We start from the raw sequence: 57,671 nt of genomic DNA, 5'->3' as shown, positions 1-57,671 counted from the left end.
GCTGACAAACGGATGATGATATGTAGTTTCTATCAACTCGGTATCATCACCCGTTTTATTGTGCTGATATATTTAATCTGTTCAGTCAAATTTCGATTGCTTTATCATATTTTTTATCCCATATTTTTTGAATTAACGGTTTATTTATGTTGAAATGCATTTTTATACATCAAAAAGGAGTATAGATATGAAACAAATAAAGAATCGTTTAAAAAAACATATGTTTTGGATTGGACTTATTTCGTTGGTATTGATGCTCGTTGATAATGTCCTATTTTGTTATTTTAATATTGAATGTAGTCGTACCTTAAACCAAATCGAGCAGACGATTTGTATCATCCTTAGTATTCTTGTATTTTTAGGAGTGCTAAATAATAAAACGGATGTGAAGGTAGAAGACATCGTAAAAAACGGTATGTCATCTAAAAATCAACAATAATGTTTGTTTAGAAACTACTGATGAGGTATCTAGTTTCAGTATCTCTAGCTAAGACGGATTTTTTAAAATATAGTCAGTATTTCCTAAAAAACTATTTTGTATATAAATCACTTTACTTGTGAATACGATTATTTAACATCATATATGTCCACCAGTCGAAAGGCTCCCGTTTCTATTTATGACATGTATGTTATCGTGGATGCCACTATTTTAAAGGAAAAGAATCGAGAGAAATTCAATGAACACTAAAAATATCAATAGTAGTTAAAATCATAAGCCATCATTAGACGGAGTTTTATGATTGTGCTACAATAGACATAATTATAAGAGAACGGGGTGATGATAATGAAACGTACTATTCTGTTATGCTTGCCGACAATACTGTTACTAGCAGCATGTCATCAAAATACAAATCAGGCCAATACTACCAAGAATTCGTCAACAGTTGTTTCGACTACTTCAAGTCAGTCTGCTTCAACAACTTCGGAGCAGTCAACAAGCAGCTCTACATCGGCGGAAACGAATCAAGAAGTAACAAGTACAGAGACTCAGGTAAATTTTAACGGTTCCTATTATAGTGTACAAGGAAAATATGGCGAAGTGATTATCGCAAATAAAAAGCATCCGCTTGCAGCTGATTATGCACCGGGCGAAAATCCTGAAGCCTTAGCAGCTTTTCAACGATTAATAGCAGATATGCAGGCGCTAGGATTTGGTGTCTCCAATAACTATAGTGGGTTTCGTTCCTATGAAACTCAGGCAAGTCTCTACCAGTCTTATGTAAATCAGGAAGGACAAGCAGCGGCAGATAGGTATTCTGCAAGAGCTGGATATAGTGAACATCAGACAGGATTAGCCTTTGATTTATTGGATACAAGTGGTAATTTATTAGAAGAACCCAATGCTTCTCAGTGGTTGGCTACGAATGCACATCTATATGGCTTTATTGTCCGCTATCTTCCAGGAAAAGAGTCTAGCACAGGCTATATGGCAGAATCCTGGCATGTGCGATATATTGGTCAAGAAGCGACAGATATTTACAATTCAGGCTTGACCTTGGAAGAATATTTTGGTGTACCAGGTGGAGATTACTAATTTTACATTTAGTCAGAAATAAGTCAAAAAATTTGTCCGTATAACTAACTCGTGATATAATAAATCATCATAATTTTGGAGGTCCATCATGCTTAAAGCAATGGAAGTATACTTGGTTACTAATGGTAATGGTTTGGAAGCCATCGAGTTTTATAAAAATGCTCTTGGGGCAACAGTTGAGCAAGTAAATCTATTTAAAGATTTCTTACCAGACTGCCCTGCTGAACTAGAAAATTACGTGATGAATGCACAGTTTCGTTTGAATGGTCAACGTTTTATGTTGTCAGACAACAACCCAGAAATGCCTTATACAGTAGGTGACAATATTACAGTTGCGCTTATCACAGACGATGCTGAGACAGCGCAGGAACTATACAGCAAGTTATCTGTAGATGCAACTGCTATCAATATGGAACTTCAAGCAGTTCCTTGGTCTCCTGCCTATGGTAATGTAACAGACAAGTTTGGTATCTCTTGGCAAATCAATGCTGAAGTAGAAGGCTACGGTCAGGAATATTACGCAGAAAACTAAAATAGATTGGACAAGGCCTTGTCCAATCTATTTTAGTTTTTGCCAATAAGCTTTGTAGATATAAAGTTGAAGAGTAGCAGATAGAACAAATAGTAAGGTCATCAAGGCTGAGCTTACATAAGCTGCACCAATAGTGCCAGCTAATATGATGCTGACAACTAGAATAATGGCTCCGAGAAACATTGTTCCTATGATCGATCCAGCAATCAACCATTGACCCGCTCCGCGACCAAATAACTGGTTACTATTTTGCCAGTTGAGCATGAGGAGTCGTTGGTCACGCCAGTAATAAATCTGACCAGTTAGCAGGGCTGAAATGATGATGCCGACTGTAAAGAAGACTGCTAGAATGAGTTTGACTTTCATGAAACCTAGAGCCAAAGCAAAGTAAAGTAGAGTTGGTAGTGCAAATTGCACGGCAGCCAATACCCAGAATTTTTGGATGATAAATTTTTTGAAACTTATAGGAAGTGTTCGAATGAAATGATAATTTTCCTTTTCCAATGACATGGCTACTCCGATGAAGGTTGTAGAACCAGCAAATAGACTGCCAAGCAAGAATCCAGCTAATAGAGCAATACCAAAGAAATCCCATTCAACTGAACTTAGACCACCATTCTCCGTGAAACGGCTAAAACTTGGAAAAAGTGCCACCCCCATGATGATTGGTTGTATCATGGTTTGGACCATGAGGTTGCTATCTTTAAGAGTAGATAGGTGGTGTTTCACTAAAGCCTGATTGAGATTGCTAGGAATCTTGCCAGACTTAGCATTATTGGTCCGTTTTGTCGAAGCATTTTCAATCGCCAAAACTTGATTAAAGTAGTTGGGAATGACAGTTTTAAACGCAAACGTAATAAGTCCAAACATCAAAATGAAAGGAAGTCCAAAATGAAGGAGTGTCTCTAGTGATATAGTGTGGCTGACCAAGTAATGGAATCCAGCAAATATAGGTATGATAGGAAAATCAACAAAGCCACCGGATTCGAGTGAAACGGTCTGCTGGGATTGCAGGAACATGAGCGCAGCAAAAGCCAGCAAGGAAGAACCTGTCATCAGGATTGTAGAAATCAATGTTTTACGAGGGCTTTTTGTCAGAACTTCCCCAACAAAGTGCATGATAATCAGATTGACTAAATTAACTAAAATCCAGAGAATCAAAAAGGAAGGAATGGAAGCTAAGGCGAGGAGCGGACCGCCAATTTGCCAGTAAGTGATTAGAAGTAAAGACAGACACGGCATGAGGAAGGGTAGGACCATTCCTTGTGCAGAGAGGATTTTAGCGAGGAAGACTTCTTGTGGCTTCAGGGGAAGTGCTAAATACAACTTTGTATCCTTACTATCGTAGAAAACGGAGAAGAAACCTGTAAAACCGTAGACAATGGCAATAATGGTAAAGAGCGCTAGTTGCAGAGAAAAGAAACCGATAGACTGACTATAATCTACTCCCATGAAAAAGACAGAATAGAGAAGTCCGAAACTCAAAACCATAAATACTTGTTGCAAGAGGACACTTTTATAGGCTGAAAAGGAGGCGTCTTTGCGCTTACTTTGTTTTTTCTTGACGGAAGCTAGAAGTTGAGGATTGGAATAAAGAATATTAATCTTTACTAGTTCCCAAATGATGGATTTACTCATACTTCCTCACCTGCCTTCACTTGTTGGCGTCCAGCTAATTCCAAATAGATGGTCTCCAAATCTTTATCTGGATACTGTGATTTGAGTTCATCTAGACTTCCTACGAAAATGAGTTTCCCTTTTCGGAGAATAGCAATGCGGTCACAGAGTTGTTCGGCTACTGAAAGGACGTGTGTAGAAAATAGAACGGTGTGACCAGATTGAGCATGTTCTTTCATCATTTGTTTTAGGTCGAAAGAAGCCTGAGGATCCAGTCCAGTTAGGGGTTCATCCAAAATCCAAATATCAGGGTTAGGGATCAATGCACCAATAATAATGGTTTTCTGACGCATACCGTGTGAAAAACTATCAATAGGCTCATGCTGGCGCGCTGTCATATCAAATAGACTAGATAGTTTAGCGATACGGTCATCAACTGTATCCTTTTGTACACCATAGACCTTACCCATAAAGTGCCAGTATTCAAATGCTGTTAAGTGTAGGAAGATGTCTGGCGAATCTGGAACATAGGCTATCCGTTTCTTGACTTCATCGCGGTTCTCCTCTAGGTTTAAACCATCAACAGAGATAGTTCCATAACTGGCTTCGATTATCGAAGTCAATAGACTGATTGTCGTTGTTTTTCCTGCCCCATTGTGACCAATTAAACCGAAAATCTCGCCACTTTCAATTGTCAAATTTAGGTCATCAAGTGCGATTGTTTCGCCGTATGTTTTTGTGATATGGTCAAATTGTATCATAGTAACCTCCTTGTTATTCGTGAACTAAAAGTAGGGGCTTTCTAGGTAGTCCAAGCCGTATTCCAAATGTCCTTCGAATAATATATACAATTAATTACATTTATTATACTGCTACCTTAGTACAAAAGCAATAGTTTTTTAGAAAAAATGTTTAGAATTTCACAAGTTAATGATTGAAGAAAAATCTGCTATAATAGACCTATGAACGATTTAATCAAGCACAAGTTGGAGCTGCTTCCGGACAGTCCGGGTTGCTACCTCCATAAAAACAAGTACGGAAAGATTATCTATGTGGGTAAGGCCAAAAACCTGCGTAATCGGGTGCGGTCTTATTTTCGTGGCGCCCATGATACCAAGACAGAGGCCCTAGTGTCGGAGATTGCGGACTTTGAATTTATCGTAACGGATTCTAATATCGAGGCGCTCTTGTTGGAAATCAATCTGATTCAGGAAAACAAGCCTCGTTATAACATCATGCTCAAGGACGATAAGTCCTATCCCTTCATCAAGATTACCAAGGAACGTCATCCACGGTTGATGATTACACGGCAGATTAAGAAGGATGGTGGTCAGTATTTTGGTCCCTATCCAGATGTGGGTGCGGCCAACCAGACCCTCAAATTGCTGGAACGCCTCTATCCTTTCCGCAAGTGTAAATTGCCTGAGAACAAGTATTGTCTTTATTATCATTTGGGGCAATGTCTGGCCCATGGAGAAAACATGCCCAGCCTGTCTGACTATGACAAGATGGCTAAGGAAGTTGCCCAGTTCCTGACAGGTCATGATGATAAGATTGTCAAGGAAGTGCAGGAAAAGATGAAAGTGGCTGCTGGCAATTTGGAATTTGAAAAGGCTGCGGAATATCGTGATGTCCTGCAATCCATTTCAACCCTGCGGACCAAGCAACGGGTCATGGCTCATGACTTGCAAAATCGAGATGTCTTTGGCTACTATGTGGACAAGGGCTGGATGTGTGTGCAGGTTTTCTTTGTTCGCCAGGGGAAACTGATTGAGCGGAATGTCAATCTATTTCCATACTATAATGATGCGGTCGAAGACTTTTTGACCTACATCGGTCAGTTTTACAGGGACCAGCAACATTTGATTCCCTCAGAGGTCTTGATACCGCAGGATATTGACCAAGAAGCCGTAGAAGCTCTGGTAGATACCAAGGTCATCAAGCCCCAGCGTGGCGAGAAGAAGCAGCTCATCAATCTAGCAACCAAGAATGCGCGTGTTAGTCTGGAGCAGAAGTTTAATCTTTTGGAGAAAAATCTGGAGAAGACCTACGGTGCGGTGGAGAATACCGGTCAGCTTTTGGGGATTCCGACGCCTGTGCGGATTGAGGCTTTCGATAACTCCAACATCATGGGGACCAGTCCTGTGTCGGCCATGGTGGTCTTTGAAAATGGGGTGCCTAATAAAAAAGAATACCGCAAGTATAAGATTAAGACGGTGGAGGGACCGGATGACTATGCTTCCATGCGAGAAGTTTTGCAGCGGCGGTACAGTCGGGTACTGCGGGACGGTTTGATACCGCCTGATTTGATTATCATTGACGGTGGTCAGGGACAGGTCAATGTCGCCAAACAGGTGATTGAGCAGGAGTTGGGCATGTCCATTCCCATTGCAGGTTTGCAGAAGAATGACAAGCACCAGACCCACGAATTGCTCTTTGGTAATCCGCTGGAAGTAGTTGAGTTGCCTCGCAATTCACAGGAATTTTTCCTCCTGCATCGGATTCAAGATGAGGTTCACCGCTTTGCTATTGAGTTTCATCGTCAGGTTCGGTCAAAAAATTCCTTCTCATCAAAATTGGACGGCATAGAAGGCTTGGGACCAAAACGCAAACAGGCTTTGATGAAGCATTTCAAGTCCATTGGCAATATCCGGTCAGCAAGTTTGCAGGAAATCGCAGAAGCTGGTGTGCCGTATAAGGTGGCGGAGAAGGTTAAGGAGAAGTTGAAGTAAAACCAAACGGTGTAATAATATCCAAAAATCTTATAAAAATACATCGAGATACTTTATAATCTCGGTGATATATATTATAATATACACATAAAGTGCTTGATAAGCTACAATTTATTACTAATACAATGATGCTAATAAATAGAGAGTTAGGTAAAGGTTATGCAAAGATATATCACTCATGCAGTGGGACTATTGTTCATATTGTGTATGCTACTGCCGTTTGCATATACTACGGACAGTGAAAGTTATTCTGTTTTCCTTGTGTCAGGTTGGCGGTATTTCAGCCAAAACTTGTTTTCCTTGTCCTCTATTCTAATCTTTTTAGCTTTCTTTTTCATTAATTATCAAGCTAATAAAAATATTCAGCTGATTATTTTTATCATGACTTTTATGGTTACATTGTATTTTTATTGCTTACCCATTCTGGCTCTAGGAGAAGAATTCTGGAGTCGTATAATCGAATTGCCTGTTGCTTATTACATTTGTGGTTTGCTTATGCTTGTTGGAGTTGGATTAAAAGTAAAACGTTTGGTATCTGGTTAATTGTCTAATATTTCTGAAAAGAACGAGGACTGTCTTTCTAGTCAAAAGCTGGAAAGCAGTCCTTTTAAGATAATCTGGTAAATCTTGGCTTCTGGTAGGTAGAGATGAGATTTGAAAGCTCTACTAATTTATGGTAAAATGAATTATCAATGACTGATTAAGGAGAAAGCAATGGCGTTCGGCGAAGAAAAACACAAGAAAACAACATTTGAAAAAGTAACTTTAGTAATTGTTGTCGTGATGGTTGTCGCGACATTAGCTGGCTTGATTTTACCAGCCATTAATGCATTGATGAATTAAGAATCTGTATTCACTGTTCAGCACTTCTATACTAAGGCTAGTTTTTAAGCACTCATCGTTAGTTTTTTTCAAAATACAGTCAGTATTTTGAAAAAACTACCTTGATTGGCTAAAAACGATTTCTTATATATAGCACTTCGCTTGTGAATACAGGTCTAAAACGCTTTTAAGCGTTTTTTTCTAGGAAAGAATAGGGTAAATTATGAGTATGTTTTTAGATACTGCCAAGATTAAGGTCAAGGCAGGTAAGGGAGGCGATGGGATGGTCGCCTTCCGCCGTGAAAAGTATGTACCTAATGGCGGTCCTTGGGGCGGTGATGGTGGCCGTGGCGGAGACGTTGTTTTTGTTGTAGATGAAGGCTTGCGTACTCTCATGGACTTTCGTTACAACCGTCGTTTTAAAGCTGACGATGGCGAAAAAGGGATGACCAAGGGCATGCATGGTCGTGGTGCGGAAGACCTGATTGTTCGAGTACCACAGGGGACAACTGTTCGTGATGCGGATACTGGCAAGGTCATCACCGACTTGGTTGAAAATGGTCAAGAATTTGTCATTGCCCACGGTGGTCGTGGTGGTCGTGGAAATATTCGCTTTGCGACACCTAAGAATCCAGCTCCTGAGATTTCTGAAAATGGAGAACCAGGTGAGGAGCGCAATCTTGAATTAGAATTGAAAGTGTTGGCCGATGTAGGTCTTGTAGGTTTCCCATCAGTTGGAAAATCAACGCTTCTCAGTGTTATTACAGCAGCTAAACCTAAAATTGGTGCCTACCATTTTACAACCATTGTGCCAAATTTGGGAATGGTTCGGACCAAATCTGGCGAGTCATTTGCTGTGGCAGATCTACCAGGTTTGATTGAGGGTGCTAGTCAAGGTGTTGGATTGGGAACGCAATTCCTTCGTCACATCGAGCGGACACGTGTTATCTTGCATGTTTTGGACATGTCAGCAAGTGAAGGTCGTGATCCTTATGAAGATTACGTAGCCATCAACAATGAATTGGAAACCTACAATCTTCGCCTCATGGAGCGTCCTCAGATTATCGTTGCCAACAAAATGGATATGCCAGAAGCGGCAGAAAATCTGGAAGAGTTCAAGAAGAAATTAGCAGCCAACTACGACGAGTTTGACGAACTGCCACAGATTTTCCCAATCTCAGGGATTGCTCACCAAGGTTTGGAAAATCTTTTGGCAGCCACAGCTGAGTTGCTAGAGAAAACGCCTGAATTCTTGCTCTACGAGGAATCAGATTTCCAAGAAGAGGAGGCTTACTATGGCTTTAACCCAGATGATCCAGAATTTGACATCAGCCGTGCAGATGACGCAAGCTGGGTTCTATCTGGTGACAAACTAGAAAAACTCTTCACCATGACTAACTTTGATCGTGACGAATCTGTTATGAAATTTGCTCGCCAGTTGCGTGGCATGGGTGTCGATGAAGCCCTCCGTGCCCGCGGAGCCAAAGACGGCGATACAGTTCGCATCGGCAAGTTCGAATTCGAGTTTGTGGATTAACGTAGCAGTTTGACTGCAAGTTAACTTGCTAGTCAAACTACGCCAAGTCCTAGGGGACCTTGGCTAGCTACCTTACTAACTTCACCCAAATGGTAGTATCGACCATTTGGGCTCCGTGTCGTAACTTTGGAATCGCATCTAAGTCCTAAAGGACTTGATGTGATACGGTAGCCGTTATGGCGGACTACCTACCAACCTTACTAATTCCGCACAGGCAGTGGTATCGACTGCCTGTACTCCATGTCGTAACTTGTCTGATAAGTTAGTTAGAAACTCGAGAGTATGGTAGTCTGGGGCTAGACTGTATCAGCTGGTCGCCTTGAACTTGTGCGAGTAAAAAAATAAGTAATAATGGAAATTTGGAGGTTTATATGGGCGATAAACCAATATCCTTCAAGGATAAGGATGGAAATTTTGTCTCAGCAGCCGATGTATGGAATGCTGAGAAATTAGAAGAACTTTTTAATACACTTAATCCAAATCGAAAATTACGTTTGGAGAGAGAGCGTTTGGCAAGAAAATCGGAAAATGAATAATTAGAGATCTGTTAGTTTCAAAAGACTAGCAGGTTTTTATTAAGAATTTTAAAAATATGATTGTTTGTGCTGTAGTAATCTTATACTCAATGACCAAGTGGCACAATTGTGATCCACGCCTATAGAGAGTAAGATAGGACTCGCGTCAGGACCATTGACCTGTAGGTAACCAATCCACAATATCAGAATGGGCATGCAACTAGAAAAAAGTTACATGCGTCTTTTCGCGTATGTTGCGGAAAATGGAAGATTTTACTTGAAAATCTGGGGGGGGGGGTAGGGTATAATGCTTATAGAAGCTAAAAATGGTTAGCTAATAGTAAAATGAGGGAGATGTAATCTGAAAGCATTTTTAGTTACCTATCTTATTTTTAGCTATGCATAGAATACAGGAGGATAATAATGCATCATTCTAGAAGAAAATCTTTTGACTGGTACGGATTGAAACAGCACTTCTCAATTCGTAAATACCACTTTGGTGCTGCTAGTGTCTTACTTGGGATGTCGATTGCACTTGGTACTGGGACACAGGTTGTTCAAGCTGCAGAGACAGTTACAACTCCAGAGTCTACGTCCGTAGCTTCATCCACAAGTGCTACAGAATCAACGACATCAGAAACTTCAACAGAAACAGCGACTTCATCAAGTTCTGAACGTACAGTTGAAATCGGTTATATTGTTAAGTACGCTACTGAAGATGGTACACTTGTGAACGCTTCAGTAGAAACAGTTTCAGTTACTACCACAGAAACAATTGCAAAAGCAACGGTATCTGTCACAGCAGTAGTACCAGAAGGATATGAATTAGCATCAGGTCAGTCAGCTACAGTTTCTCAGGAAGTGACCGAAAACGGTGTAAATATTGTTACTGTTAAAGTTGTGAAGAAAGCTGAAGAAAAAGCGGCAACTTCTGAAACTACTACAACAGCTTCAACAGAAACAGCAACTGCTAAATCAACAGAAGCTAGCACAACAACGACAACAACAGAATCGCTCACTTCTGCACCGACAACACCAGAAGCTAGCAAAGCCCAAACAGCTGCGTCAACGCGCACAACACCAGCGCAAACGGCTACAGCGACACAAGAGCCTAGCCAAAGCACAGCTACGACTAACACAGATACCGTAGCGCCAACAGCAACAGTTAGCATCGACACAACAGCAGAAGCTGACCTGGCTGCGCTAAACGCTATCGCTGAGCAAAAAGCAGTGACAGATAAGACGGCGCAAGACTTCAGCGCAGCGCTAGGAACCCTAAGCTCACGCTCTGATAGAAGCGCGACACTCCCTGATACACCAACTATCACAAACATGGATAACGGTAACGGTATCCAAGGTTACTGGTCAGAGTATGCAACTGTTCTAAACAAAGAAGAAGCCGCAGAAGCCGCTCGTCTGACACCAGCACCACAGATCTTCCCAGATGGCTATATCGGAGATCCGACAACAGGTCGTATGACCTTTTTGATTTTGGAACTGTCTAACTCGATGGATGCTACGCAACCTGCTAATGATTACAATGCTGGTTCTTTCAATCGACGCACAGGACTAAACTACTATATCGCTTTTTCTGTTAACCGTAACTCATCAGACGGTACAGATACCTACGCTTACCTGATCGATAAAACAACCAACCAGATTATCGACAGCAAGGTGCTAACGACAAATGGTGTTGGTCAAGAATTTGATGCTATTCTAAACGCTACCTATATAGATCCAAAATCTACAGGAAAATTCAAATTCACCATGCTTGTCACCGAGCTTGAAATGAAAAACCATAAGACAGGTGAAACGGCAATCACACGCTCGCTAAATGTAGCTGCTGGTGTTGGTGATGGCGGGGATATGTCAATCGTCTTTAACGCCATGGGATCAGATAGAGGGGAGTATACCACATTCACAGGACCCGCACCAACCTTTGCCCCACGCCAAAACACGCTGTATAAGGTAGCAGGGACAGCGATTCGTGTTGAAGAAGAACTGGCTCGCTATGTCCAGACCTCTGACCTTGCAGGTGATAACTTTACCACATCTGGTGAAGCGGTCTTTGCTGACTATGAGTTGATAGAAAAACCAACGATTGTCTCAGGGACCTTGGCGAGTTCCTATGTTATCGGTGGTGCAGAGATACGTTATAACCCTAGCACTAAGGCACAAAAAGGGATCATCACCACAAAAACAGACGGGACATCTCGTCTCATAACTTATGCGATTAACCCTGACCACCCAGACTTCCTAGCTAACTATGAAAAGTATAAGGCGATGACACGAGCAGAGTTTGTAGAAAATGCTGCTACCATCCTACGTTTGTCAGAACGTATTGATATCATCGATGCCTTTGCAGAGCAGGAAAAAGCGATTAACGATGATAAGTCGACTACAGATGATGAAAAAGAAGCAGCGCTCAGCGTTTTACGTAAGTCGACAATGGCTCAACTCAACACCGTTAACGATGATTTCTTGATTACCTTCGTTACGAAACCGATTGAACCAGGCGGTTTAAACACTGAAAACCACGCCATTACAGGTGAAGCAGGCTATAGCTACACATCAACCAAATACAAGTTCCAAAGACGGGTCCGTAACTCTGAAGGAAAACAAGTTGTTGAGATAACGGATACCATTGGTTATACTTTAGGACCGTTTAGTGGTGAGCCAAAAGCCAGCCTTGATCCAAATTCAGAAACAAGTTACATGTTGGCTGATAGTGATGGCAACAACATCAACGATGCAGATGGACAACCGATCAACTTCTCAGGGGCTAGGATCTCACTTCCCAACTCTAACCTAGTTAACCGAAACGACCAAGTTTACTACTACGCTGAAAAAGGTGGGGTTAAGGTATTCTACGTTGATGAGGATGGTAACGAGATCAAGGATGAAAACCTTGTGACTAACCATGCCGATACAGGGACAGACTATAACCTAGATACGACAGAGATCAAACCAGAAAAGATTACCTATAAGGGTGAGGTTTACTACTACAAAGAGATCGACCTTACAACCAGCAACCTGGTCCCACCATCAGCAAACACTGATAGTGAAAAACGTGCGATCGTGAAGATCGATGAGGTCACAGGTACCATCGAACAAGATACCCTTAAAGAGTTGACCTATGTCTATGAAAAAGCTGGTAACGTAAACGTTAACTATGTAGATACTAAAGGTAATGCCATCAGTAGCAAAGTCATCGATGTTGAAAACGGTAAGCCAGGAGATACCTACAGCACAACTGACCAAAAACGTGATAAGATTGAAACCGCTACTGGTGAGGTGTACTACCTCGTTCCTAAGGGGACTTATGATGTTGGTACAGTCGGTGATGACGGTAACTTGACAGCTATCGGTAACAACACTGCAACAGGTATCGATGCTGTCTCAGGCGACATCGAAAGCAACGTGACCAAAGAAATCACCTACGTTTACCAACAAGCAGGTAACGTTATCGTTCACTACGTTACTGAAGACGGCACAGAACTTTCAGGAACCACTGATACAGGTGCCACTACAGCAGCTACTGTAAATGATACGACAAACGGTAAACCAGGTGAGACTTATGACACCAAAGACCTCAAGCCAAAAACCATCACCACAGCAGATGGTAAGACCTATGCGCTAGTCGAAGCATCAACTAAAGGTGAGGAAACAGGTACCGTTGAAGCAGGTAAGACTAAGGAAGTTACTTACGTCTACAAAGAAGTCAAAGGTAACGTTGTGGTGAATTACGTTGATACCGAAGGTAACCCAATCGCTGGTACAACAGACGCAGGAAACGTTACAGAAAGCAGCGTAGAGCACACACCAGAGACATCAACAGGTACCGACTACAATACCCAAAACCTCCGTCCAAACACAATCACCACAACAGATGGTAAGATTTACAAACTCGTTCCAGCAGCTATCCCAGCAAACGAAACGGGTAAAGTTGTCGAAGGCACTACAACCGTAACTTATGTCTATGAGTTACTTCAAGGTGATGTTATCGTTCATTATGTTGATACTGAAGGTAACACAATTGCAGACGATGTAACAGACCAAGTTATCACTGACACAGGTACATACTACGATACTAAAGATAACAAACCAGAAAAAATCGTTAATGACGAAACTGGCGATGTTTACTACATCTTGCCAAAAGATGAAGTCAAAGCAGGCTCGGCTCCTGAAACAGGTAAGGTTGTAGAAGGTACAACTGAAGTTACATACATCTACCAAAAAGCTGGTAGCGTTAATGTTAACTATGTCGATACAGAAGGTAATGTTCTTAAAGATCCAGTTGCAGACGTGACAGATGGTAAACCAGGTTCTGGCTATGACACTGTTCTTGATAACAAACTGGCTAGCATCTCAGTAGATGGCAAACTTTACCGCCTTGCTCCGGCAAATACTTACAATGTAGGTACAGTTTCAGGTGACAACAACTTGACAGCAGTTGGTAACGGTAAAGCAACAGGTATCGATGCTACGACTGGTACAGTTGAAGCTGGTACAACGAAAGAAATCACTTACGTTTACCAAGAAGTGAAAGGTGACGTTGTAGTTGAGTACTACGATACAGAGGGTAACCAAATTGCCAAAACAGTCGTAGACGAAGCTGGCAAGTCTGTCGGAACAGACTACAACACAGACGAAGATCACCGTCCAGAGACTATCGTCACTGAAGATGGTAAAGTCTACTACTACAAAGAAGTCAAAGACAGCTCTGCACCAACAACTGGTAAAGTCGCAACAACGACTACCACTGTACAGTATGTCTATGAACAAGCTGGTGACGTTATTGTTCATTACATTGCGACAGACGGCACTCCAATTTCAGGTGTAACCAATGCCGGTACAGTAACAGCAAGTACGGTTGATGATACTGTGAACGGTAAACCAGGTTCGACTTACGATACAAGTGACCTACGCCCAACAACCATCACTACTGATGACGGTAAAACTTATGAGTTGGTTCCAGCATCTACAGTTGGTGATGAAACTGGTACTGTAGAAGCTGGTGTAACTAAAGAAGTTACATATGTCTACAAAGAAGTGAAAGGTTCAGTTGTTGTAAATTACATCTCAACAACAGGTGAAGAATTACAAGCACAAGTAGTAGATACACCAGAAGCTTCAACAGGTACAGAGTACGATACAACAGATGTGAAACCAGCAACAATCACAACTAAAGATGGTCGCACATTCAAGTTGGTTCCTAAAATGACTCAAGGTTCTGAAACAGGTGACGTTGTTCCAGGCGTAACGGAAGTAACTTATGTGTACGAAGAAGTGAAGGGTGATGTTGTTGTTAACTACGTAAATACTGATGGTAAAGTAATTGCTCCTCAAGTAGTGGATACGAAGACAACTTCAACAGGTACAGCTTACGACACAACTGACAACAAACCAGAGAAAATCGTTGAAGATGCAACTGGCGATGTATACTACTACAAAGAAGTTCAGGCTGGCTCAAACGAAACAGGTAAGGTTGTAGAAGGTACAACAGAAGTTACTTATGTGTATGAAAAAGCTGGTAACGTTGTTGTTAACTACATTACAGAAGATGGTACAGTCATCAAGACACCTGTTAATGACGAAACAAACGCAAAACCAGATAGTCCATACGACACAACTGATAACAAGCCAACAGAAATCGTTACAGAAGATGGTTCACGTTATGTCTTGATTCCGTCTAAGACAATTGGTACAGAAAATGGTACAGTTGAAGGTGGTAAGACAACAGAAATCACTTATGTGTATAAGAAAGTTGCGAACTGGGTTCCACAAATTCCAGGTGTTCCAGAAGGACAAGAACCAAAAGTTCCATATCCATTCGATCCAACTAACCCAGATAAGCCAATTGATCCAACAACACCTTACCCAGATGGTGAAGTTCCATCCATTCCACATGTTCCAGGCTACACACCAGTAGATCCTAAGACAAACGAGCCACTGAAACCAGTTGATTCAACAGATCCAAGCAAGGGTTATGTGCCACCAACACCAGACGAAACTGGTGTTGATACACCAATCCCTTACGTTCAAAATGGTAACGTTGTGGTGAACTACGTGACCGAAGATGGTACAGTAATTAAGGCACCTGTTAAAGACGAAACAGATGCTCCAGCAGGTAAGTCTTATGACACAACAGATAACAAACCAGTTGAGATTGTTACAGAAGATGGTTCACGTTATGTCTTGATTCCGTCTAAGACAATTGGTACAGAAAACGGTACAGTTGAAGGTGGTAAGACAACAGAAATCACTTATGTGTATAAAAAAGTTGCGAACTGGGTTCCACAAATTCCAGGTGTTCCTGAAGGACAAGAACCAAAAGTTCCATATCCATTCGACCCAACTAACCCAGATAAGCCAATTGATCCAACAACACCAGGTACAAATGGTGAAGTTCCATCAATTCCACATGTTCCAGGCTTCACACCAGTAGATCCTAAGACCAACGAACCATTGAAACCAGTTGATCCAACAGATCCAGGTAAGGGTTATGTACCACCAACACCAGATGATTCTGGCGTTGACACACCAGTCCCTTACGTTCAAAATGGTAACGTTGTGGTGAACTACGTGGATGAAAATGGCAATGTGCTTAAGACACCTGTTAACGACGAAACAGACGCTCCAGCAGGTACGTCTTATGACACAACAGATAACAAACCAACAGAGATTGTTACAGAAGATGGTTCACGTTATGTCTTGATTCCGTCTAAGACAATTGGTACAGAAAACGGTACAGTTGAAGGTGGTAAGACAATTGAGATCACTTATGTGTATAAGAAAGTCGCTAACTGGATCCCACAAATTCCAGGTGTACCAGCAGGAGAAGAACCAAAAGTTCCATATCCATTCGATCCAACTACCCCAGATAAGCCAATTGATCCAACAACACCTTACCCAGATGGTGAAGTTCCATCCATTCCAAACGTTCCAGGCTACACACCAGTAGATCCTAAGACCAACGAACCATTGAAACCAGTTGATCCAACAGATCCAGGTAAGGGTTATGTACCACCAACACCAGATGATTCTGGCGTTGACACACCAATCCCTTACGTTCAAAATGGTAACGTTGTGGTGAACTACGTGACCGAAGATGGTACAGTAATTAAGACACCTGTTAACGACGAAACAGACGCTCCAGCAGGTAAGTCTTATGACACAACTGATAACAAGCCAGTTGAGATTGTTACAGAAGATGGTTCACGTTATGTCTTGATTCCGTCTAAGACAGTTGGTTCAGAAAACGGTACAGTTGAAGGTGGTAAGACAATTGAGATCACTTATGTGTATAAGAAAGTCGCTAACTGGATCCCACAAATTCCAGGTGTACCAGCAGGAGAAGAACCAAAAGTTCCATATCCATTCGACCCAACTAACCCAGATAAGCCAATTGATCCAACAACACCAGGTACAAATGGTGAAGTTCCATCCATTCCACATGTTCCAGGCTACACACCAGTAGATCCTAAGACAAACGAGCCACTGAAACCAGTTGATCCAACAGATCCAAGCAAGGGTTATGTGCCACCAACACCAGACGAAACTGGCGTTGACACACCAATCCCTTACGTTCAAAATGGTAACGTTGTGGTGAACTACGTGGATGAAAATGGCAATGTGCTTAAGACACCTGTTAACGACGAAACAGACGCTCCAGCAGGTAAGTCTTATGACACAACTGACAACAAGCCAGTTGAGATTGTTACAGAAGATGGTTCACGTTATGTCTTGATTCCGTCTAAGACAATTGGTTCTGAAACAGGTACAGTTGAAGGCGGTAAGACAATTGAGATCACTTATGTGTATAAGAAAGTCGCTAACTGGATCCCACAAATTCCAGGTGTACCAGCAGGAGAAGAACCAAAAGTTCCATATCCGTTTGATCCAAACAACCCAGATGTACCAGTAACACCAACTCCAGATACAGTGATTCCAAACGTTCCAGGCTACACACCAGTAGATCCTAAGACCAACGAACCATTGAAACCAGTTGATCCAACAGATCCAGGTAAGGGTTATGTACCACCAACACCAGATGATTCTGGCGTTGACACACCAGTCCCTTACGTTCAAAATGGTAACGTTGTGGTGAACTATGTGGATGAAAATGGCAATGTGCTTAAGACACCTGTTAACGACGAAACAGACGCTCCAGCAGGTAAGTCTTATGACACAACTGATAACAAGCCAAACACTATCACTACAGAAGATGGTACAACTTATGAGCTTGTTCGTGTGGAAGGTTCAGAAACTGGTACTGTTGTAGGTGGTAAGACTACTGAAGTAACATACGTTTACCGTAAAGTAGAAACACCTGCTAAGAAGGTTGTAACAAACCACGTTGACGAAGACGGTAACCCAATTGCACCGCAAGAAGAGGGTACAACACCTAACAAGTCAATCCCAGGATACGAGTTCACAGGTAAGACTGTAACAGATCCAGACGGTAACACAACACACATCTACCGTAAGGTAACTAAAGTTGTAACAAACCACGTTGACGAAGACGGTAACCCAATTGCACCGCAAGAAGAGGGTACAACACCGAACAAGTCAATCCCAGGATACGAGTTCACAGGTAAGACTGTAACAGATCCAGACGGTAACACAACACATATCTACCGTAAGGTAACTAAGGTTGTAACAAACCACGTTGACGAAGACGGTAACCCAATTGCACCGCAAGAGGAAGGTACAACACCGAACAAGTCAATCCCAGGATACGAGTTTACAGGTAAGACATATACTGATGGTGATGGTAATACATATCATGTTTACCGTAAGGCAAGCAACCCTGTTGCACCAAAACCACAGGCTCCTGTAGCTCCAACAACTGCTAAAGCTGGTGCGGCTCAATTGCCAAATACTGGCGAAGCTTCATCTTCAGCTGGCGTCCTTGGTGCAGCGATGCTGGTTGCCGCAATCGCTCTTGCAGGCAAACGTCGTCGCAACGAAGACTAATTAAATTATTTTTCCTAATTCCTATTCAGGTAAAATAATAAAAGGAAAGGTTCGCCTTTCCTTTTTTTGTATACGCATTTTTGATATACTAGACATAGTAAGTTCAATGAAAGAATGAGAATTTGATATGAAATTAGTCTATACAGATATTCGCAATCCTCTGACGCAGTATTTAACGGATACCGCAGCAGAATTTGCTAAGGAAGGTAAGCGAGTTTTTTATATTGCTCCAAACTCTCTATCCTTTGAGATGGAACGCAAGGTTTTGGAATACCTACCTGAACAGGCAACTTTTGATATTATCGTGACCCGTTTTGGGCAATTGGCCCGCTATTTGATGATTGATAGGAAAGAAGCAAGTCAACCGCTGGATGATGTTGGTCTGGCAATGATTTTCTTTCGTGTTCTATCGCAATTTGAAGATGGCGACTTGAAAGTCTATGGTCGTTTGCAGACAGATTTTGGTTTCATTAATCAGCTGGTTGCTTTATACAAAGAATTGCAACGGGCAAATATGTCTATTTTGGACTTGGAAGCCATGGACTCACCAGATAAGCAGGCAGACTTGGTAAAGATTTTTCTGGCTGTAACAGACATTTTGTCCAAAGAAGGCTTTGAGCATCAGTCTAAGTTAGCACAGCTGACTGGCCTGGTAGAAACTGGTCAGTTGGATGAGCAGTTGAAGAACATTGTGCTGGTGGTAGACGGATTTTCTCGTTTTTCGGCAGAAGAAGAAGCTTTAGTAAGTGCTTTAAATGAACGGGTGTCGGAAATCCTGATTGGTGTATATGCCAGCAAGAAAGCTGTGCAAGCGACCTATATTGAAGGAAATGTTTATCAAGCTAATGTTGACTTTTTGCGCCAGTTATCAGCCCAATTCCAGACAAAGATTTCATATATTGGTCAAGAGCCAGTCTTGGATAGTATTGGAAAATTTTCAAAGAATATGGAGTCGATTTATGATTATAGCGGAACCTTACTTGAGTTGACTCCAGCAGACCAAGAAAAAATCCAGCTATGGGAGGTCGTTAACCAAAAAGAAGAGGTGGAGCAGGTTGCGACTGCAATTCGCCAACACATACACCAAGGGGTACGCTATAAAGACATTTTGTTGCTCTTGGGTGATGTGGATAGCTACAAGTTGCAGATTGGCAAGATTTTTGACAAGTATGACATTCCTTACTATTTCGGCAAGGCAGAGGAGATGAGTCATCATCCTCTGGTCCATTTTGTGGAGTCCTTGGAGCGCTTGCGTCGCTATCGTTTCCGTTCGGAAGACCTGCTCAATCTCCTCAAATCTGGTTTGTACGCCAGCATTTCCCAAAAGGAGCTGGACCTATTTGAGTCTTACATCCTCTTTGCGGATATGAAAGGCCAGGCTGCTTTTTCGAGGGCGTTTGTGGCCAATAGCAGAGCAGACTATGACGCTGAAGTCATTAAGGAGAAAAGGCTTGTTTATGATTTGAATGTCTTGGAACCCCTACGTGCTAAGATTATGGAACCTTTGAACCAGCTGTTTAAGGCTGGACCACAATCTGGAGCTGCCTTGCTTGAGAAATTTATGGCATTTTTGGAGGCGATTGAGCTTCCTAAAAATATGGAAAAAATGTCTCGAAATTTGAGCGAAATAGAGCAAGAAAAAGAAGAGCAGGTCTGGAAAAGTTTTACCTATATTCTTGAGAATTTTCATCAGGTTTTCGGAAAAGAAAAATTGAAAATGGATGATTTTCTGGCTATTTTACAGGCTGGAATGCAGGCCAGCCACTATCGTACCGTTCCTGCAACGGTTGATGTGGTCAATGTCAAATCCTATGATTTGATTGAGCCACACACTGCAAAGTATGTTTATGCTATCGGGATGGGCCAGTCTAATTTTCCAAAAGTTGCTAAGAATACCAGTCTATTGACAGAAGAAGAGATGGAAAAAGTCAATCTTGTTTCAGCCAGTTCTTCACGTTTCGATTTGGTCAGCCGAGAGAATATCAAGAAGAACCATGCAGCCATGATGTCTCTGCTGAATGTTGCGACGGAACAGTTAGTCATTTCAACTCCTCAGATTTATAACGAAGGTGAAGATAGTCTGTCACCCTACATTAAGATTCTCCAAAAAATGGGGCTGAAATCCGAAGAACGTGGAAGGATGAAAACACTTAGTCCGCAAGACATCGGTCACTACAAGAGTCTCTTATCCCGTTTGATTGAGTCGGAAAGACCCTCTCTTGATCATGAAGAATGGGAAGGGCAGAGGGCCTTCTGGACAGTCTTGGTTCGCCATTTGAAGAAGAAATTGGAGTCGCAAGGCATTGAAATTCCGACCATTACTGGCGAAATTACTTCTAAACAGCTTTCAGCTGATACATTGGCTGCTTTATATCCAGAGGATAAGCCGCTCAATCTTTCAGCATCCAGCTTAACCAATTTTTACAACAACCAATATCTTTACTTTGTCCGTAATGTTCTTCGCTTGCGGGAACAGGAATCCATCCATCCGACTGCCTTTCAGCATGGTTTGTTCTTGCATCGGATTTTTGAACGAGTGGTCATGGACCAATCTGAGCTAGATTTTGATCAAAAAGTGGACAAGGCCATCCTGCGTACACGTGACGAGGCAGAATTTGCTATGTTTTATAACCAGGATGCGGATGCTCGTTATACGGAGGAGGTGCTGGATAAGATTGCTCGCTCCAGTGCAACCATTTTGCGGGATAATGATTTGGTGGAAATTGATGGTCAGGAAAAGAGTTTCCGTCAGGATAAGGCGCTGGTTTTTGACCTTCAAAATGGTAAGAGTGTGCATGTAAATGGTACCATTGACCGCTTGGATACCTTACAAATCAATCAGGCTGTCGGTGTTGTGGATTACAAGTCCAGTGACCAATCTTTTTCAGTTGGGGATTTTTACAATGGTCTTAAACCTCAGTTGGTAACCTACTTGGCAGCCTTACAAGAGCTGGATGAAACCAAGGATAAACCTGTTTTTGGAGCTATGTATTTGCATTTGCAGGATCCGATTATCAAATTAAAAGACACGAAGAATTTAGAACAGCTAGAAGGAGCTGCCAATACTAGCTTGGCTTACAAGGGGCTTTTCTTGAAGGAGGAAAGTCTGGGGCTCAATCATTTTTATCAGACTCGTAACCAACTCTATACGGAAGATGAGTTTGCGGTGTTATTGAACCACAACCAAGAACTCTACAAACAAGCTGCCAAGGACATCCTGGATGGTCGCTTTGCTATTAACCCTTATACAAAAGATGGGCGTTCGGTGGCAGGTGAGCAGCTGAAGGCAATCACTGGTTTTGAGGCGGATCGACATATGGGTATGGCACGGCGGTTGGTCAAAGAGGCCAAGCGTCAAGATTGGATGGAACGAATGAAAGGAGGTCAGGACTAATGGCTTTTGAAGAATTTTTAAACTCGGAAGAAATCAAGGCTGTGCAGCTGGCGGAAGCCAATTCTGATAAGCAACAAAAACGCACACCTGAGCAGATTGAAGCCATCTACACGCATGGTCAGAATGTTCTGGTCTCTGCATCGGCTGGGTCAGGCAAGACCTTCGTTATGGTTCAACGGATTTTGGATAAGTTGAAGCGTGGTGTCGGGATTGACCAGCTCTTTATCTCGACCTTTACAGTCAAAGCGGCTGGTGAGTTGAAGGAGCGGATCGAGAAAAATCTCAATGAAACCATTTCGGAGACGACCGATATGGAATTGCGACAGCATTTGTCTGCCCAGTTGGCGGATTTGACCAAGGCGGATATTGGTACCATGGACTCCTTTACGCAGAAATTGGTGACAACCTATGGTTATAGCCTTGGTATTTCTCCGCAGTTTCGGATTTTACAGGATGAGACAGAAAAAGCGAGTCTGAAAAAAGAGGTTTTTGACCAGCTCTTTGCAGATTATCTTGAACAGGATGAAAATGGTGCATTCCGCAAACTGGTTGGCAATTTTTCGGGCAACCGCAAGGATAACAGTGGTTTCCGTCAGGTTATTTATCAGGTACATGATTTTAGCCAATCGACAAGCAGTCCAACTAAATGGCTGAAAGAGCAAGCTGTTCAAGCTGATTTGTACAGTCAAGAGCGTATAGAGCAGATGCTAGAGCAAGGCTTTAAGGAAAAAGTGTTAGACAAGCTCTATCAAGCTGCAGATTTCTTCCGCTACCATGTGGAATGGGGCAGAAATGACTTTGGTTCTGCTAAGTATTTTTCAAGCGTTGAAGATGTAATCGAATTGTTAACTGGTATAGACCATCTGGATTCCAAGCAGTTGATGGAGCGGGTTGAAAGAGTCCTTCTCATCAATGACCAGTCCAGAGGCAAAGGCCTGACCAATGCCAATCGACCAAAAGATGAGCATTTGATAGCCTTTAAAGAAGAATACAATGCTGGCAAGAGCCAGATTATCTCTGGACTACGAGATTTGGGTCAGGAAGTCTATGAATTAACCCTGCTGAAAGACTATCAGATTCAAGCTTTGCCACTGCTCGTATTATTACGTGACTTTGTCTTGGATTTTTCGCAGGCTTATCTGGATGTCAAAATCAAGGAAGCAGCTTTTGAGTTTGGTGATATTGGGCATTTCGCTATTCGTATTTTAGAAGAAAATGCAGACATCCGCCAGTTTTTCCAAGAAAAATACCACGAAGTCATGGTGGACGAGTACCAGGATAACAACCATAGCCAAGAGCGAATGTTGGACCTGCTGTCTAACGGTCACAACCGCTTTATGGTGGGCGATATTAAGCAGTCCATCTATCGATTCCGTCAGGCGGATCCGATGATTTTCCAAGAGAAATTTGAATTGTATCAGGAAAATCCTCAGGCTGGGAAATTGATATTACTCAAGGAAAACTTCCGTAGTCAGATTGAGGTCTTGGAGGCAACAAATGCTATTTTCACGCGTCTGATGGACCGTCAAGTAGGGGAAATCAAGTATGACGACACCCACAGTCTAGTGGCTGGTAGTCCTGGTCAAAAAATTGCCCAGCCCAAGCATGAGATGGAATACTTCATTTACGACCAGCAGGAGAGCGCACATTCTTCAATGGATGCTGAGGAGGAAACACCTCTGACTGCTGGTGAAATTGAGGTCGTTGCAAAAGAGATTATTCGTCTTCACAATGAAGAAGGAGCAGACTTCAAGGATATCACTCTCTTGGTGCAAAAACGGACGCACAATGACCTCATTATGTCCATTTTTGAAAAACACGGGATTCCAATTGTGGCAGATGGTGGAGCAGCCTCCTATTTGCAATCTTTAGAAGTCATGATCATGCTGGATACCTTGCGGGTTATCAATAATCCACTCAATGACTATGCCTTGGTTGCCCTGCTTAAATCGCCTATGTTCCGATTCGATGAGGATGAGCTGACACGGATTTCCTTGCAGGCTGGGACCGGTTTCTTGTACCAGAAAATGGAAATAGCCCATCAAACAAATGGGCAACATCCTGAACTTATGTCAGGAGAGTTGAAGAAGAAAATCAAGGATTTCTTGTCTATCTTAGAAAACTGGCGTGCTTTTGCCAAACTGCATTCTATTTATGACTTGATTTGGAAGATTTTCAATGAAAAATTCTACTATGACTATGTTGGTGCTCTTCCAAATGGTAGCAAGCGTCAGGCCAATCTATATGCACTAGGTCTGCGTGCCAACCAGTTCGAAAAAACAGGCTACAAGGGCTTGTCTCGTTTCATCGCCATGATTGACCGTGCCTTAGCAAATGACAAGGACTTGGCAGATGTACAAGAGTTTCTACCGCAAAATGCTGTACAGCTTATGACCATCCATAAGTCAAAAGGTTTGGAGTTCAAATATGTCTTCCTCATGAACATCGATAAGCGATTCAACTTGGAAGACCATTACTGGTCAGTCATTATCAGCCGGAAAAATGGTCTAGGTATCCAATATTTAGCGGATATGAAAGATAAGGTAAATAGCCCATTGCCTCAGGTGCGAGTCTTAATGAACACCCTTCCCTATCAAAATAATCTCCAAGAGCTAAAAATTGCTAATCTCTCAGAACAAATGCGGTTGCTTTACGTTGCACTAACGCGTGCCGAGAAGAAGCTGTATCTGGTTGGAAAGGGCAATGCTGACAAGTTAGCTGAAAAATACGATGGCAAAAAGGAAGATGGCGTACTTGCCCTATCAACTCGTGAAAGCATGGCAACCTTCCAAGACTGGATTCTAGCCATTGATGAGGCTTTTTCAGGAGAAGACTTGCGCTTCAAGAAAGTCTTTGTAACGGACGAGGATTTGACAGAGGAGAAGATCGGTAAACTGAAATTGAAGAGTAAGCTAGAAGATACCAGCCTTAAAGATATTCGTCAATCAGAAGACATCGCCCAGGCCTTGGACCAGCTGTCTTCTGTTCAAGAGTTGAACGAACGCTATAAGGCTGCCATTGAATTGCCAAGTTTACGGACTCCAAGTCAAATCAAGAAACTCTATGAGCCTATTTTGGAACAAGAAGGCATGGAAGTTATGGAAAAATACCAGCCAAAACGGACCTTCAACTTGCCAGATTTCTCCAAGAAACCAAAAATCACTGGAGCCCAAGTCGGATCAGCAGTCCATGAACTCATGCAACGCTTGGATCTGTCTTGGTTGGTGACAGAAGATACGGTAAGAGCAGCTCTAGAAGCTGTTCATGCTGAGCAAGCGATTAAAGATAAAATCAATGTTCAGATGATTTTGGATTTCTTTGATACAGACTTAGGAAGAGAAATTCTAGCCAATACGGACAAACTCCACCGAGAAGCTCCATTTGCAAGTTTGCAGACAGATCCTGTATCTCAGGAAAACTTTGTCCTGCGTGGAATTATCGATGGCTACCTACTGTATGATGATCATATTGTCCTCTTTGATTACAAGACAGACAAATATGACCAACCAATCCAACTCAGTCAACGTTACCAAGCTCAAATGCAACTCTATGCCGAGGCATTGAAAAAAGCCTACAAGATAGATCGTGTAGACTGCCATTTGATTTTGCTTGGTGGGGAGAGAATAGAAGTGGTTGAAGTCAAAATATAGACAATATGTAAAGACCCCCAGTTGAGAATTCGTGGATTTACCTGTACACTAGAATAAAAAAAACAATCAACTTCTAACAGGAATTACCACACTCAATTGGAGGTCTTATATGTTTCATTTTACCACACTTTTCATCGGAATGGATGTTCACAAAGAAAGTTTTTCACTCTGCTATTATGATATGATGGCGAATCAATTCAAACATAGCACTAAAGTTGGTCCAAATGTTAGCTATATTGTGAACTATGTGAATGAGCTTCGTCGTTTATATGGTCAAGATGCAGAAGTGTTATGTGGCTACGAAGCCGGATGTCTTGGATTTACCCTATATCACCAGCTACAAGCTCACGGGATTCCCTGTATCGTGATGGCGCCTACAACGGTGATGAAGGAAGGATCTAAGCGTGTTAAGACTGATAAAAAAGATGCAGCTCAGCTCGCAAAAGCTCTGGCCTTTCGTAGCTATCGGCCTGTTCATATTCCTACTGTTGAGGATGAACAAGTCAAAGAATATATCCGCATGAGAACAGACCACAAAGTGGCTCTGAAGAAAATCAAACAACAAATTCTTGCCTTCTGTCTCCGACATGATTTTCGCTATACCGAGGGAAGCAGTAATTGGACACAGAAACATGTCCGCTGGCTCCATTCCCTAAATCCTGATGGACTTTACGCAGAGATTTTGACAGAATACCTATTGACCTATGAGAAATTAGTAGATCAAATAGAACGGTATGATGCGCGAATTGAGCAACTGGGTCAAAGCGACAGTTATCAAGAGAAGGTCTCATGGCTCTCTTGCTTTATTGGCATTAAAACACTAACCGCACTTTCCATTGTGACGGAAATCGGTGATTTTAACCGCTTTGCGACAGCTCAACATTTTGCTTCCTATCTTGGGCTAACTCCTAACGAAAATTCTAGCGGTGACAAGGAGAGAAGAGGTGCTATCACCAAAGCTGGGAATAGCCATGTGAGACGACTTCTGATAGAAGCTGCACAATCATTGGCTAAGGGGACGATTGGGTATAAATCCAAAGAATTGAAACGGAGACAAAGTGGAAACCGAGTGGAGGTGATTGCTTATGCGGATAAGGCTAATGAACGCTTAAGAAGACGTTATCGCACACTTGTTCTAGGAAAAAATAAGAAACAAAATGTTGCTAAAACAGCTATTGCACGAGAATTGTCTGGTTTTATTTGGGGGATGATGACAGGAAGAATAGCTTGAAGTTAGCGCTTGTTTTCATGTACACTTTTGACCATTAAGTTTTATCATCGCAGAGCGATGAGGAATCCCTATTTCTATCCAAAATCACTGGGTGAATTTGGACAGAAATAAGGATTGAAATCATGTTTGAATGGAAAGTATCTTGAAGGAGTTTAGGACTTCAAGGTTTGAGTCATCTACGAAATGACTAAGTGGCACAATTGTGATCCACGCTTATAGAGAGTAGGACTCGCGGCAGAACCATTGACCTGTAGGTAACCAATCCACGAATATCAGAGTGGCCAATGCCCGAAGCTAAGAACTAGGCTCTTTCTAGATACTTTTCATTTTTTAATCAGTTCGATTGTTTTTACTTGACAAAGGGCTTTACATATCAGTCATTTAGTTTTTCTTTTATTACTTCGACGCAAGAGGAAACTCCATTTCCTTATTTCCAACTTCAAACATTCCGCTGGATTGTTTGAACTCGCTTTGCCGTACTTTGCAGGGGTGGCTTGCTCCGCAAGTGCTATCTCCAACCTTGCATAGTCATTCGACTGTACAAGCTGTCTGCAGCTATTGAGGCGAACTTTGTTCGCTATATCTCCAACCTCCAAAGGTTCCCCGAACCTTTGGAGCGAGTACTAAAGGTAATCTAAAAGACTATAAATTAAAAGCGAGTGATTTAAACTCGCTTTTTCTGTTTGGTTAGGTTGAGTCCAAATGGGACAAGGTTTTCTTCCTTTTTCAAAATTCGCTGGATATTTTCCTTGTGGCGGATAATGACAAATAGGCCCAAAAAGACGATGATGATGGTAAAGAGCCAGTCGTAGCTTGGCAGGATGATTCCTATTGCTGGAAATAGCAGAGCTCCTAAGATTGCTAAAGCTGCTGCTAAGACGCTAGAGAAGGAAACCATGGACGTCAAGTAGAGTGAACTGGCAAAGATTAGAACGAGATAGAGGCAAAAAGCAGGTGCGACGCCCAGAAGCATACCAGCCGACGTTGCCACAGCCTTCCCCCCTTTGAATTGGGCAAAGATAGGGAAAGTGTGCCCCAGTACAGCCATTAACCCAAATACAATCGGAGAAATTCCTTGGGCATGAAAGATCAGCGGAAGCAAGGCTGCCAACGTTCCTTTGAGAAAATCAATTACAAATACAATCGTACCAGCCTTTGGCCCCAGTATGCGAAAGGTATTAGTTGTTCCAGTATTTCCTGAACCATGTTCACGAATGTTGATATTGAAAAAAGCTTGACCTATCCAAAGTCCTGACGGGATAGATCCCAATAAATATGCAATAAATAGTAAAATAAGATTGACTAACATGTTTTCATTATAGCATATTTTCATCTAATTTAGTCCAAAATCTTATTTTGTGAGCTGTCTCAGCCGATAGGTGACAGAAATATTTTGCAAAAATGCTAAAAAACTTGTAATATAGAAAGGATGATAAGTATGGAGGTCAGTTTTGGCTAAGAAAGAGATTGATATAAATAATTACAATGACGATGCCATTCAGGTACTGGAAGGGCTAGATGCCGTTCGCAAACGCCCTGGTATGTACATCGGCTCCACAGACGGAAATGGCTTGCACCACATGGTCTGGGAGATTGTCGATAACGCTGTCGATGAAGCCCTGTCTGGTTTCGGTGACCGAATTGACGTGACTATTAACAAGGACGGTAGCCTGTCTGTTTCCGACCGTGGGCGTGGGATGCCTGTTGGTATGCACGCAACAGGCAAGCCAACGGTTGAAGTTATCTTCACCGTTCTCCACGCAGGTGGTAAGTTTGGTCAAGGTGGCTACAAGACTTCAGGTGGTCTCCACGGGGTTGGTTCTTCGGTGGTCAATGCCCTGTCCAGCTGGTTGGAAGTTGAGATTACCCGTGACGGTGCTGTTTACAAGCAACGATTTGAGCAGGGCGGAAAGCCAGTCACGACCTTAGAGAAGATTGGTACCGCTCCAAAATCAAAAACAGGTACAAAGGTGACTTTTATGCCTGACGATACCATCTTTTCAACGACGGATTTCAAGTTCAACACCATTGCCGAACGCCTGAAAGAGTCAGCCTTCTTGCTCAAACAGGTCACCATGACCTTGACAGATGAGCGGACTGGTGAGCAGGAGGAGTATCACTATGAAAATGGTGTTCAGGACTTTGTTTCTTACCTCAACGAAGACAAGGAAACCCTGACACCTGTCCTTTATTTTGAAGGAGAAGATGCAGGATTCCAAGTCCAAGTTGCCATGCAGTACAACGACGGCTATTCAGACAACATCCTCTCCTTCGTTAACAACGTTCGGACCAAGGACGGCGGTACCCATGAAACAGGTCTCAAACTAGCCATTACCAAGGCTATGAACGACTATGCCCGCAAGACCAACTTGCTCAAAGAAAAGGACAAGAACTTGGAAGGCTCTGACTACCGTGAAGGTTTGTCTGCGGTCCTTTCTATCCTTGTCCCAGAAGAGCATTTGCAGTTTGAAGGGCAGACCAAGGACAAGCTGGGCAGCCCGCTTGCTCGCCCTGTGGTGGACGGCATTGTGTCGGACAAGCTGACTTTCTTCCTTTTGGAAAATGGCGAGCTAGCATCTAATCTAGTTCGTAAAGCCATTAAGGCGCGTGACGCCCGCGAGGCTGCGCGTAAGGCGCGTGACGAATCCCGAAATGGTAAGAAAAACAAGAAGGACAAGGGGCTTCTTTCAGGTAAGCTAACCCCAGCCCAGTCTAAAAATCCAGCCAAAAACGAACTCTATCTGGTCGAGGGAGATTCAGCCGGAGGCTCTGCCAAACAAGGCCGTGACCGCAAGTTCCAAGCCATCCTACCTTTGCGTGGTAAGGTTATCAATACCGCCAAGGCAAAAATGGCGGACATCCTCAAAAACGAAGAAATCAATACCATGATTTACACCATCGGTGCAGGTGTTGGCTCAGACTTTACGCTGGAAGATGTCAACTATGATAAGATTATAATCATGACCGATGCGGATACGGATGGTGCCCACATTCAGACTCTCTTGCTGACCTTCTTCTATCGCTATATGCGACCATTGGTAGAAGCAGGACGGGTTTATATCGCCCTTCCGCCACTTTATAAGATGTCCAAAGGCAAGGGCAAGACAGAAAAGATTGCTTATGCTTGGTCTGACGGAGAATTAGAAGATCTCCGCAAGGATTTCGGCAAGGGCTTTATCCTCCAACGCTACAAGGGACTTGGTGAGATGAATGCCGATCAGCTCTGGGAAACAACCATGAACCCTGAAACTCGTACTCTTATCCGTGTGACAATTGAAGATTTGGCGCGTGCTGAACGCCGTGTATCTGTCCTCATGGGCGACAAGGTCGAGCCACGCCGTAAGTGGATTGAGGACAATGTGAAGTTTACCTTGGAGGAAGCGACAGCTTTCACCAAATAATCTCAGGGAATTGAGGTGCCATATGGTTTTAGAAAATAAATTGGGGATTGAAAATTCGGCTGAATTAGCCCGTCTTGAAGAACAAATCAGCAAGAAAAAAGCGGCTCAACTGTTCGAAACTGGCCAATTGTTTCAGATAGAAGTTGGGACTTTTGCAGGTTTGAAACACATTCATCAGGCTTTATTTGAGGATATTTATGATTTTGCAGGTAAAATTCGTGATGTCAACATTGCCAAAAACAATTTTCAATTTGCCCCTCGCATTTTTCTGGAACAGTCATTGGCTTATATTGACAAGCTACCTCATACTACTTTCGATGAGATTGTTGACAAGTACGCAGATATGAATATTGCACATCCTTTTCGTGAAGGAAATGGTCGTAGTATGCGTATCTGGTTGGATTGTATGCTACGGGATAGTTTGGGTAAGGTTGTTGATTGGAATAGTATTGATAAAGATGAATATTTCAATGCTATGGTTAGAAGCCATGTGTCAACAGGAGAGCTTAAATATCTGTTATTGCAAGCCTTAACGGAAGATCTTGGTCAGGCTACTTATTTCAAAGGCATCGACCATTCTTATTACTATGAAGGATACAATCTCTATCGCACAGAGGATTTGTAACTCTAGCACAAGCAAACTATGTGAGGTGTTTTATGCCACTAAGAGTAAAATTAACTGATCGTTTTCAAAAACGGTTGTCTGAATGGGTTCGAAAGCGCAAGCCATTTAAAAACAAACAGGAGTTGGAAGAGAAATTTGACCAAGCATTGAAGATTTGGCAATCTTCCAAAACTCGGCAACATGCAGAAAACTTGCTATCTGAGCAAGGAAAATTAGAACATTTTTTACATAGCACGGAACGGAAACTGTCTCGTATGCCTTTTGGTGGAGATAAGTTTGCGGCTATTCCAGGCTTGATTTCCATGGTGCGAAGCTATATCCGTAGAGATTACAATAAGTTACCCAAAGGGATAATCCTCGCAATTATAGGTGCTTTGATTTATTTTTTCAGTCCTATTGATGCCTTACCAGATTTCATCCTTGGAGCAGGTCTACTTGACGATGCCTTTGTTCTTGGTGCTTGCTTAAAACTCATCAAGTCAGACTTAAGCGACTTCCGTGACTGGCAAGCAAATCAGCACAAGCTAGAAGAGTAGCTCTGCTATTTTACATAAAAGAAAAATAAAAGAAGAAAACTATGAGCAACATTCAAAACATGTCCCTTGAGGACATCATGGGAGAGCGTTTTGGTCGCTACTCCAAATACATTATTCAGGAGCGGGCTTTGCCGGACATTCGTGACGGTCTCAAGCCCGTGCAACGTCGGATTCTTTATTCCATGAATAAGGACGGCAATACTTTTGACAAGGGCTACCGCAAGTCCGCCAAGTCAGTCGGGAATATCATGGGGAATTTCCACCCGCACGGTGACTTCTCTATTTATGATGCCATGGTCCGCATGAGTCAGGACTGGAAGAACCGTGAGATTCTGGTGGAGATGCACGGAAACAACGGTTCCATGGACGGCGATCCGCCTGCGGCTATGCGTTACACTGAGGCTCGCCTATCGGAAATGGCTGGCTATCTGTTGGCTGACATCGAGAAAAAGACCGTACCATTTGCTTGGAACTTTGACGATACGGAAAAAGAACCCACTGTGCTACCAGCTGCCTTCCCCAATCTCTTGGTCAATGGAGCGACAGGAATTTCAGCAGGGTACGCGACTGACATCCCGCCGCATAATCTGGCGGAGGTCATCGATGCCGTTGTTTACATGATTGATCATCCGACAGCTAAATTAGAAAAGTTGATGGAGTTCTTGCCTGGACCAGACTTCCCAACAGGTGCCATTATCCAAGGGGTTGACGAAATCAAGAAAGCCTATGAAACTGGTAAGGGTCGTGTCGTTGTCCGTAGCCGTTGTGAAATTGAACAACTCAAGGCTGGTAAGAAACAGATTGTCATTACCGAGATTCCTTACGAGGTCAACAAGGCTGTTCTGGTTAAGAAGATTGACGATGTCCGTGTCAACAACAAGGTGCCTGGTATTGCCGAGGTGCGTGATGAGTCAGACCGGACAGGTCTGCGGATTGCCATTGAACTGAAAAAAGACAGCGATGAGCAAACCATTCTCAACTACCTCTACAAATACACCGACCTGCAAATCAATTACAACTTCAACATGGTGGCCATTGATAACTTCACACCGCGTCAGGTTGGCTTGCAGAAAATTCTGTCCAGCTACATCGCCCACCGTCGTGAGATTATCATTGCTCGGTCTAAGTTTGACAAGGAAAAGGCAGAAAAACGTCTCCATATCGTAGAAGGTTTGATCCGTGTTATTTCTATTTTGGACGAAGTCATTGCCCTTATCCGTGCTTCTGAAAACAAGGCTGATGCCAAGGAAAACTTGAAAGTCAGCTATGAGTTCAGCGAGGAACAGGCAGAAGCAATCGTGACCTTGCAACTTTACCGTTTGACAAACACCGATATTGTGACCTTGGAAAATGAAGAAGCAGCCCTACGCGAGCAGATTCAGACCTTGGCAGCCATTATCGGCGATGAGCGGACCATGTTCAATCTCATGAAGAAGGAACTGCGTGAGGTCAAGAAGCAGTTTGGAAATCCTCGTTTGAGTGAATTGCAGGATCAGGCAGAAACGATTGAAATTGACACTGCCAGCTTGATTGTCGAGGAAGAAACTTTTGTTAGCGTGACCAAGGCAGGTTACATCAAACGGACCAGTCCGCGTTCTTTCAATGCCTCAACGCTGGAAGAAATGGGCAAACGAGAGGATGACCAGCTGATTTTCTTGCAGAATGCCAAGACAACCCAGCACCTCTTGCTCTTTACCAATCTTGGAAATGTCATCTACCGGCCTGTCCATGAACTGACAGATATTCGTTGGAAGGATATTGGTGAACATCTGAGCCAGACTCTCATGAACTTTGATACCAATGAAGAAATTATCTTCGCTGAATTGGTGGAAAATTTTGATGAGGGAACTTATTTCGCGGTGACCAAATACGGTCAAATCAAGCGTGTGGAGCGGAAGGAGTTCACACCATGGCGGACTTACAAGTCCAAGTCAACCAAGTATGCCAAACTCAAAGATGCAGAGGATGTGGTCATTACCGTATCACCTGTGGTCTTGGACGACATCATGCTCATGACAGAAAAGGGCTACGCTCTGCGATTTAACATCGAAGAAGTGCCAATCATCGGTGCCAAGGCAGCTGGTGTCAAGGCGGTCAACCTCAAGGATGAGGATGTGGTGGCTGCGGCCTTTATCAGCAATACCAGCTCCGTCTATCTCCTGACCCAGCGTGGTAGCCTTAAGCGGATGGCGACGGAGGAAATCCCTGTAACTAGCCGTGCCAAGCGTGGTTTGCAGGTTCTGCGAGAGCTCAAGTCTAAACCGCACCGTGTCTTTGCGGCGGGTCCAGTCTTGACGGACCAGGGGGATTTTGACCTCTTTAGCACAGCGAATGAAGATGAAACGATCAGTCAAATCCTTCACGTGCAGTCCAAAACAGGCAAACTCTATGAGGTTGATGTGACCCAGCTTAGCCTGTCTGAACGCACTAGCAACGGTAGCTTTATCTCGGATACCATTTCTGATGAGGAAGTGTTTAGAGCTTGGATAGACTAAAAAAGATGGGAGTGGGAAAGAACTCGACTAAGTCAAAAAGAGTTCGTCTTCCCACCCCCGCACAGTTGATTAGGTTAGATTTGGAGTGTAAAACACGAACAAATCTACCAATCAACCACTGCGCTGAGATGTTGACACGAACACTGAGAAGTGGGTCAGGGCTTTTTGCCCAGCCTCGTCTTTTTGCTATACTGTAGAGGAGGTAAATATTATGAAAATTATCAAATTATTTTTCAGTATAAAAGTCTATCTATGGCTTGTTCTGTCCTTCCTTCTGTTATTGTATGGTGTATGGGGATACGGCTACATCTCTGGTGAAAAGAGTAATCAGCAGGAAGTGAGTGTCCATACGGCTATTGAATCTGTCGAGCAAGTCAATGAATTGGTATTTCTAAATACAGCTGTCCAGAAAATTGTGACCGCTAAAAACTACACGGTCTTATTTGGTCAAGAAATGCCCTTCTCAGAAAAATCAGCCCTCTTAATCATTAAGTACAAGGCAAAATTTGGTATCAAAAGTCCTGTATCCATTGAACATCTTTCTGAAAATCGGTACAAAATTACCCTTCCAGCCTTTGAAGTCATTGGATTGGAATTAGATGCAGAAGAACCTTATACCTTATATGATAAGAGTGGTGAGATACTGAGTTTTGCGACAGAAGAAATCGATACTGCCCAACTTATCACAGATGAATTTCAGTCAGCAGAACAAGAAACGTTTCTAGCAGATTATCAGGAGGACATAAAAGAGTCAGCTAAAAACTACTATCAAAATTTATTTAGTGCTATCTCACCTGAAATTCAACTAGAATTTGTTTTTAAAGAGTAAGAGTCTGGTTTACCAGGCTTTTTCTTATATTCACAAAATTTTCTGAATTTTTAATTGAAAATCACTTTCAAAAGTAGTAAAATAATAAAAAATGAATTTGGAGAAACTATATGACAGTGAACATTGACTGGGAAAACCTTGGTTTTTCTTATATGAAACTACCTTATCGCTTCATCGCTCATTTCAAAAACGGCCAGTGGTCTGAGGGGCAATTGACCGAAGATGCGGAACTGCACATTTCAGAAAGCTCACCAGCCCTTCACTATGGGCAGCAGGCCTTTGAGGGCCTTAAAGCCTATCGTACCAAGGAGGGAAAACTCCAGCTCTTTCGTCCAGACCAAAACGCTGAGCGCCTGCAACGGACAGCTGACCGCTTGCTCATGGAGCCTGTACCGACTGATCTTTTCATCAAGGCTTGTAAAGAAGTGGTCAAAGCCAATGCAGACTACGTTCCTCCCTATGGAACTGGTGGCACCCTCTATCTCCGCCCGCTCCTCATCGGCGTCGGCGACATCATCGGCGTCAAACCTGCGGAAGAGTATATTTTCACCGTTTTCGCCATGCCAGTTGGCAACTATTTCAAGGGCGGCCTGGCTCCGACCAACTTCCTCATCCAAGACAAGTACGACCGTGCAGCACCTAACGGAACTGGGGCAGCCAAGGTCGGCGGTAACTACGCAGCATCGCTCTTACCGGGTCAATATGCCAAAAAGCAGGGCTTCTCAGATGTCATCTACCTGGACCCAGCTACCCACACCAAGATTGAAGAAGTAGGGTCTGCTAATTTCTTTGGTATTACAGCTGATAACGAGTTTGTCACACCGATTTCACCATCAATCTTGCCGTCCATTACCAAGTATTCTCTCTTGTATTTGGCAGAGCATCGTCTGGGGATGAAGGCAGTGGAACGTGAAGTCCTTGTCGAAGAATTAGACCAGTTTGTCGAAGCAGGAGCTTGCGGAACAGCTGCAGTCATCTCACCAATTGGTGGTATCCAGATTGCAGACAAACTCCATGTTTTCCATAGTGAAACAGAAGTAGGACCTGTCACTCGTAAATTGTATGAAGAATTAACAGGTATCCAGTTTGGTGATATTGAAGCTCCTGAAGGCTGGATTGTCGAAGTAGATTAATTTCAGAAGGCTTGCACTTGCAAGCTCTTCTCTTTTTTTGTAGAATAGTAAAAGTGAGGTTTGAAAATGAGTAAAAAAGATAAAAAAATTGAAATTCAGATTGAAGATAGCAAAGTTCTTGTCAATAGAGAAGAGTTCCCTGGCTACCGCCTTGTTATAGGTAAAAAAGTAATTGGAGAAATTGCAGAATTGGCTGAAAATAACTTTGCAGTTATAAAAAATGGAAACACCGAAAGCTTTTACAAAAAATTAGAAAAAGCAGTCGGAAATATTATTGAAAATTATAATTTAAGTCACTAAAAGGCTTGTAATAGTCGCTATTTTATGTTAGAATAGTGACTGTTAGTGCACGGAGAGATAGCGAAGAGGCTAAACGCGGCGGACTGTAAATCCGCTCCTTCGGGTTCGGGGGTTCGAATCCCTCTCTCTCCATATCTAAGATACTAAGGGCGTCAAACGCACAGTAAAAATAGGAAGTTGACAGCAAATCCTGATTTGCCAGGCAACTTATCTTTTTTACACAGCGTTTAGCCCGAGTTCATTTCATAACGTTATCTTAGTGGTGTATATTGGGGTATCGCCAAGCGGTAAGGCAAGGGACTTTGACTCCCTCATGCGTTGGTTCGAATCCAGCTACCCCAGTAAAGGTACTAGATATAATCTAGTTCGTCAAAGATGTCTAATTGTTGTTGTCCTTGCGTGTGCCTTAAATAAAATATATTTTATGTTGGGTCGAAAGACCTGATTGTCGGAGGTTTTTTTATAATGAACGAATTTGAAGATTTGTTGAACAGTGTAAGCGAAGTTACACCTGGCGATGTGGTAACTGCAGAAGTATTGACAGTTGATGCTGGTCAAGCAAACGTAGCTATCTCAGGTACTGGTGTTGAAGGCGTATTGACTCTTCGTGAGTTGACTAACGACCGTGATGCTGATATCAACGACCTTGTAAAAGTTGGTGAAACACTTGAATTGTTAGTACTTCGCCAAGTTGTTGGTAAAGATACAGACACTGTTACTTATCTTGTATCTAAAAAACGTTTGGAAGCACGTAAAGCATGGGACAAGCTTGTTGGTCGTGAAGAAGAAGTTGTTACAGTTAAAGTAACTCGTGCCGTTAAAGGTGGTCTTGCAGTTGAATTTGAAGGTCTTCGTGGTTTCATCCCAGCTTCAATGATCGACAGCCGTTTCACTCGTAACACTGAGCGTTTTGTAGGTCAAGAATTTGATGCTAAAATCAAAGAAGTTGATCCTGCTGAGAACCGTTTCATCTTGTCACGTCGTGACGTTGTTGAAGCAGAAGCTGCAGCTGCACGTGCTGAAGTATTCGGTAAATTGGCAGTTGGTGAAGTTGTGACTGGTAAAGTTGCACGTATCACAAGCTTCGGTGCTTTCATCGACCTTGGTGGTGTAGATGGTTTGGTACACTTGACTGAATTGTCACACGAGCGTAACGTATCTCCTAAATCAGCTGTAACAGTTGGTGAAGAAGTTGAAGTTAAAGTTCTTGCAATCGACGAAGTTGAAGGTCGCGTATCATTGTCATTGAAAGCTACACAGCCTGGCCCATGGGATGGCGTTGAGCAAAAATTGGCAGCTGGTGATGTCATCGAAGGTAAAGTAAAACGCTTGACTGACTTCGGTGCTTTCGTTGAAGTATTGCCAGGTATCGATGGTTTGGTACACATTTCACAAATTTCACACAAACGTGTTGAAAATCCTAAAGATGCTTTGTCAGTAGGTCAAGAAGTAACTGTTAAAGTTCTTGAAGTAAACGCAGCTGATGAGCGTGTATCACTTTCTATCAAAGCTTTGGAAGAGCGTCCAGCAGCTGCTGAAGGCGAAGAAAAAGCTGAAAAACGTGCTCCACGTCCACGTCGTCAAAAACGTGAAGAAAAACGTGATTACGAATTGCCAGAAACTCAATCTGGATTCTCAATGGCTGACCTTTTCGGTGACATTGAATTGTAATTCATATAAAAACTTGCCTAGTGCAAGTTTTTCCTTTCCGTCCTTAGTGTAATGGATATCACGTAAGATTCCGGTTCTTGAGATGGGGGTTCGATTCCCTCAGGACGGACTAAAAAGCCTGGTGTACAGGCTTTTTTATTTTATATTTTACGAAGGTTGTGAGATGTTACATTTTGAAAATGACTATAACAAAGGTGCCCATCCAGTCCTGCTTGAAGCTTTGGTTGCTAGCAACCAAGAAGGGTTATCTGGCTATGGAACAGATCGCTATACCCAGTCAGCTATTGAGAAAATTCGTCAGGCGATCGCTTGTCCTCAAGCTCAAATCACTTTTCTGGCTGGCGGTACTCAGACCAATCAGATTGCCATCAATTCCATGCTGGCTTCCTATGAAGGAGTCATTGCAGCGGATACTGGTCATATTGCAGTTCATGAAGCGGGGGCAATTGAATTTACAGGCCATAAGGTGTTGGTCTTACCGCATACGGATGGCAAACTTGCCGCAAGTGAAGTTGAGAACTATATTTCCGATTTCTACGCAGATGCTAATCATGCTCACATGGTTCATCCAGGAATGGTTTATATTTCCCACCCGACTGAATATGGTACACTTTATAGCAAGTCAGAGCTAGAAGATTTGTCCAAAGTTTGCCAACAGCATAATATTCCGCTCTTTTTAGACGGTGCTCGCTTGGGTTATGGGCTTGCTGCTCGTGAAACGGATCTTGATTTGAAGACAATTGCAGAGCTGACAGATGTTTTCTACATTGGTGGTACAAAACTCGGTGCCTTGATGGGGGAAGCTTTGGTATTTACAAAGAACAACCAGCCTAAGAATTTCGTATCGGTTGTCAAACACCATGGTGCCTTGTTGGCGAAAGGAAGAGTGACAGGTGTCCAGTTTGATTGCTTATTTACTGATGACTTGTATCTTGAAGTGGGGCGTCATGCTATCGCAATGGCAGAGCAACTGACCCATATTCTGGAAGAGAAAGGTTTTCAATTCTATCTCAAATCACCGACCAATCAGCAATTTGTTATTGTTAAGAATGAAGAATTGACTAGATTGACAGAAGTTGGAATTGCCTATGGCTTCTGGGAGAAATACGACGATAGCCACAGTATCATCCGCTTTGCGACCAGCTGGTCAACTAGTCAAGCGGATATTGATGAATTGATAAATATATTATAGCAATCAAAAAAGAAAGGGTTAGCCTTTCTTTTTAGTTTGTAAATAATGATAGCGATAAACTGCATAACGTTCAATAAGGCGGTAGCCTATTCCTCCTGCGATTGCATGTACAATCAAGGCAATGTGCAATTCTAGTGGTGCTTTTATAGTGATACCAAATAGAATACCGATTACAGTCCATCCTAGTATTATCCACCATAAGCACTTAAATGGAGCATACTGACCATCCTGGTCTTTAACTTCACTGGAAACCCTGATTGAACAACCGGTCAATACTCCCATGGGGAGCAATGAACGAGTATCAAATGGTTCTGGTAAAAATGACGATAAGGCGAAGACTTGTATAAGTGCAAAAATCAGTAGCCAAACGAAAATCGGCGTTTTAAGAATGATGTATTTCAGATTGCCTCCTCCTGAAATTAGTATATCAAATCCAAGAAAGTAAAACAAATATTTTTGTGCTATTGATTAGAAGTCGTTTCGGATGCCCCACTAGTTACCTCTGTATCAGTACTGGTTTCTGTCCTTGTCTCCGAAGCTTGGGTAGCAGACGTTTCTGTAGACGAGGAAGAGGCAGTAGACTCTACTGAAGAGCTGGTCTCGGTTTGGGTTGAGGATGTTGTTTCGGAGCTTGAACTTGTTGAATCTTGTACTTCTGTTAACGGATTGTCACTTGATGATTGGCTGGGGCTAGTGGCGCTGGATGATGAAATGGTAGTACTTGGAGATGTTGAGGATGTTGCAGGTTTTGCTGTAAAGGTGTAGATAGTGATGCAGGCAGTGATAATCCCTAAAATAGACCCGATAAAGGTTAAATATTTTTGAAAATTAGTTAAACCAGCCGGTTTTTTATTTGTATTCTTACGTGTATTCATGATGTACCTCCACCTTTAGTTTAAGATAGGAAGTTTAAAACTATCTTAAAGATTGCCGAAAGGCATGAAAACATGATAAAATAGGACTATTGCAATAAAAGGGATATAAAAAATGATCTATTTTGATAATGCGGCAACGACACAGGTCTATCCAGAAGTTCTCAAGACCTATACGGAAGTGGCGAAAAAAATCTGGGGAAATCCCTCTAGCCTTCATAGTCTCGGCAGTCAAGCAACCCGTATTTTGGAAGCATCTCGCAAGCAAATTGCAGAATTGCTAGGCAAGGATAGCAAGGAAATCTTTTTCACCTCAGGTGGTACGGAAGGTGACAACTGGGTCATCAAGGGAGTGGCATTTGAGAAAGCACATCTGGGCAAGCACATCATTGTGTCAGCTATTGAGCATCCAGCGGTAAAAGAGTCTGCACTTTGGCTCAAAACGCAAGGTTTTGAGGTGGATTTGGCCCCGGTCAATGCCCAAGGTTTTGTGGATGTTTCAGCCTTAGAAAGCTTGATTCGTCCAGATACCACACTGGTTTCTATCATGGCTGTTAATAATGAAATTGGTGCTATTCAGCCCATTCAGGAAATCTCCCAGCTCTTAGCTGATAAACCGACCATCTCCTTCCATGTGGATGCGGTACAGGCAATCGGCAAGGTGCCAACGGAACGGTATCTAACAGACCGAGTTGATTTTGCTAGTTTTTCAGGTCACAAATTCCACTCTGTCAGAGGAGTAGGCTTCGTCTATGTAAAAGCAGGCAAGAAAATCGCTCCGCTATTGACAGGAGGAGGACAGGAAAGCGACAAACGCTCAACAACGGAAAATGTGGCTGGTATCGCCGCTACAGCTAAGGCGCTCCGCTTGACCTTGGATAAGGCAGCAGATAGCCAGAAGCGACTGGTAGCCATGAAGCAGATCCTTGTGGATGAATTGGGCAAATACGACGATGTGACAGTTTTTTCTGGGCTAGAGGACTTTGTGCCAAGCATTGTGACTTTCGGGATTAAAAATATCCGTGGCGAGGTCATTGTCCATGCCTTTGAAGACCACCAGATTTATATTTCGACCACCTCAGCCTGCTCGTCCAAGGCTGGAAAACCAGCTGGAACACTGATTGCTATGGGTGTTCCGCAGAAGTTGGCTCAAACTGCCGTCCGTATCAGCTTGGATGATGATAATGATATGGGACAAATCGAGCAATTCCTCACGATTTTCAAACAAATTTATCAAAACACACAGAAAGTAAGGTAGTATGAACTATTCAGAAATTATGATTCGCTATGGCGAATTGTCAACCAAAGGGAAAAACAAGATGCGGTTTGTCAACAAACTCCGCAATAATATCAAGCATGTCCTTTCTGTTTACCCAGAAGTGACCGTTTATTTTGACCGTGACCGTGGTCATGTCTATTTGAATGGGGCGGATTATCAGGAAGTTTCAGCTTCATTGAAGAAGATTTTTGGAATCCAAAATTTCGCACCATCTTATAAGATTGAAAAGTCTGTTCCAGCTTTGAAAGAAGCAGTTGTGGAAATAATGCAGTCCATTTACAAGGAAGGGATGACCTTCAAGATTGCAGCACGTCGTAGTGACCACAATTTTGAATTGGATAGTCGTGACCTTAACCAAGTCCTTGGAGATGCGGTTTTTACAGCTATTCCAAATGTACAGGTACAGATGAAGTCACCAGATATTACCTTGCGAGTGGAAATCCGTCCTGATGCAGCTTATATTTCCCATGAAGAAATCAAGGGGGCAGGCGGTCTGCCAGTTGGAACATCTGGAAAAGGAACGCTGATGCTATCAGGTGGTATTGATTCGCCAGTTGCGGGCTATTTGGCACTTAAACGGGGGGTTGAAATCGAAGCCCTGCATTTTGCAAGTCCTCCTTATACTAGCCCAGGTGCACTTAAAAAAGCCCATGATTTGACCCGTAAATTGACAGCCTTTGGTGGTAATATCACCTTTATCGAAGTGCCGTTTACAGAAATTCAGGAAGAAATTAAGGAAAAGGCACCTGAAGCTTATTTGATGACCTTGACACGTCGCTTCATGATGCGAATTACAGACCGAGTACGGGAAGAGCGTGGTGCCATGGTTATTATCAATGGTGAAAGTCTAGGACAAGTGGCAAGTCAGACCTTGGAATCCATGCAGGCTATCAATGCGGTGACAAATACACCTGTTATCCGTCCAGTCGTCACTATGGACAAGTTGGAAATCATTGATATTGCTCAAGAAATTGATACCTTTGATATTTCCATTCAGCCATTTGAGGATTGCTGTACCATCTTTGCCCCTGACCGTCCAAAAACTAATCCTAAAATCAAAAATGTCGAGCAGTACGAAGCCCGTATGGATGTTGAAGGCTTGGTGGAACGAGCTGTGGCAGGGATTATCGTAACTGAAATCACACCGAAAGAGGAAGTGAAAGACGAAGTGGATAGTTTGATTGAAGACTTACTGTAGAATTCAATTGTTTTGATATACATTTAAATCCAGTTATTGCTGGATTTTTTAATTCGAATCGTTCGGAAAAATTGAATTTGTATGATATAATAAGACTTCAGAAAAAAACAAAGGAGTTTTTATGAAAAAAGGAGCCCTAACAGGATTACTTCTGTTCGGTATGTTTTTTGGTGCAGGAAACTTGATTTTCCCACCAGCTTTGGGGGTCTTGTCAGGTGAGAATTTCTGGCCAGCTATTTTAGGATTTGTCGTATCGGGTGTTGGTATTGCTGTCATTGCCCTGATTGTCGGAACATTGAACCCCAAAGGTTATGTGCATGAGATTTCTCGAAAGATTTCACCGGCCTTTGCAACGGTCTATCTTGTTGCCTTGTATTTGGCGATTGGTCCTTTCTTTGCCATTCCGCGTACGGCTACAACGTCCTTCGAAATTGGTATTGCGCCATTGTTAGGCGATATGAATCTAAGTCTATGGTTGTTTGGTTTTACAGCTCTTTACTTTGTGGCAGCCTACCTAATCGCCCTTAATCCGTCACAAATCTTGAACAGTATTGGTCGTATTTTGACACCAGTATTCGCTATTTTGATTGTGATTTTGGTTGTGCTTGGTATTGTTAAGTACGGATCAACAAGTCCGTTACCAGCTTCGGAAGCTTACTCAGCAGGACAAGCATTTGGAACAGGATTTATCGAGGGATACAATACCCTTGATGCTCTTGCGGCGGTTGCTTTTAGTGTGGTAGCTGTCAATACCTTGAAACAACTTGGTTTCTCCAGCAAGAAAGAATATGTTTCAACTATCTGGTCTGTTGGTTTTGTTGTAGCTTTAGCTTTCTCAGCTCTATATGTCGGTTTGGCCTTCCTTGGAAATCATTTCCCAGTACCTGCTGATGTTTTGGCTTCTGATACCAATAAGGGTGTTTATATTCTTTCGCAAGCAACACAGGCTATTTTTGGACCAGGTGCACAAATTTTCTTAGCTGCCATGGTTATCGTTACTTGCTTTACGACAACGGCTGGCTTGATTGTTTCTTCAGGTGAATTTTTCGCTGAGCGTTTCCCACGTTTTAGCTACAAAGTATATGCGACTATCTTTACTTTGATTGGCTTTGGTATTGCCAACCTTGGTTTGAACAATATCATCACCTTCTCAGTTCCAGTTCTTTTGGTTCTCTATCCAATCACTATCTGTATTGTCTTGATTACCATTGTTAACAAATTTGTACCGCTTTCCACTTATGGTATGCAATTAACTGTGGGAGTAGTGACAGCTTTGTCATTGGTAGAAGTGTTAGCAGGACAATTCAACTGGACTGCTGTTTCAAAAATCATTTCAGCTCTGCCATTGGCTGGACAATCATTAGCATGGTTACTACCGGCTCTTGTCGGAATTGTTCTCTCTCTGTTCTTACCAAACAAGCAGGAGAGCGAAGTTTTTGAAATGTAAGAAAATGATACAAAACACTTGCATTTGCAGGTGTTTTTGTTATAATAGGAGTGTTGACTATGCACACATCCTGTGCAACCGCACGAATGCCGTTCTTTCGTTGAGAGTAGAGTAAGTGGTTCGTCCCACGGTACTAGGCGAGTCTTCACATCAAATTCGGGCAAGGCCCAAAAATCATAGGAGGTGCATAATGAGCACATACGCAATCATTAAAACTGGCGGCAAACAAGTTAAAGTTGAAGTCGGTCAAGCTATCTACGTTGAAAAATTGAACGTTGAAGCAGGTCAAGAAGTTACTTTCGAAGAAGTAGTTCTTGTTGGTGGTGAGAAAACTGTTGTGGGTACTCCACTCGTAGCAGGCGCTACTGTTGTTGGTACTGTTGAAAAACAAGGTAAACAGAAAAAAGTTGTTACCTTCAAGTACAAACCTAAAAAAGGTAGCCACCGTAAACAAGGTCACCGTCAACCTTACACAAAAGTTGTTATCAACGCTATCAACGCTTAATCGCGTAGCTTGAAGCAATCATTACAGAAATTCGGAGGAATAACATATGTTAAACTTGAATCTTGCTAACTTGCAATTTATGGCCCACAAAAAAGGTGGAGGTTCAACGTCAAACGGTCGTGACTCACAAGCGAAACGCCTTGGTGCGAAAGCTGCTGACGGCCAAACTGTATCAGGTGGTTCAATCCTTTACCGCCAACGTGGTACAAAAATCTACCCAGGAGCTAACGTAGGTCGTGGTGGAGATGACACTCTTTACGCTAAAGTAGAAGGCGTTGTACGCTTCGAACGTAAAGGTCGCGATAAGAAACAAGTATCTGTTTACCCAATCGCAAAATAAGTCTGAAAATGGCTTAACAATAGGCTTTCCGAGTTGTTTTCGGAGAGTCTTTTTTGTAATTTGATTTTGCAATTTTTAAAAGTGTACGATAGAAGTGATTCAAGACGGCAATATCTTCTCTATAGGATAAAAATATTTTGCCATCTGCACTGTTACGCTGCCTATAAGTTCTACGTTCAGTAGTAGATGAAATGTTCAGAGGAAGCGGTATGGGTTCCACCTTAGTAAAATTAGTCATCGATGATTTGGCGAACAGAAATTCCAAAGCCTTTCAAATTGCAGTTGAAGAAGAGAAATTGGGAACCTGGAAGTTATATAAGAGAAGAATAGTCTATTTGTGAAAACGCAAGAGTTCAGCAAATTCTTGCTTTTTTTGATATAATGGTAGAAGCAGTTTTAAGAGGTATCAGGTATGAATATTCAACAATTACGCTACGTTGTAGCCATTGCCAATAGTGGTACTTTTCGGGAAGCAGCAGAGAAAATGTACGTTTCCCAGCCTAGTTTGTCCATTTCCATTCGTGATTTGGAAAAAGAGTTAGGTTTTCAAATTTTTAGCCGAACTAGTTCAGGGACTTTTTTGACACAAAAAGGGATGGAATTCTATGAGAAAGCTCAGGCTTTAGTTAAGGGATTTGATCAGTTTGAGCATCTCTATTTGCAACCTGAGGAAGGTGAGAAGACTTTCTCAATTTCAAGTCAGCATTATGATTTTCTTCCCCCGCTGATTACGGAGTTCTCTCGTAGCCACCCGCAGTACCCTCATTTTCGCATTTTTGAATCGACTACAGTACAGATTTTAGATGAGGTTGCTCAAGGTTATAGCGAGCTTGGTATTATTTATTTGAACGAGAGAAATACAAAAGGAATCATGCAGAAATTGGATAAACTTCACTTGCAAGCTGTAGATTTGTCTGCATTTCAGACTCATATCTACCTTCGTGAAGATCATCCTTTGACAAAGAAAGCTGAGATTGAGCCAGCAGATTTGGTAGGTCTACCTACCGTACGGTTCACTCAAGAAAAAGAGGCTTATCTTTATTATTCCGAGAACTTGATTGATACGTCGGATTCCTCGGTTGTGTTTGATGTGACAGACCGTGCTACTTTGAATGGAATTTTGGAGCGTACGGATGCCTATGCAACTGGTTCGGGCTATCTTGATGACGAGAGTGTCAATGGCATTACCGTAATTCCTCTCAAAGGAAAGGTAGACAATCGCATGGTCTACGTTAAACGAGCTAATGATGAACTTAGTTCTTGTGCCAAAGACTTTATTGAAACCATGCAGGCATATTTTGATAAGAAGAAGGATGAGAATGCGTAAAATTGGATTTCCATTTTTGATGGTAGTATTAATTGGTTTGGACCAGTTTGTAAAAGCTTGGACAGTTGCCAATATTGAATTAGATACGGTAACGGAATTTATACCAGGATTGATGAGCTTAGCTTATCTAAGAAATTATGGTGCTGCCTGGTCGATTTTACAAAATCAGCAGTGGTTTTTCACGATTGTAACAATCGCAGCTGTAACCGGTTTGATTTGGTATTATGTGAAGCAAATCAAGGGTAACCTGTGGACCTTGTTTAGCCTGTCTTTGATGATTGCTGGTGCTCTTGGGAATTTTATTGATCGTCTTAGATTGGGATATGTGGTGGACATGTTTCACTTGGATTTTATCAGTTTCCCAGTTTTTAATGTGGCGGATATGTGTCTGAATGTCGGTGTTGGAATTTTGTTTATTTGTATTATGAAAGAAGAGAGTAATGGAAGTAAGAGTTGAGATTGGTGGCATTCGTTTGGACAAGGCATTGTCGGATTTGACGGATTTGTCTCGTTCGGTTGCAAATGAGCAGATTAAGGCTGGTCAGGTTTTGGTCAATGGACAGCCTAAAAAAGCTAAATATAGTGTGCAGGTTGGGGATGTCCTAACCTATCAAATTCCAGAAGTAGAAGAAATCGACTATGTTGCTGAGGATATTCCTTTAGAGATTGTCTTTCAGGACGAGGATGTTGCTGTTGTAAATAAACCTCAAGGGATGGTCGTTCATCCGTCGGCTGGTCACACGTCTGGAACGCTAGTTAATGCTCTCCTTTATCACGTAAAAGATTTGTCAGGCATCAATGGTGTCTTGCGACCAGGTATTGTCCATCGGATTGACAAGGATACATCTGGCTTGCTCATGATTGCTAAAAACGATGATGCCCATACAAAGCTTGCTGCTGAATTGAAAGATAAGAAATCCCTTCGTAAGTATTGGGCCATTGTACACGGCAATCTGCCAAATGATCGGGGAATGATTGAAGCGCCGATTGGTCGTTCTGAAAAAGATCGCAAGAAACAAGCGGTGACTGCCAAAGGGAAAGAAGCTGTGACACGTTTTCAGGTTTTGGAGCGTTTTGGTGACTACACTTTGGTGGAATTGACCTTGGAAACAGGACGAACTCACCAAATTCGTGTCCACATGGCTTATATTGGTCATCCGGTTGCGGGTGATGAAGCTTACGGCCCAAGGAAAACACTAAAAGGGCATGGGCAATTTCTTCATGCCAGAACGCTTGGATTTACCCATCCGAGAACTGGTGAGGTTGTTGAATTTACGGCAGAAGCGCCAGCTATTTTTCAGGAGGCACTTGAAAAACTGCGCAAGGCTAAATAATAGTATGAAAACCTTATCATCTTGCCCATTTTTTCAACAAATGCTATACTAGAACATGAAAAATGTTAAGGAGAGTAAGGATGGAAACTTTACCAAATTGTCCAAAATGTAATTCTGAATATGTCTATGAAGACGGTGCCCTCTTGGTTTGCCCTGAGTGTGCATACGAATGGAACCCAGCAGATGTAGCTGAGGAAGAAAGTGGACCTGTTGCAATTGATGCTAACGGTAATCGTTTGGCGGATGGCGACACTGTGACGCTTATCAAAGATTTGAAAGTGAAAGGTGCGCCTAAGGACCTTAAACAAGGTACACGTGTTAAAGGCATCCGTATCGTTGAAGGCGATCACAATATTGATTGTAAAATCGATGGTTTTGGTGCCATGAAGTTAAAATCTGAATTTGTTAAGAAAATCTAAGAGAGAGGACTGGTTAACCAGTCTTTTCCTGTTTTTGAAAGGATAGTATGAAGAATCAAAGTTTTTTATTTTATAGCAGATGTTTACTGGCTGCTTTAGCGATTACGGGAACTGCTCTAGAAATCATTAAATACGGTATCGGGATGCTCATGTATTATACGGTACAATCTAATTTATTGGTATCTCTGTTCGCTGTCTATATGGTCTATGCCATGAGTAAAAGTGTGGATTTACAGACGTCACGTTTTCTTCGGATAAAGGCTGCTGTAACCATGTCTATCATGATTACTTGTGTGGTCTATCACTTTATGTTGGCGCCTTTGGCAGACGATTTCTGGCGACTTGAAAATCTACTCTGCCATTATATTGTTCCCTTATATTTTTTGTTAGATACCCTAATAGTAGATCGTCAGCAACAGTACAAGTGGTTTGACCCGATTTGGTGGACGCTTTTGCCTGTTCTCTACATGATTTTTGGTCTAGTGAATGGTCTTTTCATAAAAATTCCAATCCCAGATGCTAAGGACAGTCCTTTTGCTTATTTCTTTCTCAATGTCCCTAAGTATGGTTGGACCTATGTTTTGACTTATGCTGGAGTCATCTTTGTCGCCTATCTAGTCTGCGGTTTTCTATTGGCGGGACTAAAATCCATAAACCTTAAGACTTCATTGTCTTTTGGAAAAAATTCTCAGTAAAATCCGATAATTTCTATATTTTTTCAGAAAAAAATTGTCAAGGCTGAGATTTTATGCTATACTCTGCTTAATAAATCCTTTAAAACCTGTCCAGAGAGGCAGACAAGGAGCAACGTGTTAAGCAGGTTAGTCTTTAAATACTAGCCTATATTTTCATAGTCTCCTTGTGTAAAGGGGACTTTTTTCTATATTTTTTGGAGGTCTTATGAAGACAAAAGAAATCGTTGACGATATGACCATGAAACGGGCTATTACCCGTATCACTTATGAAATTATCGAGCGGAACAAGAATTTGGAAAATATTGTTCTAGCAGGGATTAAAACCCGTGGGGTGTTCATTGCTAAACGTATTCAGGAAAGGCTGAAGCAATTAGAGGGGATTGATGTTCCACTGGGTGAATTGGATACCAAACCTTTCCGTGATGATGTAAAAGTCGAAGAAGATACGACAAGCATGACTGCTGATGTGAATGACCGTGATGTTATTTTGGTAGATGATGTGCTCTATACAGGCCGAACCATTCGTGCTGCTATTGACAACATAGTGTCCTTGGGCCGTCCAGCTCGTGTTAGTTTAGCGGTACTTGTGGATCGTGGACACAGGGAGTTGCCTATTCGAGCGGATTATGTTGGGAAGAATATCCCAACTAGCCGTTCGGAAGAAATCATCGTTCACATGGCTGAAATCGATGGTCAGGATTCTGTCCTTCTGGTTGAAGGTGCATAGTCGCTTCGTTTACAAATTCTCATTCTACATCTAGATCATAAAGGTAGGTATCGTCATGACAATTACAAATGGTAAAGTTTCACTTAAACACTTGGTTACAATGGAGACCCTCTCAAATGAAGAAGTATTGGGACTCATTCAACGTGGTATTGCTTTTAAACGCGGTGAAAAGGTAGAGTTGGATCGGAAGTACTATGCTTCTAACCTTTTCTTTGAGGATTCAACTCGGACGCATAAGTCTTTTGAAATGGCGGAGCTTCGTTTGGATATGGGAATGATTGACTTTGATGCTCGTACCAGCTCAGTCAATAAGGGTGAAACCTTGTATGATACCATTTTGACCATGTCGGCACTTGGGGTAGACATCTGCGTGATTCGTCACTCGGAAGTGGATTATTACAAGCAGTTGATTGATAGTCCTACCATTCAAACTTCAATTGTCAATGGTGGTGATGGTTCTGGGCAACATCCAAGTCAATCCTTGCTTGACTTGATGACTATATATGAAGAATTTGGAACTTTTGAAGGCTTGAAAATTGCCATTGCAGGTGATATTACACACTCACGGGTTGCTAAGTCCAATATGCAAATTTTGAAGCGTCTGGGAGCTGAGATTTTCTTTGCTGGACCGGAGGAATGGTACGCAGAGGAATTTGATGTCTATGGTCAGCATTTGAATATTGATGATATTGTGGAAACGGTAGATGTACTGATGTTGCTCCGTGTACAACACGAGCGCCATGATGGTGATGGTGGTTTTTCTAAAGAAACTTATAACCGTTTGCATGGCTTGACTGAAGAACGCTACAAGCGCTTGAAAGACAAGGCTATTGTCATGCATCCTGCCCCAGTCAATCGTGATGTAGAAATTGATGATCAATTGGTAGAGGCGCCAAAATCACGTATTGTCCGTCAAATGCAAAATGGAGTATTTGTTCGGATGGCGATTTTGGAAGCAATTGTCAATGGCAAGGCTTAAAAGTAAGCTGTTCAGGTACCTTAGAACTGAGCAGTTAGAAATTTGTTAGACTTATCTTATTTAATGTCGCTCAGAGAGGCGACGAATAGAAAGGCAAGGGACAGGTCAATGGTTGCGAGCAACTCATTTCCCTACGCCTGCCTCTATGGAGGTCAGGCTATTCCTTGCACTAGCTCGAAAATGGATTATTATCGAATCCATTTTCTCACGTCGGTCAGAGTAAGTCGGACTACATGGAAGGCATGTGTCCTTCTACGCAAAGTCCTATTGGACCTTTGCTAACTCTGACACTAGCCGTAAGGTTTAACTAATATCGAGCTAAACCTTACGGCGTCGGACTTATCTTATTTAATGTCGCTCAGAGAGGCGACGAATAGAAAGGAGAAGGTACAGGTTCGAGTAAGATTTGATTTTTATATTCGAACATGCCCTAAGGACTGTGTGAAAAAGATAAATATCGACTTGACGCCTATAGCGTCGGCGCCGAATTTCCTATTTTCACTCTGTCCTTTTAACGGGCTTTGTATCATAGATTATGTCAAAAAGACGTTTAATTTTGGAAGATGGCACTATTTTTGAAGGGGAGGCCTTCGGTGCTGATATTGATGTGACTGGTGAATTGGTTTTCTCAACTGGGATGACAGGTTATCAGGAATCTATCACGGACCAGTCTTATAATGGTCAGATTTTAACCTTTACTTATCCCTTGGTAGGTAATTACGGGATTAACCGTGATGATTACGAATCGATCAAACCGACTTGTAAGGGAGTGGTTGTTAGTGAGTGGGCTCGTCGAGCAAGTAACTGGCGTAACCAGATGACTTTGGATGAATTTTTAAAGGCTAAGAAAATTCCAGCAATTTCTGGAATTGACACACGCGCCTTGACAAAAATTATTCGTCAGCACGGGACCATGAAGGCGACTCTTGCAAATGTCGGTGATTCTGTTGAGCATTTGACGGATCAATTGAGAGCGACTGTTTTGCCAACCAACAACATCCAGCAAGTATCGACAAAAACAGCCTATCCTGCACCTGGAGTTGGACGTAGTGTTGTGCTGGTTGATTTTGGCTTGAAGCATTCTATTCTTAGAGAGTTAGCCAAGCGTGATTGCAATGTGACAGTTGTCCCTTATGATACGACTGCTGAAGAAATTTTGGCCCTCAATCCAGACGGTGTCATGCTTTCAAATGGTCCTGGTAACCCAGATGATGTTCCAGAAGCACTAGAAATGATTCGTGGGATTCTTGGGAAAATTCCAATTTTTGGTATCTGTATGGGGCACCAACTCTTTGCTAAAGCAAATGGGGCAACGACTTATAAAATGAAGTTTGGTCACCGTGGTTTTAACCATGCGGTTCGTGAAATTGCGACAGGTCGAGTGGACTTTACCAGTCAGAACCACGGTTATGCAGTGGCTCGTGAAGATTTACCTGAATGTTTAATGATTACTCATGAAGAAATCAATGACAAATCAGTAGAAGGGGTACGCCACAAGTACTATCCAGGTTTCTCTGTTCAATTCCACCCAGATGCTGCACCTGGTCCACATGATGCCAGCTATTTGTTTGACGAATTTATGGAATTGATGGATTCGTTTAAAAAAGGGCAGTAAGGTTTAACCACTATCGAGCTAAACCTTACTGCGTCGGTCAGAGTAAGTCGGACTACATGGAAGGCATGTGTCCTCCTACGCAAAGTCCAATGGGATCTTTGCTAACTCTGACACTAGTTTAGAATTTCAATTATTATCGAATTGAGATTCTAAACGTCGGACTTATCTTATTTAATGTCGCTCAGAGAGGCGACGAATAGAAAGGCAAGGGACAGGTCAATGGTTGCGAGCAACTCATTTCCCACTGCGCTGAGATGTTGACACCTGCTCTTAGAAATGGTGATATACTTTAAGGCTATTCCTTGCACTAGTTTGTACAGTCAATTAATGTCGAATTGACTTTCAAAGCGTCGGTCAGAGCAAGTCGGACTTCATGCTAACGCATGTGTCCTCCTACGCAAAGTCCAATGGGACCTTTGCTAACTCTGACACTAGTTTAGAATTTCAATTATTATCGAATTGAGATTCTAAACGTCGGACTTATCTTATTTAATGTCGCTCAGAGAGGCGACGAATAGAAAGGAGAGATACAGGTTCGAGTTTCCTATTCGAACACGCCCTAAGGGCTGTGCGAAAAAGATAAACATCGTCTTGATGCTTGAAGCATTAGCGTCGTGTTTCCTATTTTTGCTTTGTCCTCTTAACGGGCTTTGTATCATACATTATGCCAAAACGTACGGATATTAAGAAAATTATGGTAATTGGGTCTGGTCCGATTATTATCGGTCAGGCTGCGGAGTTTGATTATGCTGGGACTCAGGCTTGTTTGGCTTTGAAGGAAGAAGGCTATAGTGTTGTCTTGGTCAATTCAAACCCTGCGACCATCATGACAGACAAGGAAATTGCAGACAAGGTTTATATTGAGCCAATTACGCTTGAATTTGTCACACGGATTTTACGGAAGGAGCGTCCAGATGCTCTCTTGCCAACTCTGGGTGGTCAGACTGGTCTCAACATGGCCATGGAATTGTCTAAGGCTGGTATTTTAGATGAGCTTGGAGTTGAGTTGTTGGGAACTAAACTGTCTGCAATTGATCAGGCAGAGGACCGCGACCTCTTCAAACAACTCATGGAAGATCTCAATCAGCCTATTCCTGAGTCAACGATTGTGACAACAGTTGATGAGGCTTTGGAATTTGCTGTTGAAATTGGCTATCCTGTCATTGTTCGACCAGCCTTCACATTGGGTGGTACTGGCGGTGGTATGTGTGCCAATGAAGAAGAACTGCGTGAAATAGCAGAAAATGGTCTGAAATTGTCACCGGTGACCCAGTGTTTGATTGAGCGTTCCATTGCTGGTTTCAAAGAAATTGAATACGAAGTGATGCGCGATGCGGCTGACAATGCCTTGGTCGTATGTAACATGGAAAACTTTGATCCTGTGGGAATTCATACAGGAGATTCTATCGTATTTGCCCCAACGCAGACGCTTTCGGATATTGAAAACCAGATGCTACGTGATGCCAGCCTGAGCATTATCCGTGCCCTCAAAATCGAAGGTGGCTGTAATGTGCAGTTGGCACTTGAACCACATAGTTTCAAATATTATGTCATTGAAGTAAACCCACGTGTGTCCCGTTCGTCTGCCTTGGCATCGAAAGCGACAGGTTATCCTATTGCCAAATTGGCAGCAAAAATTGCGGTTGGCTTGACCTTGGATGAAATGGTGAACCCTGTTACAGGAACAACCTATGCCATGTTTGAACCAGCTCTTGACTACGTTGTGGCAAAAATTCCACGTTTCCCATTTGATAAGTTTGAAAAAGGGGAGCGTCGCCTTGGAACCCAGATGAAGGCAACTGGAGAGGTCATGGCCATTGGGCGTAATATAGAAGAAAGTCTGCTTAAGGCCTGCCGTTCTTTAGAAATCGGTGTCTACCACAATGAAATGCCTGAACTCAGCCAAGTAACAGATGACCAACTGGTTGAAAAGATTGTCAAGGCACAGGATGATCGTTTATTCTATCTTTCAGAAGCCCTTCGACGTGGCTATACAGTAGAAGAATTGGCTCAGTTGACCAAGATTGATCTTTTCTTCCTTGATAAGCTGCTTCATATCTTAGAAATCGAGCAAGAATTGGCAACGAATTTTGATAATATTGATTTATTGAAAAAAGCCAAGAAATATGGTTTTGCAGACCGCAAGATTGCAGAACTCTGGGGACGGACAGAGTCCTATATCCGTCAACTCCGTACTGAACACAAGATTGTCCCTGTTTACAAGATGGTAGACACCTGTGCGGCTGAGTTCGAAAGTTCAACACCTTATTTCTATTCAACTTATGAGTGGGAAAATGAGTCAATTCGTTCAGAAAAAGAATCTGTTTTGGTGCTGGGTTCTGGTCCAATCCGTATCGGTCAGGGTGTGGAGTTTGACTACGCGACAGTTCATTCTGTTAAGGCCATTCAAGCGGCTGGCTACGAAGCCATCATTATGAACTCAAACCCTGAAACGGTCTCAACTGACTTTTCGGTTTCGGACAAGCTTTATTTTGAGCCGTTGACCTTGGAAGAGGTCTTGAATGTGATTGACCTTGAGAAACCAAAAGGGGTTATCGTTCAGTTCGGTGGCCAGACGGCTATCAATTTGGCAGAGCCATTGGCCAAAGCAGGTATTCCAATCTTGGGGACACAGGTGGCGGATTTGGATAGAGCTGAAGACAGGGATTTATTTGAAAAAGCCCTGAAAGACCTAGGGATTCCACAGCCACCAGGCCAAACCGCAACCAACGAAGAGGAAGCTCTTGAAGCGGCCCGCAAAATTGGTTTCCCGGTACTTGTTCGTCCCTCTTATGTCTTGGGCGGTCGTGCTATGGAGATTGTCGAAAATGAAGAGGACTTACGTTCTTATATGAGAACGGCGGTCAAGGCTTCGCCAGAGCACCCAGTTTTGGTGGATTCTTATATCGTCGGTCGTGAGTGTGAAGTGGATGCTATTTCAGATGGTAAGGATGTCTTGATTCCAGGTATTATGGAGCATATCGAGCGGGCTGGGGTTCACTCAGGTGACTCAATGGCAGTTTATCCGCCACAAACCTTGTCCAAAGAAGTGCAGGCGACCATTGCAGACTACACCAAACGCTTGGCAATCGGTCTCAACTGTATCGGTATGATGAATATCCAGTTTGTTATTAAGGATGAAACGGTCTATGTCATTGAGGTCAATCCTCGTGCCAGTCGTACGGTACCATTCTTGTCCAAAGTCACTGACATTCCAATGGCTCAGGTTGCAACCAAATTGATTTTGGGGCAAAGCCTCGCGGAACTGGGTTACCAAGACGGTCTTTATCCTGAGAGCAAGCAAGTGCACGTTAAAGCACCAGTATTTTCATTTACAAAATTGGCTAAAGTTGACAGTTTGTTAGGACCAGAGATGAAGTCAACTGGTGAAATTATGGGGTCGGACTTGACATTGGAGAAAGCACTGTATAAGGCTTTTGAAGCAAGCTACCAACACCTGTCTGAGTTTGGTAATGTAGTCTTTACCATTGCGGATGAAGACAAGGAAGAAGCACTTGGTCTGGCTCAACGTTTCCATGAACTTGGTTATGGCCTACTGGCTACGGCAGGAACAGCTGCCTTTCTAACAGAAAATGGACTTGCTGTAACAACTGTTGGCAAATTAGGCGACGCAGCTTGTCAAGATATTCCAAGTCTTGTTCGTGCAGGTAAGGTTCAAGCTATTATCAATACGGTTGGTAAAAAACGGGTGGCAGATGGTGACGGTCAAGTCATTCGAAGCTCTGCTATTGAAGGAGGAATTCCGCTCTTTACGGCCCTCGATACAGCAGAAGCTATGGTCAAAGTGCTGGAGAGCCGTAGCTTCATGACACGGGCTATATAGAAGATACTATCAGGATGAGCTTTGAGTTCGTCCTGATTTTTTGATATACTGAAGAGTATGAAAATGATTGTAACAACTAGTCTTGGGATGGATGAGGGGCTGGTCTATAGAGCTAGACGGATTGCCAGTGAACTGGGAATTGAATACAAGGAAAGAAAGAAGCAGTCGGTTGGAAAAATGTTAGGTACCTACGAGGCTGTCTTGGTTCTTTATAAGGATAAATTGATACTAGAACAGAGGGGTGGGCAGGTTTTATTTTTCCACCCAGATACTGCCATGTTGCGGATTAAGTCTGGAAGAGATCCGCTTTTAGAATTACTTGGAAAAGAAAAACAATCAATAATAGACTGTACTATGGGCTTGGGATCTGATAGCATTGTGTTAGCAAGTGCTGGTCATCGGGTGACAGCCTTGGAAAGTTCTAAGCTAGTGCACTTTATTGTGAGTCGAGGTTTACAGGATTTTGATAGTGGGCTGCAAGAGGTCAATCGAGCCATGAAATCTATCCAGACAATTTGGACAGATAGTTTGACTTATTTGAAAGGGCAAATAGATAAGTCTGTTGATGTCATTTACTTTGATCCCATGTTTTCAGAAGAAATCAAGGAATCACAAAATCTTTCTGGCTTGTCTACTTTAGCTGACAGAAGCCGTTTAACGGAGGAAATTGTATCTGAGGCTAAACGAGTAGCTAGGAAGAAATTGATAATAAAGGCTCATTTTAGAGATCAGGTCTTTGAAGAATTTGGCTTTAAACGTCATGTCAGACCTAATCAAAAATTTCACTACGGAGAAATTATTTTGGAGGAGGAAGTATGAAAATCATCGTAACAGGCTTTGATCCCTTTGGTGGCGAGCCTATTAACCCAGCCTTGGAAACGATAAAATCTCTACCTAAGACCATTGCTGGTGCAGAGATTATTCTTGTAGAGATTCCGACTGTTTTTGACAAGGCTGCGGATGTTTTAGAGGAGAAAATGGCAGAACATTTACCTGATGCGGTACTATGTATTGGTCAGGCTGGTGGGCGAGTTGATTTAACTCCTGAGCGTATAGCCATTAACCAAGACGATGCACGCATTCCAGACAATGAAGGGCAACAGCCGATTGATAGAACGATTCGAGAAGATGGTCAGCCTGCTTATTTCTCCACCTTACCCATCAAAGCAATGGTTGAAGCTATTCATAAGATTGGGCTTCCAGCTTCTGTTTCTAATACTGCTGGGACCTTTGTCTGCAACCATCTCATGTATCAAGCTCTTTACTTGGCGGAGAAACAATTTCCAAAGACTAAGGTCGGTTTTCTCCATATTCCCTTCTTGCCAGAGCAGGTTGTCGACAAGCCAGGACTGGCTTCCATGTCTTTGAACGATATTGTAAGAGGAGTTGAAGTAGCTATAGGAGCGATTGTTGAATATAGGGATAAAGAGGATATTAAAAAGGGTGGTGGTAGTACACACTGATGAAAAATATTATGGAAGCAAGAAAACGTGTAGAGGAAATGGAAAAAATATTTAACAGACAGCTAGAGCTGAACCAGTCCCTTTCCGATAGTCTGGCACAACTCAACCAGGAACAATCGACTTATTTACAGTTATTAGATTATTACCAGAGCCAGACCTATATGGAAGATCTTGATTTATCTAATAAGGGTTATTTCAATGGTATTCCTTGCGGAGTATTGAGTGAAGATGGAGTCTATAATTTATTGTTTGACCGTACAAATCTAGCAAGTCACCTGAGAGAACTAGCAGATATGCTAGAACAATAAAATTTTTTAAAACCTGTCAAGTTTTTTTCTTGACACCCTGTCAAAGTGTGGTATAATAGAACATGTGCTAAATAGCTCTGCTATTTCACCGAATAAAAATACAAAGAAAAGAGAACATTTAAAAATGGCAGTAAAAATCCGTTTGACTCGTATGGGTTCTAAAAAGAAACCTTTCTACCGTATCAACGTTGCAGATTCACGTGCACCACGTGATGGTCGTTTCATCGAAACTGTTGGTACTTACAACCCACTTTTGGCTGAAAACTCAGTAACTCTTAAAGAAGAGCGTGTACTTGAGTGGTTGGCAAAAGGTGCACAACCATCTGATACAGTTCGTAGCCTTCTTTCAAATGCTGGCGTATTGAAGAAATTCCACGAGCAAAAATTCTCTAAATAAGAACAGTAAGCGAGAACACTTATGGACATGATTGAAAATCTCATTATTGCGATTGTGAAACCTTTGATTTCACAGCCTGATAGCTTGACAATTAAAATTGTTGATACACCTGAATTTTTAGAATATCATTTGGATTTGGATAAATCTGATATTGGACGTATCATTGGGAAAAAAGGACGCACAATTTCTGCAATCAG

General features: G+C 42.4%; 46 protein-coding genes and 3 tRNA genes (1 of these 49 cut by a window edge). 44 read left to right on the top strand and 5 right to left on the bottom strand.

The window, feature by feature from the left end; translation table 11 throughout:
• Positions 1-187: 187 nt before the first annotated feature.
• The 3 genes from CWM22_07380 to CWM22_07370 all read left to right on the top strand — a co-directional run bounded on the left by CWM22_07380 (position 188) and on the right by CWM22_07370 (position 2,066).
• The gene (locus CWM22_07380; protein AUC91721.1) at positions 188-439 is read left to right on the top strand and encodes a holin; all 252 of its coding nucleotides are present in this window, start codon (positions 188-190) and stop codon (positions 437-439) included.
• A 339-nt stretch (positions 440-778) separates the two neighbouring features.
• Positions 779-1,534 carry a D-alanyl-D-alanine carboxypeptidase gene (locus CWM22_07375; GenBank protein ID AUC91720.1) on the top strand — a complete coding sequence of 252 codons (756 nt, stop codon included), beginning with the start codon at positions 779-781 and terminating at the stop codon, positions 1,532-1,534.
• A gap of 88 nt (positions 1,535-1,622) precedes the next feature.
• The gene (locus CWM22_07370; GenBank protein AUC91719.1) at positions 1,623-2,066 is read left to right on the top strand and encodes a VOC family protein; all 444 of its coding nucleotides are present in this window, start codon (positions 1,623-1,625) and stop codon (positions 2,064-2,066) included.
• A 27-nt stretch (positions 2,067-2,093) separates the two neighbouring features.
• Here the strand turns inward: CWM22_07370 and CWM22_07365 are convergent, their stop codons facing one another.
• Together CWM22_07365 and CWM22_07360 are read right to left on the bottom strand one after the other, a co-directional pair.
• Positions 2,094-3,704, bottom strand: coding sequence for a permease (locus CWM22_07365; protein ID AUC91718.1), 1,611 nt, complete (start codon positions 3,702-3,704; stop codon positions 2,094-2,096).
• A complete protein-coding gene (locus CWM22_07360) occupies positions 3,701-4,444 on the bottom strand; it encodes an ABC transporter ATP-binding protein (protein ID AUC91717.1) in 744 nt (247 codons plus the stop codon). The genes CWM22_07365 and CWM22_07360 overlap by 4 nt, the downstream gene beginning before the upstream one ends.
• Positions 4,445-4,645: 201 nt before the next feature.
• On the opposite strand from CWM22_07360, the gene CWM22_07355 reads away from it, so the two are divergent.
• The 9 genes from CWM22_07355 (at position 4,646) to CWM22_07315 (ending at position 26,543) form a co-directional block, all read left to right on the top strand.
• Entirely contained in the window at positions 4,646-6,415 is a 1,770-nt protein-coding gene (locus CWM22_07355) for an excinuclease ABC subunit C (protein AUC91716.1), read from the top strand.
• Positions 6,416-6,574: 159 nt separating this feature from the next.
• Entirely contained in the window at positions 6,575-6,958 is a 384-nt protein-coding gene (locus tag CWM22_07350; protein AUC91715.1) for a hypothetical protein, read from the top strand.
• 171 nt (positions 6,959-7,129) lie between these two features.
• A complete protein-coding gene (locus CWM22_07345; GenBank protein ID AUC91714.1) occupies positions 7,130-7,258 on the top strand; it encodes a DUF4044 domain-containing protein in 129 nt (42 codons plus the stop codon).
• Positions 7,259-7,460: 202 nt separating this feature from the next.
• The gene (gene obgE / locus CWM22_07340; GenBank protein AUC91713.1) at positions 7,461-8,774 is read left to right on the top strand and encodes a GTPase ObgE; all 1,314 of its coding nucleotides are present in this window, start codon (positions 7,461-7,463) and stop codon (positions 8,772-8,774) included.
• 371 nt (positions 8,775-9,145) lie between these two features.
• A complete protein-coding gene (locus CWM22_07335; GenBank protein AUC91712.1) occupies positions 9,146-9,310 on the top strand; it encodes a hypothetical protein in 165 nt (54 codons plus the stop codon).
• A 402-nt stretch (positions 9,311-9,712) separates the two neighbouring features.
• The gene (locus CWM22_07330) at positions 9,713-18,268 is read left to right on the top strand and encodes a hypothetical protein (GenBank protein AUC91711.1); all 8,556 of its coding nucleotides are present in this window, start codon (positions 9,713-9,715) and stop codon (positions 18,266-18,268) included.
• A gap of 127 nt (positions 18,269-18,395) precedes the next feature.
• A complete protein-coding gene (gene rexB / locus CWM22_07325; GenBank protein ID AUC91710.1) occupies positions 18,396-21,662 on the top strand; it encodes an ATP-dependent nuclease subunit B in 3,267 nt (1,088 codons plus the stop codon).
• Positions 21,629-25,312, top strand: a complete 3,684-nt coding sequence (gene addA, locus CWM22_07320) for a helicase-exonuclease AddAB subunit AddA (GenBank protein AUC91709.1) — start codon at positions 21,629-21,631, stop codon at positions 25,310-25,312. Before rexB ends, addA begins: the two co-directional genes overlap by 34 nt.
• A gap of 109 nt (positions 25,313-25,421) precedes the next feature.
• A complete protein-coding gene (locus tag CWM22_07315; protein AUC91708.1) occupies positions 25,422-26,543 on the top strand; it encodes an IS110 family transposase in 1,122 nt (373 codons plus the stop codon).
• Between the two features lie 664 nt (positions 26,544-27,207).
• Here CWM22_07315 and CWM22_07310 read toward each other — a convergent pair.
• Positions 27,208-27,852 (bottom strand): glycerol-3-phosphate 1-O-acyltransferase PlsY, encoded by a 645-nt coding sequence (locus CWM22_07310; GenBank protein AUC91707.1) that lies wholly within the window; start codon positions 27,850-27,852, stop codon positions 27,208-27,210.
• Positions 27,853-27,994: 142 nt separating this feature from the next.
• Between CWM22_07310 and parE the strand changes: the two genes are divergently transcribed.
• From parE to CWM22_07250, 12 genes are all read left to right on the top strand, one after another.
• Positions 27,995-29,944, top strand: a complete 1,950-nt coding sequence (gene parE, locus CWM22_07305; GenBank protein AUC91706.1) for a DNA topoisomerase IV subunit B — start codon at positions 27,995-27,997, stop codon at positions 29,942-29,944.
• Between the two features lie 22 nt (positions 29,945-29,966).
• Positions 29,967-30,569 carry a cell filamentation protein Fic gene (locus CWM22_07300; protein AUC91705.1) on the top strand — a complete coding sequence of 201 codons (603 nt, stop codon included), beginning with the start codon at positions 29,967-29,969 and terminating at the stop codon, positions 30,567-30,569.
• 32 nt (positions 30,570-30,601) lie between these two features.
• Entirely contained in the window at positions 30,602-31,105 is a 504-nt protein-coding gene (locus tag CWM22_07295) for a DUF1232 domain-containing protein (GenBank protein ID AUC91704.1), read from the top strand.
• Between the two features lie 41 nt (positions 31,106-31,146).
• Entirely contained in the window at positions 31,147-33,600 is a 2,454-nt protein-coding gene (parC, locus tag CWM22_07290) for a DNA topoisomerase IV subunit A (protein ID AUC91703.1), read from the top strand.
• A 211-nt stretch (positions 33,601-33,811) separates the two neighbouring features.
• Entirely contained in the window at positions 33,812-34,429 is a 618-nt protein-coding gene (locus tag CWM22_07285) for a DUF4230 domain-containing protein (protein AUC91702.1), read from the top strand.
• Positions 34,430-34,539: 110 nt separating this feature from the next.
• Positions 34,540-35,562, top strand: a complete 1,023-nt coding sequence (locus CWM22_07280; GenBank protein AUC91701.1) for a branched-chain amino acid aminotransferase — start codon at positions 34,540-34,542, stop codon at positions 35,560-35,562.
• 66 nt (positions 35,563-35,628) lie between these two features.
• Entirely contained in the window at positions 35,629-35,862 is a 234-nt protein-coding gene (locus tag CWM22_07275; protein ID AUC91700.1) for a DUF2969 domain-containing protein, read from the top strand.
• A 51-nt stretch (positions 35,863-35,913) separates the two neighbouring features.
• Positions 35,914-35,994, top strand: a tRNA-Tyr gene (locus CWM22_07270).
• A 138-nt stretch (positions 35,995-36,132) separates the two neighbouring features.
• Positions 36,133-36,204 (top strand) — tRNA-Gln (locus CWM22_07265).
• Between the two features lie 123 nt (positions 36,205-36,327).
• On the top strand, positions 36,328-37,533 hold the full coding sequence (locus tag CWM22_07260; GenBank protein ID AUC91699.1) for a 30S ribosomal protein S1: 1,206 nt from the start codon (positions 36,328-36,330) through the stop codon (positions 37,531-37,533).
• A 37-nt stretch (positions 37,534-37,570) separates the two neighbouring features.
• Positions 37,571-37,645, top strand: a tRNA-Arg gene (locus CWM22_07255).
• 51 nt (positions 37,646-37,696) lie between these two features.
• Complete coding sequence (locus CWM22_07250; GenBank protein AUC91698.1) at positions 37,697-38,725, top strand: amino acid lyase; 1,029 nt, start codon at positions 37,697-37,699, stop codon at positions 38,723-38,725.
• Positions 38,726-38,743: 18 nt separating this feature from the next.
• Here CWM22_07250 and CWM22_07245 read toward each other — a convergent pair whose 3' ends face one another.
• Together CWM22_07245 and CWM22_07240 are read right to left on the bottom strand one after the other, a co-directional pair.
• Entirely contained in the window at positions 38,744-39,127 is a 384-nt protein-coding gene (locus tag CWM22_07245; protein AUC92864.1) for a hypothetical protein, read from the bottom strand.
• Between the two features lie 59 nt (positions 39,128-39,186).
• Positions 39,187-39,600 (bottom strand): hypothetical protein, encoded by a 414-nt coding sequence (locus tag CWM22_07240; protein AUC91697.1) that lies wholly within the window; start codon positions 39,598-39,600, stop codon positions 39,187-39,189.
• A gap of 112 nt (positions 39,601-39,712) precedes the next feature.
• Between CWM22_07240 and CWM22_07235 the strand changes: the two genes are divergently transcribed.
• The 20 genes from CWM22_07235 to CWM22_07140 form a co-directional block, all read left to right on the top strand.
• On the top strand, positions 39,713-40,855 hold the full coding sequence (locus tag CWM22_07235; protein AUC91696.1) for a cysteine desulfurase: 1,143 nt from the start codon (positions 39,713-39,715) through the stop codon (positions 40,853-40,855).
• A 1-nt stretch (position 40,856) separates the two neighbouring features.
• Positions 40,857-42,074: a tRNA 4-thiouridine(8) synthase ThiI gene (locus tag CWM22_07230; protein AUC91695.1), complete on the top strand. Its 1,218-nt coding sequence runs from the start codon at positions 40,857-40,859 to the stop codon at positions 42,072-42,074.
• A gap of 121 nt (positions 42,075-42,195) precedes the next feature.
• Complete coding sequence (gene brnQ, locus CWM22_07225; GenBank protein AUC91694.1) at positions 42,196-43,521, top strand: branched-chain amino acid transport system II carrier protein; 1,326 nt, start codon at positions 42,196-42,198, stop codon at positions 43,519-43,521.
• 190 nt (positions 43,522-43,711) lie between these two features.
• Positions 43,712-44,026, top strand: coding sequence for a 50S ribosomal protein L21 (gene rplU, locus CWM22_07220; GenBank protein AUC91693.1), 315 nt, complete (start codon positions 43,712-43,714; stop codon positions 44,024-44,026).
• Positions 44,027-44,072: 46 nt separating this feature from the next.
• Complete coding sequence (locus CWM22_07215; GenBank protein ID AUC91692.1) at positions 44,073-44,366, top strand: 50S ribosomal protein L27; 294 nt, start codon at positions 44,073-44,075, stop codon at positions 44,364-44,366.
• Between the two features lie 191 nt (positions 44,367-44,557).
• Positions 44,558-44,707, top strand: coding sequence for a GNAT family N-acetyltransferase (locus tag CWM22_07210; GenBank protein ID AUC91691.1), 150 nt, complete (start codon positions 44,558-44,560; stop codon positions 44,705-44,707).
• Between the two features lie 71 nt (positions 44,708-44,778).
• A complete protein-coding gene (locus CWM22_07205; GenBank protein ID AUC91690.1) occupies positions 44,779-45,693 on the top strand; it encodes a LysR family transcriptional regulator in 915 nt (304 codons plus the stop codon).
• Positions 45,686-46,150 carry a signal peptidase II gene (locus tag CWM22_07200; GenBank protein ID AUC91689.1) on the top strand — a complete coding sequence of 155 codons (465 nt, stop codon included), beginning with the start codon at positions 45,686-45,688 and terminating at the stop codon, positions 46,148-46,150. Before CWM22_07205 ends, CWM22_07200 begins: the two co-directional genes overlap by 8 nt.
• On the top strand, positions 46,134-47,027 hold the full coding sequence (locus CWM22_07195; GenBank protein ID AUC91688.1) for an RluA family pseudouridine synthase: 894 nt from the start codon (positions 46,134-46,136) through the stop codon (positions 47,025-47,027). The genes CWM22_07200 and CWM22_07195 overlap by 17 nt, the downstream gene beginning before the upstream one ends.
• 80 nt (positions 47,028-47,107) lie before the next feature.
• Entirely contained in the window at positions 47,108-47,446 is a 339-nt protein-coding gene (locus tag CWM22_07190) for a protein PhnA (protein ID AUC91687.1), read from the top strand.
• A 47-nt stretch (positions 47,447-47,493) separates the two neighbouring features.
• On the top strand, positions 47,494-48,141 hold the full coding sequence (locus CWM22_07185; protein ID AUC91686.1) for a hypothetical protein: 648 nt from the start codon (positions 47,494-47,496) through the stop codon (positions 48,139-48,141).
• A gap of 205 nt (positions 48,142-48,346) precedes the next feature.
• A complete protein-coding gene (locus CWM22_07180; protein ID AUC91685.1) occupies positions 48,347-48,868 on the top strand; it encodes a bifunctional pyr operon transcriptional regulator/uracil phosphoribosyltransferase PyrR in 522 nt (173 codons plus the stop codon).
• Between the two features lie 55 nt (positions 48,869-48,923).
• Entirely contained in the window at positions 48,924-49,847 is a 924-nt protein-coding gene (locus CWM22_07175) for an aspartate carbamoyltransferase catalytic subunit (GenBank protein ID AUC91684.1), read from the top strand.
• Between the two features lie 535 nt (positions 49,848-50,382).
• Complete coding sequence (locus CWM22_07170; GenBank protein AUC91683.1) at positions 50,383-51,462, top strand: carbamoyl-phosphate synthase small subunit; 1,080 nt, start codon at positions 50,383-50,385, stop codon at positions 51,460-51,462.
• Positions 51,463-52,126: 664 nt separating this feature from the next.
• The gene (locus CWM22_07165) at positions 52,127-55,306 is read left to right on the top strand and encodes a carbamoyl-phosphate synthase large subunit (protein AUC91682.1); all 3,180 of its coding nucleotides are present in this window, start codon (positions 52,127-52,129) and stop codon (positions 55,304-55,306) included.
• A 63-nt stretch (positions 55,307-55,369) separates the two neighbouring features.
• A complete protein-coding gene (locus CWM22_07160) occupies positions 55,370-56,125 on the top strand; it encodes an SAM-dependent methyltransferase (protein ID AUC91681.1) in 756 nt (251 codons plus the stop codon).
• Positions 56,122-56,769, top strand: coding sequence for a pyroglutamyl-peptidase I (gene pcp, locus CWM22_07155; protein AUC91680.1), 648 nt, complete (start codon positions 56,122-56,124; stop codon positions 56,767-56,769). Before CWM22_07160 ends, pcp begins: the two co-directional genes overlap by 4 nt.
• A gap of 11 nt (positions 56,770-56,780) precedes the next feature.
• Positions 56,781-57,077, top strand: a complete 297-nt coding sequence (locus CWM22_07150; protein ID AUC92863.1) for a DUF4298 domain-containing protein — start codon at positions 56,781-56,783, stop codon at positions 57,075-57,077.
• A gap of 124 nt (positions 57,078-57,201) precedes the next feature.
• Positions 57,202-57,474, top strand: coding sequence for a 30S ribosomal protein S16 (locus CWM22_07145; protein ID AUC91679.1), 273 nt, complete (start codon positions 57,202-57,204; stop codon positions 57,472-57,474).
• A gap of 21 nt (positions 57,475-57,495) precedes the next feature.
• Positions 57,496-57,671, top strand: the 5' portion of a protein-coding gene (locus tag CWM22_07140) for a KH domain-containing protein (protein ID AUC91678.1). 67 nt of this gene lie beyond the right edge of the window; the window shows 176 of its 243 coding nt (coding positions 1-176); its start codon is at positions 57,496-57,498; its stop codon lies off the right edge, out of view.

It is taken from the genome of Streptococcus suis, from assembly GCA_002831545.1.
GTDB lineage: Bacteria > Bacillota > Bacilli > Lactobacillales > Streptococcaceae > Streptococcus > Streptococcus suis_P.
This window is presented reverse-complemented; position numbering and strand designations above follow the sequence as displayed.

Bases quoted from the DNA above. Each gene is read 5' to 3' on its own strand.
- CWM22_07380 (AUC91721.1), top strand. From the start codon at position 188: ATGAAACAAATAAAGAATCGTTTAAAAAAACATATGTTTTGGATTGGA.
- CWM22_07375 (AUC91720.1), top strand. From the start codon at position 779: ATGATAATGAAACGTACTATTCTGTTATGCTTGCCGACAATACTGTTA.
- CWM22_07370 (AUC91719.1), top strand. From the start codon at position 1,623: ATGCTTAAAGCAATGGAAGTATACTTGGTTACTAATGGTAATGGTTTG.
- CWM22_07365 (AUC91718.1), bottom strand. From the start codon at position 3,704: ATGAGTAAATCCATCATTTGGGAACTAGTAAAGATTAATATTCTTTAT.
- CWM22_07360 (AUC91717.1), bottom strand. From the start codon at position 4,444: ATGATACAATTTGACCATATCACAAAAACATACGGCGAAACAATCGCA.
- CWM22_07355 (AUC91716.1), top strand. From the start codon at position 4,646: ATGAACGATTTAATCAAGCACAAGTTGGAGCTGCTTCCGGACAGTCCG.
- CWM22_07350 (AUC91715.1), top strand. From the start codon at position 6,575: ATGCAAAGATATATCACTCATGCAGTGGGACTATTGTTCATATTGTGT.
- CWM22_07345 (AUC91714.1), top strand. From the start codon at position 7,130: ATGGCGTTCGGCGAAGAAAAACACAAGAAAACAACATTTGAAAAAGTA.
- obgE (AUC91713.1), top strand. From the start codon at position 7,461: ATGAGTATGTTTTTAGATACTGCCAAGATTAAGGTCAAGGCAGGTAAG.
- CWM22_07335 (AUC91712.1), top strand. From the start codon at position 9,146: ATGGGCGATAAACCAATATCCTTCAAGGATAAGGATGGAAATTTTGTC.
- CWM22_07330 (AUC91711.1), top strand. From the start codon at position 9,713: ATGCATCATTCTAGAAGAAAATCTTTTGACTGGTACGGATTGAAACAG.
- rexB (AUC91710.1), top strand. From the start codon at position 18,396: ATGAAATTAGTCTATACAGATATTCGCAATCCTCTGACGCAGTATTTA.
- CWM22_07315 (AUC91708.1), top strand. From the start codon at position 25,422: ATGTTTCATTTTACCACACTTTTCATCGGAATGGATGTTCACAAAGAA.
- CWM22_07310 (AUC91707.1), bottom strand. From the start codon at position 27,852: ATGTTAGTCAATCTTATTTTACTATTTATTGCATATTTATTGGGATCT.
- CWM22_07300 (AUC91705.1), top strand. From the start codon at position 29,967: ATGGTTTTAGAAAATAAATTGGGGATTGAAAATTCGGCTGAATTAGCC.
- CWM22_07295 (AUC91704.1), top strand. From the start codon at position 30,602: ATGCCACTAAGAGTAAAATTAACTGATCGTTTTCAAAAACGGTTGTCT.
- parC (AUC91703.1), top strand. From the start codon at position 31,147: ATGAGCAACATTCAAAACATGTCCCTTGAGGACATCATGGGAGAGCGT.
- CWM22_07285 (AUC91702.1), top strand. From the start codon at position 33,812: ATGAAAATTATCAAATTATTTTTCAGTATAAAAGTCTATCTATGGCTT.
- CWM22_07280 (AUC91701.1), top strand. From the start codon at position 34,540: ATGACAGTGAACATTGACTGGGAAAACCTTGGTTTTTCTTATATGAAA.
- CWM22_07275 (AUC91700.1), top strand. From the start codon at position 35,629: ATGAGTAAAAAAGATAAAAAAATTGAAATTCAGATTGAAGATAGCAAA.
- CWM22_07260 (AUC91699.1), top strand. From the start codon at position 36,328: ATGAACGAATTTGAAGATTTGTTGAACAGTGTAAGCGAAGTTACACCT.
- CWM22_07250 (AUC91698.1), top strand. From the start codon at position 37,697: ATGTTACATTTTGAAAATGACTATAACAAAGGTGCCCATCCAGTCCTG.
- CWM22_07240 (AUC91697.1), bottom strand. From the start codon at position 39,600: ATGAATACACGTAAGAATACAAATAAAAAACCGGCTGGTTTAACTAAT.
- CWM22_07235 (AUC91696.1), top strand. From the start codon at position 39,713: ATGATCTATTTTGATAATGCGGCAACGACACAGGTCTATCCAGAAGTT.
- CWM22_07230 (AUC91695.1), top strand. From the start codon at position 40,857: ATGAACTATTCAGAAATTATGATTCGCTATGGCGAATTGTCAACCAAA.
- brnQ (AUC91694.1), top strand. From the start codon at position 42,196: ATGAAAAAAGGAGCCCTAACAGGATTACTTCTGTTCGGTATGTTTTTT.
- rplU (AUC91693.1), top strand. From the start codon at position 43,712: ATGAGCACATACGCAATCATTAAAACTGGCGGCAAACAAGTTAAAGTT.
- CWM22_07215 (AUC91692.1), top strand. From the start codon at position 44,073: ATGTTAAACTTGAATCTTGCTAACTTGCAATTTATGGCCCACAAAAAA.
- CWM22_07210 (AUC91691.1), top strand. From the start codon at position 44,558: ATGTTCAGAGGAAGCGGTATGGGTTCCACCTTAGTAAAATTAGTCATC.
- CWM22_07205 (AUC91690.1), top strand. From the start codon at position 44,779: ATGAATATTCAACAATTACGCTACGTTGTAGCCATTGCCAATAGTGGT.
- CWM22_07200 (AUC91689.1), top strand. From the start codon at position 45,686: ATGCGTAAAATTGGATTTCCATTTTTGATGGTAGTATTAATTGGTTTG.
- CWM22_07195 (AUC91688.1), top strand. From the start codon at position 46,134: ATGGAAGTAAGAGTTGAGATTGGTGGCATTCGTTTGGACAAGGCATTG.
- CWM22_07190 (AUC91687.1), top strand. From the start codon at position 47,108: ATGGAAACTTTACCAAATTGTCCAAAATGTAATTCTGAATATGTCTAT.
- CWM22_07185 (AUC91686.1), top strand. From the start codon at position 47,494: ATGAAGAATCAAAGTTTTTTATTTTATAGCAGATGTTTACTGGCTGCT.
- CWM22_07180 (AUC91685.1), top strand. From the start codon at position 48,347: ATGAAGACAAAAGAAATCGTTGACGATATGACCATGAAACGGGCTATT.
- CWM22_07175 (AUC91684.1), top strand. From the start codon at position 48,924: ATGACAATTACAAATGGTAAAGTTTCACTTAAACACTTGGTTACAATG.
- CWM22_07170 (AUC91683.1), top strand. From the start codon at position 50,383: ATGTCAAAAAGACGTTTAATTTTGGAAGATGGCACTATTTTTGAAGGG.
- CWM22_07165 (AUC91682.1), top strand. From the start codon at position 52,127: ATGCCAAAACGTACGGATATTAAGAAAATTATGGTAATTGGGTCTGGT.
- CWM22_07160 (AUC91681.1), top strand. From the start codon at position 55,370: ATGATTGTAACAACTAGTCTTGGGATGGATGAGGGGCTGGTCTATAGA.
- pcp (AUC91680.1), top strand. From the start codon at position 56,122: ATGAAAATCATCGTAACAGGCTTTGATCCCTTTGGTGGCGAGCCTATT.
- CWM22_07150 (AUC92863.1), top strand. From the start codon at position 56,781: ATGGAAGCAAGAAAACGTGTAGAGGAAATGGAAAAAATATTTAACAGA.
- CWM22_07145 (AUC91679.1), top strand. From the start codon at position 57,202: ATGGCAGTAAAAATCCGTTTGACTCGTATGGGTTCTAAAAAGAAACCT.